The 57,250-nt window shown below is 62.3% G+C and carries 49 protein-coding genes, 4 tRNA genes and 1 riboswitch (2 of these 54 running past the window's edge); of the genes, 22 read left to right on the top strand and 31 right to left on the bottom strand.

Annotated features, from left to right (window positions below; all coding sequences use genetic code 11):
• Positions 1-810 carry the 3' portion of an L-asparaginase 2 gene (gene ansB, locus G5134_RS15610; protein ID WP_005305526.1) on the top strand. The gene continues 249 nt to the left of window position 1, outside the view, so the window shows 810 of its 1,059 coding nt (coding positions 250-1,059); the start codon falls outside the window, past its left edge; the stop codon is at positions 808-810.
• Between the two features lie 77 nt (positions 811-887).
• On the opposite strand, the gene G5134_RS15605 is transcribed toward ansB, so the two are convergent.
• On the bottom strand, positions 888-1,874 hold the full coding sequence (locus tag G5134_RS15605) for a sodium:calcium antiporter (RefSeq protein ID WP_041204774.1): 987 nt from the start codon (positions 1,872-1,874) through the stop codon (positions 888-890).
• Between the two features lie 89 nt (positions 1,875-1,963).
• Positions 1,964-2,070: riboswitch (yybP-ykoY riboswitch) on the bottom strand.
• Between the two features lie 194 nt (positions 2,071-2,264).
• Here G5134_RS15605 and G5134_RS15600 point away from each other — a divergent pair.
• A complete protein-coding gene (locus tag G5134_RS15600) occupies positions 2,265-2,852 on the top strand; it encodes a superinfection exclusion B family protein (protein ID WP_005305531.1) in 588 nt (195 codons plus the stop codon).
• A 60-nt stretch (positions 2,853-2,912) separates the two neighbouring features.
• On the opposite strand, the gene G5134_RS15595 is transcribed toward G5134_RS15600, so the two are convergent.
• The 4 genes from G5134_RS15595 to G5134_RS15580 all read right to left on the bottom strand — a co-directional run bounded on the left by G5134_RS15595 (position 2,913) and on the right by G5134_RS15580 (position 6,596).
• Complete coding sequence (locus G5134_RS15595) at positions 2,913-3,371, bottom strand: methylglyoxal synthase (RefSeq protein ID WP_005305534.1); 459 nt, start codon at positions 3,369-3,371, stop codon at positions 2,913-2,915.
• Between the two features lie 88 nt (positions 3,372-3,459).
• Entirely contained in the window at positions 3,460-5,565 is a 2,106-nt protein-coding gene (locus G5134_RS15590) for a DUF885 domain-containing protein (protein WP_065017250.1), read from the bottom strand.
• Positions 5,566-5,767: 202 nt separating this feature from the next.
• Positions 5,768-6,247 carry a bacterioferritin gene (bfr, locus tag G5134_RS15585; protein ID WP_005314068.1) on the bottom strand — a complete coding sequence of 160 codons (480 nt, stop codon included), beginning with the start codon at positions 6,245-6,247 and terminating at the stop codon, positions 5,768-5,770.
• Positions 6,248-6,389: 142 nt separating this feature from the next.
• The gene (locus G5134_RS15580; protein WP_016352142.1) at positions 6,390-6,596 is read right to left on the bottom strand and encodes a bacterioferritin-associated ferredoxin; all 207 of its coding nucleotides are present in this window, start codon (positions 6,594-6,596) and stop codon (positions 6,390-6,392) included.
• A gap of 137 nt (positions 6,597-6,733) precedes the next feature.
• On the opposite strand from G5134_RS15580, the gene G5134_RS15575 reads away from it, so the two are divergent.
• Complete coding sequence (locus G5134_RS15575; protein ID WP_065017251.1) at positions 6,734-7,045, top strand: HlyU family transcriptional regulator; 312 nt, start codon at positions 6,734-6,736, stop codon at positions 7,043-7,045.
• Positions 7,042-9,108, top strand: a complete 2,067-nt coding sequence (locus G5134_RS15570; protein WP_065017252.1) for a tRNA(Met) cytidine acetyltransferase TmcA — start codon at positions 7,042-7,044, stop codon at positions 9,106-9,108. The genes G5134_RS15575 and G5134_RS15570 overlap by 4 nt, the downstream gene beginning before the upstream one ends.
• Here G5134_RS15570 and G5134_RS15565 read toward each other — a convergent pair.
• Complete coding sequence (locus G5134_RS15565; protein WP_065017253.1) at positions 9,095-9,814, bottom strand: SDR family NAD(P)-dependent oxidoreductase; 720 nt, start codon at positions 9,812-9,814, stop codon at positions 9,095-9,097. The two genes, G5134_RS15570 and G5134_RS15565, sit on opposite strands and share 14 nt — an antisense overlap.
• A gap of 204 nt (positions 9,815-10,018) precedes the next feature.
• On the opposite strand from G5134_RS15565, the gene G5134_RS15560 reads away from it, so the two are divergent.
• Entirely contained in the window at positions 10,019-11,032 is a 1,014-nt protein-coding gene (locus G5134_RS15560; protein WP_005305558.1) for a chemotaxis protein CheV, read from the top strand.
• A gap of 60 nt (positions 11,033-11,092) precedes the next feature.
• Here G5134_RS15560 and G5134_RS15555 read toward each other — a convergent pair whose 3' ends face one another.
• Positions 11,093-12,265 (bottom strand): CD0519/CD1768 family membrane protein, encoded by a 1,173-nt coding sequence (locus G5134_RS15555; RefSeq protein WP_065017254.1) that lies wholly within the window; start codon positions 12,263-12,265, stop codon positions 11,093-11,095.
• A 378-nt stretch (positions 12,266-12,643) separates the two neighbouring features.
• Between G5134_RS15555 and G5134_RS15550 the strand changes: the two genes are divergently transcribed.
• On the top strand, positions 12,644-12,988 hold the full coding sequence (locus G5134_RS15550) for a hypothetical protein (protein ID WP_082969956.1): 345 nt from the start codon (positions 12,644-12,646) through the stop codon (positions 12,986-12,988).
• Positions 12,989-13,015: 27 nt separating this feature from the next.
• On the opposite strand, the gene G5134_RS15545 is transcribed toward G5134_RS15550, so the two are convergent.
• The 6 genes from G5134_RS15545 to plsY form a co-directional block, all read right to left on the bottom strand.
• On the bottom strand, positions 13,016-14,359 hold the full coding sequence (locus tag G5134_RS15545; RefSeq protein WP_065017255.1) for a potassium channel family protein: 1,344 nt from the start codon (positions 14,357-14,359) through the stop codon (positions 13,016-13,018).
• 255 nt (positions 14,360-14,614) lie between these two features.
• Positions 14,615-14,690 (bottom strand) — tRNA-Asn (locus G5134_RS15540).
• An 8-nt stretch (positions 14,691-14,698) separates the two neighbouring features.
• Positions 14,699-14,774: transfer RNA gene (locus tag G5134_RS15535), tRNA-Phe, on the bottom strand.
• A 3-nt stretch (positions 14,775-14,777) separates the two neighbouring features.
• Positions 14,778-14,853, bottom strand: a tRNA-Thr gene (locus tag G5134_RS15530).
• A gap of 52 nt (positions 14,854-14,905) precedes the next feature.
• A tRNA-Phe gene (locus G5134_RS15525) sits at positions 14,906-14,981 on the bottom strand.
• A gap of 47 nt (positions 14,982-15,028) precedes the next feature.
• Complete coding sequence (gene plsY / locus G5134_RS15520) at positions 15,029-15,691, bottom strand: glycerol-3-phosphate 1-O-acyltransferase PlsY (protein WP_065017256.1); 663 nt, start codon at positions 15,689-15,691, stop codon at positions 15,029-15,031.
• Positions 15,692-15,867: 176 nt separating this feature from the next.
• Between plsY and folB the strand changes: the two genes are divergently transcribed.
• From folB to G5134_RS15505, 3 genes are all read left to right on the top strand, one after another.
• Complete coding sequence (gene folB / locus G5134_RS15515) at positions 15,868-16,239, top strand: dihydroneopterin aldolase (protein ID WP_010635977.1); 372 nt, start codon at positions 15,868-15,870, stop codon at positions 16,237-16,239.
• A gap of 105 nt (positions 16,240-16,344) precedes the next feature.
• Entirely contained in the window at positions 16,345-16,854 is a 510-nt protein-coding gene (gene folK, locus G5134_RS15510) for a 2-amino-4-hydroxy-6-hydroxymethyldihydropteridine diphosphokinase (RefSeq protein ID WP_017782461.1), read from the top strand.
• A 121-nt stretch (positions 16,855-16,975) separates the two neighbouring features.
• The gene (locus G5134_RS15505; RefSeq protein WP_065017257.1) at positions 16,976-17,458 is read left to right on the top strand and encodes a YbaK/EbsC family protein; all 483 of its coding nucleotides are present in this window, start codon (positions 16,976-16,978) and stop codon (positions 17,456-17,458) included.
• Between the two features lie 9 nt (positions 17,459-17,467).
• Here G5134_RS15505 and mdtD read toward each other — a convergent pair whose 3' ends face one another.
• The 4 genes from mdtD to G5134_RS15485 form a co-directional block, all read right to left on the bottom strand.
• Positions 17,468-18,856 carry a multidrug transporter subunit MdtD gene (gene mdtD / locus G5134_RS15500; RefSeq protein ID WP_005305583.1) on the bottom strand — a complete coding sequence of 463 codons (1,389 nt, stop codon included), beginning with the start codon at positions 18,854-18,856 and terminating at the stop codon, positions 17,468-17,470.
• 61 nt (positions 18,857-18,917) lie between these two features.
• Positions 18,918-20,045: a CobW family GTP-binding protein gene (locus G5134_RS15495; RefSeq protein ID WP_042049826.1), complete on the bottom strand. Its 1,128-nt coding sequence runs from the start codon at positions 20,043-20,045 to the stop codon at positions 18,918-18,920.
• 71 nt (positions 20,046-20,116) lie between these two features.
• Positions 20,117-21,511, bottom strand: coding sequence for a D-arabinono-1,4-lactone oxidase (locus G5134_RS15490; protein ID WP_065017258.1), 1,395 nt, complete (start codon positions 21,509-21,511; stop codon positions 20,117-20,119).
• Between the two features lie 123 nt (positions 21,512-21,634).
• The gene (locus tag G5134_RS15485) at positions 21,635-22,252 is read right to left on the bottom strand and encodes a LysE family translocator (RefSeq protein WP_017409453.1); all 618 of its coding nucleotides are present in this window, start codon (positions 22,250-22,252) and stop codon (positions 21,635-21,637) included.
• Positions 22,253-22,328: 76 nt separating this feature from the next.
• Here G5134_RS15485 and G5134_RS15480 point away from each other — a divergent pair, with 76 nt between their 5' ends.
• Positions 22,329-23,237 carry a LysR family transcriptional regulator gene (locus G5134_RS15480; RefSeq protein ID WP_065017259.1) on the top strand — a complete coding sequence of 303 codons (909 nt, stop codon included), beginning with the start codon at positions 22,329-22,331 and terminating at the stop codon, positions 23,235-23,237.
• Between the two features lie 4 nt (positions 23,238-23,241).
• Here the strand turns inward: G5134_RS15480 and G5134_RS15475 are convergent, their stop codons facing one another.
• The 3 genes from G5134_RS15475 to G5134_RS15465 all read right to left on the bottom strand — a co-directional run bounded on the left by G5134_RS15475 (position 23,242) and on the right by G5134_RS15465 (position 30,059).
• Positions 23,242-24,810 (bottom strand): EAL domain-containing protein, encoded by a 1,569-nt coding sequence (locus G5134_RS15475; RefSeq protein ID WP_065017260.1) that lies wholly within the window; start codon positions 24,808-24,810, stop codon positions 23,242-23,244.
• 164 nt (positions 24,811-24,974) lie between these two features.
• Positions 24,975-27,572, bottom strand: coding sequence for a bifunctional aconitate hydratase 2/2-methylisocitrate dehydratase (gene acnB, locus G5134_RS15470; protein ID WP_005305603.1), 2,598 nt, complete (start codon positions 27,570-27,572; stop codon positions 24,975-24,977).
• A 228-nt stretch (positions 27,573-27,800) separates the two neighbouring features.
• Positions 27,801-30,059, bottom strand: coding sequence for a patatin-like phospholipase family protein (locus G5134_RS15465; protein WP_010635968.1), 2,259 nt, complete (start codon positions 30,057-30,059; stop codon positions 27,801-27,803).
• 247 nt (positions 30,060-30,306) lie between these two features.
• On the opposite strand from G5134_RS15465, the gene G5134_RS15460 reads away from it, so the two are divergent.
• The 3 genes from G5134_RS15460 to G5134_RS15450 all read left to right on the top strand — a co-directional run bounded on the left by G5134_RS15460 (position 30,307) and on the right by G5134_RS15450 (position 34,320).
• The gene (locus tag G5134_RS15460; RefSeq protein WP_065017261.1) at positions 30,307-32,214 is read left to right on the top strand and encodes a methyl-accepting chemotaxis protein; all 1,908 of its coding nucleotides are present in this window, start codon (positions 30,307-30,309) and stop codon (positions 32,212-32,214) included.
• A 132-nt stretch (positions 32,215-32,346) separates the two neighbouring features.
• Entirely contained in the window at positions 32,347-33,993 is a 1,647-nt protein-coding gene (locus G5134_RS15455) for a methyl-accepting chemotaxis protein (RefSeq protein WP_065017262.1), read from the top strand.
• Positions 33,994-34,137: 144 nt separating this feature from the next.
• Complete coding sequence (locus G5134_RS15450; RefSeq protein ID WP_065017263.1) at positions 34,138-34,320, top strand: hypothetical protein; 183 nt, start codon at positions 34,138-34,140, stop codon at positions 34,318-34,320.
• Between the two features lie 72 nt (positions 34,321-34,392).
• On the opposite strand, the gene lpdA is transcribed toward G5134_RS15450, so the two are convergent.
• The 5 genes from lpdA to ampD form a co-directional block, all read right to left on the bottom strand.
• The gene (gene lpdA / locus G5134_RS15445) at positions 34,393-35,820 is read right to left on the bottom strand and encodes a dihydrolipoyl dehydrogenase (RefSeq protein ID WP_005305622.1); all 1,428 of its coding nucleotides are present in this window, start codon (positions 35,818-35,820) and stop codon (positions 34,393-34,395) included.
• 149 nt (positions 35,821-35,969) lie between these two features.
• On the bottom strand, positions 35,970-37,868 hold the full coding sequence (gene aceF / locus G5134_RS15440) for a pyruvate dehydrogenase complex dihydrolipoyllysine-residue acetyltransferase (RefSeq protein ID WP_065017264.1): 1,899 nt from the start codon (positions 37,866-37,868) through the stop codon (positions 35,970-35,972).
• 113 nt (positions 37,869-37,981) lie between these two features.
• Positions 37,982-40,642 carry a pyruvate dehydrogenase (acetyl-transferring), homodimeric type gene (gene aceE / locus G5134_RS15435; protein WP_010635965.1) on the bottom strand — a complete coding sequence of 887 codons (2,661 nt, stop codon included), beginning with the start codon at positions 40,640-40,642 and terminating at the stop codon, positions 37,982-37,984.
• Between the two features lie 79 nt (positions 40,643-40,721).
• Positions 40,722-41,486 carry a pyruvate dehydrogenase complex transcriptional repressor PdhR gene (pdhR, locus tag G5134_RS15430; RefSeq protein ID WP_005305630.1) on the bottom strand — a complete coding sequence of 255 codons (765 nt, stop codon included), beginning with the start codon at positions 41,484-41,486 and terminating at the stop codon, positions 40,722-40,724.
• A 275-nt stretch (positions 41,487-41,761) separates the two neighbouring features.
• Entirely contained in the window at positions 41,762-42,334 is a 573-nt protein-coding gene (ampD, locus tag G5134_RS15425) for a 1,6-anhydro-N-acetylmuramyl-L-alanine amidase AmpD (protein WP_065017265.1), read from the bottom strand.
• 123 nt (positions 42,335-42,457) lie between these two features.
• Between ampD and G5134_RS15420 the strand changes: the two genes are divergently transcribed.
• The 9 genes from G5134_RS15420 to yacG all read left to right on the top strand — a co-directional run bounded on the left by G5134_RS15420 (position 42,458) and on the right by yacG (position 50,108).
• On the top strand, positions 42,458-42,928 hold the full coding sequence (locus G5134_RS15420) for a retropepsin-like aspartic protease family protein (RefSeq protein WP_065017266.1): 471 nt from the start codon (positions 42,458-42,460) through the stop codon (positions 42,926-42,928).
• A gap of 4 nt (positions 42,929-42,932) precedes the next feature.
• Positions 42,933-43,790, top strand: coding sequence for a carboxylating nicotinate-nucleotide diphosphorylase (gene nadC, locus G5134_RS15415; RefSeq protein ID WP_065017267.1), 858 nt, complete (start codon positions 42,933-42,935; stop codon positions 43,788-43,790).
• 321 nt (positions 43,791-44,111) lie between these two features.
• Positions 44,112-44,552, top strand: a complete 441-nt coding sequence (locus G5134_RS15410; protein WP_082969962.1) for a pilin — start codon at positions 44,112-44,114, stop codon at positions 44,550-44,552.
• The gene (tapB, locus tag G5134_RS15405) at positions 44,543-46,258 is read left to right on the top strand and encodes a PilB family type IVa pilus assembly ATPase TapB (RefSeq protein WP_197495599.1); all 1,716 of its coding nucleotides are present in this window, start codon (positions 44,543-44,545) and stop codon (positions 46,256-46,258) included. Before G5134_RS15410 ends, tapB begins: the two co-directional genes overlap by 10 nt.
• A gap of 115 nt (positions 46,259-46,373) precedes the next feature.
• Positions 46,374-47,615 (top strand): type II secretion system F family protein, encoded by a 1,242-nt coding sequence (locus G5134_RS15400; RefSeq protein ID WP_005305649.1) that lies wholly within the window; start codon positions 46,374-46,376, stop codon positions 47,613-47,615.
• Positions 47,616-47,637: 22 nt separating this feature from the next.
• Positions 47,638-48,510, top strand: coding sequence for a prepilin peptidase (locus G5134_RS15395; RefSeq protein WP_065017269.1), 873 nt, complete (start codon positions 47,638-47,640; stop codon positions 48,508-48,510).
• Between the two features lie 19 nt (positions 48,511-48,529).
• Positions 48,530-49,144 carry a dephospho-CoA kinase gene (coaE, locus tag G5134_RS15390; RefSeq protein WP_065017270.1) on the top strand — a complete coding sequence of 205 codons (615 nt, stop codon included), beginning with the start codon at positions 48,530-48,532 and terminating at the stop codon, positions 49,142-49,144.
• Between the two features lie 37 nt (positions 49,145-49,181).
• Positions 49,182-49,904, top strand: a complete 723-nt coding sequence (gene zapD, locus G5134_RS15385) for a cell division protein ZapD (protein WP_010635957.1) — start codon at positions 49,182-49,184, stop codon at positions 49,902-49,904.
• Between the two features lie 9 nt (positions 49,905-49,913).
• On the top strand, positions 49,914-50,108 hold the full coding sequence (gene yacG / locus G5134_RS15380) for a DNA gyrase inhibitor YacG (RefSeq protein ID WP_017782442.1): 195 nt from the start codon (positions 49,914-49,916) through the stop codon (positions 50,106-50,108).
• Positions 50,109-50,168: 60 nt separating this feature from the next.
• On the opposite strand, the gene mutT is transcribed toward yacG, so the two are convergent.
• The 6 genes from mutT to ftsZ form a co-directional block, all read right to left on the bottom strand.
• Entirely contained in the window at positions 50,169-50,582 is a 414-nt protein-coding gene (mutT, locus tag G5134_RS15375; protein ID WP_197495598.1) for an 8-oxo-dGTP diphosphatase MutT, read from the bottom strand.
• 8 nt (positions 50,583-50,590) lie between these two features.
• Complete coding sequence (locus G5134_RS15370; RefSeq protein ID WP_017766415.1) at positions 50,591-51,769, bottom strand: tetratricopeptide repeat protein; 1,179 nt, start codon at positions 51,767-51,769, stop codon at positions 50,591-50,593.
• A gap of 74 nt (positions 51,770-51,843) precedes the next feature.
• Positions 51,844-54,561 carry a preprotein translocase subunit SecA gene (gene secA / locus G5134_RS15365; RefSeq protein ID WP_065017272.1) on the bottom strand — a complete coding sequence of 906 codons (2,718 nt, stop codon included), beginning with the start codon at positions 54,559-54,561 and terminating at the stop codon, positions 51,844-51,846.
• 59 nt (positions 54,562-54,620) lie between these two features.
• Positions 54,621-55,526 (bottom strand): M23 family metallopeptidase, encoded by a 906-nt coding sequence (locus G5134_RS15360; RefSeq protein ID WP_065017273.1) that lies wholly within the window; start codon positions 55,524-55,526, stop codon positions 54,621-54,623.
• Positions 55,527-55,666: 140 nt separating this feature from the next.
• Positions 55,667-56,590: a UDP-3-O-acyl-N-acetylglucosamine deacetylase gene (gene lpxC, locus G5134_RS15355; RefSeq protein WP_011707578.1), complete on the bottom strand. Its 924-nt coding sequence runs from the start codon at positions 56,588-56,590 to the stop codon at positions 55,667-55,669.
• Positions 56,591-56,691: 101 nt separating this feature from the next.
• On the bottom strand, positions 56,692-57,250 hold the final stretch of the coding sequence (ftsZ, locus tag G5134_RS15350; RefSeq protein WP_005305686.1) for a cell division protein FtsZ. 593 nt of this gene lie beyond the right edge of the window; the window shows 559 of its 1,152 coding nt (coding positions 594-1,152); its start codon lies beyond the right edge, outside the window — the gene reads right to left on this strand; the stop codon is at positions 56,692-56,694.

Below are 57,250 nucleotides of genomic sequence, written 5' to 3'. Positions count from 1 at the left end.
GACATGAACGACGAGGTATGGCTCAAGCTCGCCAAGCGGGTCAACGAGCTGCTGGCCAGGGATGACGTGGACGGCATCGTCATCACCCACGGCACCGACACCATGGAAGAGACCGCCTATTTCCTCAATCTGACCGTCAAGAGCGACAAGCCGGTGGTGCTGGTCGGCGCCATGCGCCCCTCCACCGCCATGAGCGCCGACGGCCCGATGAACCTCTACAACGCCGTGGTGACCGCCTCCGACCCCGCCTCCAAGGGGCGTGGCGTCATGGTGGCGATGAACGACACCGTACTCGATGCCCGTGACGTCACCAAGACCAACACCACAGGGGTGCAGACCTTCGCCTCCCCCAACTTCGGCCCGCTCGGCTATATCCACAACGGCAAGATCGACTATCAGCGCAGCCCGGCCCGTCAGCACACCAGCAAGACCCCGTTTGACGTGAGCAAGCTCGACAAGCTGCCCCAGGTCGGCATCGTCTACAGCTACGCCAACGCTTCTGATCTGCCGGCCAAGGCCCTGGTGGATGCCAAGTTCGATGGCATCGTCAGCGCCGGGGTGGGCAACGGCAACCTCTACCACACCCTGTTCGACACCCTAGCCAAGGCGAGCAAGGACGGCATCCGCGTAGTGCGCTCGGCACGCGTGCCGACCGGCTCCACCACCCTGGATGCCGAGATCGATGACGCCAAGTACGGCTTCGTCGCCGCCGAGACCCTCAACCCGCAGAAGGCGCGGGTGCTGCTGATGCTTGCCCTGACCCAGAGCAAGGATCCGGCCCAGATCCAGCGCTGGTTCCAGCAGTTCTGATCTCTCTGCCGGCCTCGGCCGGCAGAGGGAATGAATAAAAAAGGGCGGGATACCATCCCGCCCTTGTTCGTGGCACATCAGCCCATGACCAGCCAGCCGCAGAAGCCAAGATAGATCAGCCCCACCCAGGCGAGCCTGCCCGCCGTCATCCGCTCCCGACTGAACCCCCACCACAACAGCACGACCGCCAGCAGCGTCACCAGCGAGGAGACCATCATGGTGCTGTCCAGCAGCCAAGGGGTGAACAGCAGGCAGAACGCCTTGGGAATGGTGCCCTGGATCATCATGGCCCCCGAGATATTGGCCAGTGCCAGCCGGTGCTTGCCCTGCCGCACCCAGATCAGCACGTTCATCAGCTCGGGCATCTCGGTCGCCACCGGGCTCAGCAACAGGGCCGCCAGCACCGGCGAGAGACCGAACAGCTCGCCCATGCTCTCCAGCTGGTGAACGAACAACTGGGCCGCCAGTGCCACCACCACCAGCGCCACCAGGGTTTGCAGCAACACCTTGCCGAGCGCCGGGATCTCGGCGCCCGGATCCAGCTTGAGGGGCTCTGGCAACTCGACCTCGTGGCTGTCGGTCTGTTTCAGCTCGCGCCGCACATAGACCAGATACACCAGCACGAACAACGGAGCCAACCAGGTTTTACCGGTGAAGGCCACCATGCCGAGGGCCACCGCCACCAGGAAGATGCCGACGAACCAGGCCTGATCACGGCCTATCTCCCGCTGCACCTCGCCATCGATGGCCCTGTGCTCCCGGCTCATGCACAGCAGCAGGGTCACGCCGACGGCGGCATAACCTATGGTGGCCAACACCAGCGGGCCGCCGAGGGCGGCACCTATGCCTATCTGCTGCTGAGCGGGGGCATCCCCCATCAGCAAGGCGGTCAGGGTGACGATGCATTCGGGCAGGGCCGTGCCGAGGGCCGCCAGCAGGGAGCCGGTGGCACTCTGGGATAACTTGAAGTGGTGGCCGGTCCATTCGATGCCATTGACGAAATATTCGCAGGCCAGATAGATGGTGACGGCAGAGAGCAGAAATAACAGCAGGGTGATCAGCATGATGAGTAACCGCCAGGCGAGCAGAACAACCAATGGACCCGATACGGCTCGCCCGGCTGGCTTGCATATCGAGGCCAAAGGTCTTGCAGAGCGATGGATGCCATCGCCGCCCATGCCATGGATCTGAGGATCCAAGAATGTTGACATGAGCCCTGCCCGGATCACGGGCGGGTTGCTACTCCCCTATGACAGTACGGGCTTTTTACCAAGTTGACCGCCACCCCACAAGGCAAACTAATGATCATTGACTCAACAAGTTGTAAGGGAATGTAACCGTCCACCCATCGGCTTTGCCATCCGGATCCACTTCAATGCCGGTGAGTTCCTCGCCTTGGCACACCGTTTGCTATGAGATGACTACTGTCCACACTGATTTGGGAAGGGTGAACGATGAAACGGTGGATCCAACATTTCTATCAACTGAACCGCCTCAACTGGCTGATGGTCTGGCTGCTGCTCTGCTGCAGCATCATTCTGCTGTTTCCGGCCGGTTTGATGCAGGGGGCCGTCAGCCAGTGGGCCGCCACACACGCCGCCTGGCTCGGGGTCGGCATGCTGATCGCCATCTCCTACTTCTGCAGTCAGGGCTTCCTGATCGCCTGGGAGTGGGCCTGTGACGAGTGGCAGTCGCGCCGTCAGCAGGATCAGCTGGCCCAGATGATCTCCTTCCTCGACTTCAACGAGAAGGCGGTGCTGCGCGAGTTCGTGCTGCAGCGCAAAAGCGTCATAAACTTGCCGATCACCGAGCCCGCCGTCAAAAACCTGATGGATGCCGGCGTGCTCACCTACGCCTACGGCAAGCCGGCCCGGGAGAAAGAGGACGAGAACCAGATCCGCGCCCTGATGATCGCCCTGCCCGCCCGCCCGCTGCTCACCTACAAGGTGCTGGGGCTGTCGCGCGGCAAGATGAGTGACGAGCAGGTGGAGCAGATCATGAACGCCAGACCCAAGTTCGCGCAGAAAAGCTTCCAGCGCTGATCGTCGTTCCCGCCAATAAAAAGAGCCGGCCCTGTGGCCGGCTCTGTCGTTTCAGCCCCGTTACTGGGTTCTGGCCTTGAGATACCCGGCGTAGTCCGGGATCTGCACGCTGAACGCCTGGCGCATGTGGGGGCTGTCCATGATGAAGTCGGCGGTCGCCTCGTTGGTGGCAACCGGGATGTTCCAGACTGCCGCGAGGCGCAGCAAGGCCTTCACGTCCGGATCGTGGGGCACTGCATTGAGGGGATCCCAGAAGAAGATCAGCACGTCGATCTTGCCCTCGGCTATCAGGGCGCCAAGCTGCTGGTCGCCCCCCATGGGGCCGGAGAAGAGACAGGTGATGGGCAGCTGTGCCTGCTTGCCGAGCATGGTGCCTGTGGTGCCGGTGGCGTAGAGGTGGTGGAGCTTGAGCTCCTCCTTGCGCCGCATCACCCAGTTCAGCAGAGGGGTCTTCATGTTGTCGTGAGCCACCAGCGCCACTCGCTTGTGGGGCGCCATCTCACGGGCGATCTGTTCCATGGACATCATCCGTAGCAGTGTTGTTTGAATAGAGCCGTATCCTAATCGAAAGCGGCGCCCGTTGCCTTGCCGGGCGCCGTAACTGTGATCACTTCGACTGTTCAATCCACTGCCTGTTCTTCTGCTCCAGCACCGAGATGGGCAGCATGCCGTATTCCAGTACATGGTGGTGGAACGCCTTGAGGTCAAAACCTCCGCCCAGCGCCTGCTCGGCCGACTCCCGCATCCGGATCAGCGCCAGCTGGCCCGCCTTGTAGGAGGTCGCCTGGCCGGTGTAGGCCATGTAGCGGGGCACCTCGGAGCTGATGTCCCCGTCCCCCAGCGCCGAGTTCTCCTTCATGTAGTTGGCGGCCTGGTCGTGGTTCCAGCCATACCAGTGGATGCCGGTATCCACCACCAGCCGCATCGCCCTCAGCATCTCCTCGTTGAGGCGACCGAAGTACTGTAGCTGGTTGTTGAAGGCAGACGATCCCTCGACCTTCACGTCCCCCACCGCCGGATCGTAGAGACCGCGCCCCTGATAGAGTCCCATGTCGTGATCCGCCAGGTATTCGGTGTAGAGCGCCCAGCCCTCCGCATAGGCGGTGTAGGAGGCGTTCGCCACGTACTGCGGGAAGTCGGGATCCTTGGCGGCCAGCTCCTGGGCGATGGTGATCTGGAAGTGGTGGCCTGGCGCCGCCTCGTGGGCCAGCAGGGTGCTGATGTTCCAGCTCTGCAGGCCATAGGGGTAGTAGGTGTTGAGGAAGAAGCGCCCCTTGCGGCCGGTCTGCGGGTTGCCGTCCTGATACCAGGCCACCCCGCCGTATGGCGCGTCCTTATAGGAGACGGGCACCACCTCGTAATCCAGCTTGGGAATGGTGCGCTCGGCATCGAAGAAGTCCGGCAGCACCAGCGCCGCCTTGCTCTTGAAGGCGTTGTACTCCTGCAGTGCCCGCTCGTGCTCGGCCAGCGCCTGCTGCTGCGGCCCGCTCAGGGTCGCACCGGTGGCGTTGCCGGGGTTGAGGCCGGCCGACCAGACCGCCAGCGGGTTCTGATAGAAGAAGGCCGGTTCGTTCAGGTAGCGGAAGAAGGCGTAGATCTGACCGCTCTGCTTGCTCTGGGCCACGTCGTCGCTGTCGCACTTGCCGACGGTATGGCACACCTTGACCATGGCGCCGAAGATCCGCGCCACCTCGCTCAGCCCCAGCTCATGCACCTGCTCCGGCGTCATGTCGGTGGTGGTGTGCTTCTTCAGCAGCCAGCGATACCAGTCACGCCCGTTGGTCATGCCGCAGAAACCGTCGTCGCACTCGCCGCTGCCAAGGCGCACCGCATAGGCACCGCCGTGCCGGTAATCCAGATAGTCCCGCAGCGCCAGATAGTGGCCGTTGATGCTGTCCAGCACCCCCTTGTACTCGCTGCGCAGCGCCTCGTCCGCCTCTCCCGGCAGCTGCTGCCAGCCGAGGTAGGAACCGGCGATCGCCTCGCCCTCCAGCTTGCTGTCGAGCTGGGCCAGCAGCCGGTCCACCAGCTCGTCTGGCAGGGTGTTGCCCTGGGCGCTGCCCAGTTCGAACTGGTGCTTCACCTCGGCAAGGTAGCCGTCATAGGCCTTGAGCCAGCTGAGGTGCTCCTGATACCAGGCCAGTGGTGCGGTTGTGGCCCTCGCCTTGCTGGCCACAACCGGTGCCGCTGCCGGGCGATCAATGTCGCGCCGCCAGGTGGCATCCCCCGGCGCAACCCGATCGGCCGAACTCTGCTCGAAGTAGTCGAAGCCGGGCTCGACGGTGCGGGCAGCTTTGCCGCTGGCCGGTGCGGCCCCCACCTCATCGGCCAGGTCCACCACCCGGTTGCTGAAGTGGTGGATCGGGATCTGGGACTGGGGCAGATCGTAACCGGTCAGGTTGATCTGCAGATCCCAGCGGATCATGTCGTAGAACAACCGGTCCCGTTCGCTCAGCACGCTCGCGTCCAGGGCATCCAGCCGCTTGAGCAGGGCGCTGTCGAGGGCCTTGCGCTTGGCGATGCTGGCGGCATCGATGGCAAAACCGTAGGGGTCGAGCGCCTGGCTCTCGCGCAGGGCCTCGTCCATGGTCTGCATCAGGGAGGCCTTGGTGGCGGCGGGATCCGCCGGCGCGTGGGAGCTGTTGTCATTGCAGGCAGCGAGCGAGAGTGCGATGGCACAAGCCAGCGCCAGTTTGTTGGGCAAGAAGTGCATGGTGTAGTCCTTTAACCGTTGTTATTGTTTGCCCCCGAAAAGGGGTTCCAATAGTGCACCTCTCTTGCTAGCTTTTTTGCGACATGATTAACAAAAATAAGCTTACTTTTCATGATGATAAGGTCAATGAAAAGCTATGCAGACGGACATTAAAAAACCCGCCTGAGCGGGTTTTTTAATCGTTTTTTCATGCCATAACTATTCAGGACGAGCCGTGATGCAGCTGGGACTGCTGATAGTTTTCCAGCCCGATGCGATCGATGAGATCGAGCTGGGTCTCCAGCCAATCCACGTGCTCCTCCTCATCCTCCAGAATATCCTGGAACAGGTCGCGGCTGATGTAGTCCTGTACCGACTCGGCGTAGGCGATGGCCACCTTCAGATCCGGGATGGCATCCATCTCCAGCGACAGGTCACAGCGCAGCATCTCCTCCACCGTCTCGCCGATGCGCAGCTTGCCCAGATCCTGCAAGTTGGGCAGCCCTTCCAGAAACAGCACCCGTTTGACCAGCTCGTCGGCGTGTTTCATCTCATCGATGGACTCGTGATACTCCTTGTGCCCGAGCGCCTTGAGGCCCCAGTCATCGTAGATGCGGGCATGCAGAAAATATTGGTTGATGGCTATCAGCTCATTGGCCAGCACCTTGTTGAGGTGGGCGATGATCTTGGGATCTCCTTTCATCGACAGTGCTCCTTGGTTCGTGCCTGAGGCTTAGATCCTTAGAGCTTAGTCCAGAAAGATGACAACAAGAGGTCCGGCGAGCTTGCTCGCCAGCGGGAAGGGATTGAAGAGACGGGCCGGTTTTGCTGGCAACGGGTTCTGCTCAGGCCACCTCGTAGTAGAGCGGCGCCTGCTCCAGCTCGGCCTTGTCGAGTTCGGCGGCGATGATCTCCATGGTCATGCGCACGCATTTGCCACACTGGGCGCCCACTTCGAGCGACTGCTTGAGCTGGCGAAACTCGGTCTTGCCTGCCTGTACCGCCTTGCGGATCTGGGAATCTGTGATGCCGCGGCACAAACAGACATACATAGTGTTTACCTCATGCTGGATTGCCATGAAATCTAAATGAGAATGGTTCGTAGTGCAAATAACGATTGGTAATAAGATCCCCCGCTTGCCAGCCATCAACCCCTTGGTGACAATGCCCTGTCACTGAGGGAAACATCATGCTCAAGAAACTGTTCACTGCCCTGTTTGGCGGCCAACCCGCTGTGGTCGCCGAAATCACCCCCACCGAATACGCCGGCTACCTCATCTATCCCGAGCCCATGGCCGAAGGGGGTCAGTATCGGCTGGCTGGCCGCATCACCAAGGAGCTGGACGGTGTGCTGCAGACCCACCGCTTCATCCGCTCCGATCTGTTTGCCAACCCCGCCGATGCGGAGCGCTTCATGGTGCAGAAGGCGCACACCTTCATCGACCAGATGGGGGATCGCATGTTTGAGCCCCGCAAACCGGCCGACAACGCAGCCTCATGATGCCGGCTGCACTCGACGAGTTGCGCCAGGCGCTGGCCCGTACCGGCGAACGGCGGCTGATCTGGCTGGAAGGTGACGAGGCCGATTGCATCTCCCGAGCCGAGGCGCTGCTAAGCGGCGTCAGCTACTGGCTGGGGGACGGCCCGAGCGAGCACCACCCGCAACCGGCGGCCAAGGCGTTGCAGCGGCTCGGTCAGGAGTGCGACACGCTGGTGTTCAATGCGTTCAGTGGTTTTCACCCCGATGCATTCGGCGCGCTGGCAGGCACCTTGCGGGCAGGCGGTCTGCTGCTGTTGCTGACTCCACCGCGGGCCCAATGGCCAGCCTGGCCGGATCCGGATCGGGTGCGGCTGGTGGCACAACCGGAAGACATGGTGCTGGCGGGTCACGGCTTTCTCGCTAGGCTGGTGCGGCTGCTGGCGGGTGACCCCGCCCTCGAGCTGACGCCCCCAGCCACGACGACCCCCTGGCAGCCGGTTGGGCCAGCGCGGCCATTGAGCTGTGATCAGGCGCGCGCCCTGCCCGCCATCCACAAGGTGTTGCACGGTCACCGCCGCCGCCCGCTGGTGTTGAGCGCGGATCGGGGTCGCGGCAAGAGCAGCCTGCTGGGGCTGGCCGCCGCCGAGCTGCTGCGCCAACAACCCGCTCTGCAGATCCTGGTGACGGCCCCCTCCCAGGCCACGGTCGCCACCCTGTTTGCCCACGCCGCCCGCGCCCTTGAAGACGCGCCACAGCTGCTGACAGGGCTCAGCTACTGCTCGCCGGATCGGCTGGTGCACGAGCCGCTGCAACCCGACCTGCTGCTGGTAGACGAAGCGGCCGCCATTCCCACCCCTCTGCTGGAAGCCATGCTGGCCCGGCACGGCCGCATTGTCTTCGCCACCACAGAGCACGGCTACGAGGGCACCGGGCGCGGTTTTCACCTGCGCTTCAAGCGAGTGCTCGATCGCGAGACGCCCGGCTGGCAGGAGATCCACCTGGCCGAGCCGATCCGCTGGAGTAGCCGGGATCCGCTGGAGCCGCTGGTGTTCCGGCTGCTAGGCCTCAATGCCGAGGTCGAGATGCCGCCAGCGCCCACCCAGCCTGGCTGGCGCCGGTTCGAGCAGGATGCGCTGGCTGCCGACGAGGGGCTGCTCCATCGGGTGTTCGGCCTGCTGGTGCTGGCCCACTACCAGACCACACCGAGCGATCTGCGCTACCTGCTGGAGAGCCCGGCCCTCGACATCCACCTGCTGGAGCAGGGTCCGCATCTGCTCGGGGTGGCGCTGGTAGTCCGGGAAGGAGAGATAGCAGACGAGCTGGCCGAGGCGATCTGGGCCGGGCGGCGGCGCCCGCGCGGCCATCTGCTGCCCCAGTCGCTACTGGCGCACGCCGGCTTCAAAACAGCAGGCGCACGCAGCTACGCCCGGGTAATGCGCATCGCCATCCACCCGACTCTCCATCGCCACGGGCTGGGGTCGCTCCTGCTAACCCGCCTCGAACAGCATTATCAGGCGGCAGGGCTCGACTATCTGGGCTCGGCTTTCTCGGCCAGCGCCGACTTGTTGCCATTCTGGCGCAAGGCCGGGCTCAAGGTGCTGCGCATCGGCCTGCAGCGGGATGCCGCCAGCGGCAGCCACGCCGCCCTGCTGCTCAAGGCGCTGCAACCGGCCCGCACCGCCGAACTGGCCGAGTGGCATCGCCGCTTCGAACGTCAGTTGCCCACCCTGCTGGCTGGCGAGCTGAAAACCCTTGAATCCGAGCTGGTGTGGCAATGCCTGCAGGATGCGGAGGCCAGCTCGAGCGGGCTCGATGAGTTTGATCAGGATGAGCTGGCCTGCTTTGCCCACCACCACAAGCCGTTCGAGCTGTGCCAACCCAGCCTGCAACGCTGGCTGGCGGGCAACCTGACGAAACTGGCACAGCTTGACCCCGCCGAGCGGCAACTGCTGATCGCCACCATCTGGCAATATGCCGACTGGGGAGCGCTGGCGGCCAGGCTGCAACTGGCAGGCAAGCCGGCGGTCATCAAGGCGCTGCGCAGCCTGCTGGCCCGGCTGCTGCCGCCCGCTACCACTCGATAGGCTCGCCTCGCCAGTCGAGGTAGCTCAGCTCGCCATCCGGCGTCAGCCGCGCCATCAGCGTGACCAGGTGCTCGGCAGCCTGTGGCGGGCTGTGCAGGCTGCCGGCGGCCAGGTTGCCGTGAAACGGCCGCGAGAGCGGGGTGTCCACCGTGCCCGGATGAAACGCCAGCAGCTTGACGCCGGGCGCCCGTCTGGCGAGCTCGATGGCGGCGCACTTGAGCAGCATGTTGAGGGCTGCCTTGGCGGCGCGATAGCCATACCAGCCCCCGGCGCGGTTGTCGCCAATGCTGCCGACCCGGGCACTGAGCACCGCCAGGGTACAGGGGCTCGACCCCAGCAGGGGCAGCAGCTGGCTGATCCAGCGCAGGGGCAGCAGGGCGTTGGTCTGGTAGAGCAGGGTCATGGCCTCGAGGTTGAGCGCCTCTAACCGTTTCTCCGGCCGGATGCCTCCCTGCTGCAGCAGGCCGTTGCAGATCACCAGCCAGCGCGGCCTCGGCGCCAGCTCACCGATGCGGGCCACCGCCTCTGCCAGCTGTTCATCACTGTAATCGCAGCGCAGCCAGTGCAGCTTGCTGCTGTTGAACCCCGCCGGTTGCGGCTGGCGACTGACGGCGATGACAGGCGCAGTGTCCGCCGCCAGCCAGTGCGCCACCAGGGCGCCTCCCAGCCCACCGCCGGCGCCGATCACCACGACGCTCTCTTCCATGACTCCCCCTTGCGGCGAGTGTGATGGCCTTCTCCATCGCCCCGCGCTTTTCCTGATAGGCTGATACGCGCCTTCCAGCCTGCGGGATCAAGCGGTTATGGAGGCGATCTTGTGTGGATCCCGTCGTCAGCGGCAGATCCATTCCTATACTGAGGGAAAACCGCAGCGGCTGCTGCCAGCGCAACCAGAAGCACGAGAGTGACCATGATGGCCAAAGACGGGGAAGAGCGTAAATCCATTCTGACCGAGAGCGGCACCAACGAGCTCGAGATCATCGAATTCCACCTCAAGAAGCAGCTGCCCGATGGCCGCGAGAAAATAGCCTACTACGGCATCAACGTCGCCAAGGTGCGCGAGGTGATCCGGGTGCCGGAGACCACCGACTACCCCAACGCCCAGCGTCACATGGTGGGGGTTTTCTCCCTGCGCGAGCGGCTGATCCCGCTGGTGGATCTGGCCGGCTGGCTTGGCATCAAAACCAACCCGGACAACAGCAACAAGGTGGTCATCGTCACCGATTTCAACAAGATGGCGAACGGCTTCCTCATCGACAGCGTCAGCAGGATCCACCGGGTCTCCTGGGAGGATGTGGAGTCCCCCAGCCAGTTCCTGGAGGCGGGCGAGAATGACTGCGTGGTGGCGGTGGTCAGGCGCGACGGCAACCTCATCATGATCCTCGACTTCGAGAAGATCATCGCCGACATCAACCCAGAGCTCAGCATGGAGAAGTACGATGTGACCCAGGATCGCAAGGTCATCATCGACGATCGCATGATGGCCATGCGCCAGGCCAAAACCATCCTGGTGGTGGACGACTCCGCCTTCATCCGCAAGATGATCGAGACCACCCTGCGCACCGCGGGCTACAACGTGGTGACCGCCAAGGACGGGGGCGATGGGCTGGAGATGCTGATGGAGTTCGATCGCCTGTCGCAGGAGGAGAAGATCCCGGTGGCCGAGTTCGTCAGCGGCATCATCACCGACGTGGAGATGCCCCGCATGGACGGCATGCACCTGCTCAAGCGGCTGCGCGACACCCCCGCCTTCAAGACCATCCCCATCGTCATGTTCTCGTCGCTGATGAGCGATGACAACCGCCAAAAGGCGCTGCAGCTGGGGGCCAACGACACCATCACCAAACCGGAGCTGGGCCGCATGGTCGGCATGATGGACAACTTCCTGCTCGGCATCCCCATTCCCAAACCGGGCAACCTGTGAGGCCGCCGGTCGGCCACGCAAACAAAAGGGCGCCTCGGCGCCCTTTTGCTGCGTGATGGATCAGCCCAGCCAGAGATAGAGTTGGTGAGCCGCCACCCCGGCGCACAGGCCACCGACGGTGTGGGCCACGATGGCGCGGGAAGTGAGATGACGATAGCCGAGCGCATCCAGCATGGCGGTGTGGGTGCTCAAGAAGCCGCTCCAGCACATACCCATGGCGGTGAACACCGCCACCTCGTTACCGGTGATCCAGCCCTTGCCGATGAAGGGAGGCACCAGCGACATGGCGGCCCCGACCGCCCCCAGCGAGGTAACCGGGAAGGCCACCAGCTCGGCGTGGGTGAAGCCGAACAGCAGCTCGAATAGCCAGCCCACCTTGGCCGCCAGCACCGGCAGCAGCGCCACCCCCTGGAAGGCCTCGCCGGTATAGCCCTGCTCGCCTGGGCCGAAAGTCAGCAGCATCACGAAGGTGCTGATGATGAGCACCCCGGGGATCACCGCCATCCCCAGTTCCACCCCGGATTTGCCACCATCCAGCAGGGCATTGAGCACCCGCAGCCAGGTGGGTGCCGCCTCCCGGCTCAGACCGGGCTTGGCCCCCACGCTCTCCACCTCGTCGGAAATCGGGGTCTCCCCCACCAGCGGGCGGATCATCCGCTGCATCAGCCGGGTCGATACCACGGAACCGATGAGGGCGCCGAGCAGGCCGATCAGCGCGGCACTGGCGGTAGACTCGCCCCCCGGCAGCTGCAGGGTGGCCATGAAGGTCACCACGATCAGCCCCATGCCGAAGGCGGTGCCGAAGTTGGTGAGCGAGACCAGCTGCCAGGGGGTGAAGCCCTTGCGAAAGCGGCTGTCCCTGGCGAGGCTGATCACCGCCGGGTTGTCGGAGAAGAAGGTCATCAGGGCCGCCAATGCGGTGCGGCCCGGCAGCCGGAATACCGGCTTCATCAGCGGCGCCAGCAGCACCTCCAGCAGGCGGATCACCCCAAACTCGCTGAGCAGCTGGCTGAGTGCCCCCGACAGCACGGTAATGCCCATGATGAAGAGCACGGTGTTGAGCAGCAACTGGTGGGCGGTGTTGAACAGGGTGTTGACCAGGGCGGAGAGGCCCATCTGGCTGCCGAGGTAGCCAAACAGGCTGCCGAGGATGGCCAGCACCAATACCGGCTCCAACCAGCGGCGAAGGGAGGCCGCCCCCTGGTGAGAATCTTTAACTGCTTGATTTTCCATACCAATCCTGAAATCTGTCGCTGTGTGGTGAGTATTGTTGTTATGGCACCCATAAAGCAGGAGCCCTTGTCTTGCGACAAGGGCTCCTTGCATTGATTCTTCTACCGGACTCGAACTGTGCCATGCGGGCTGACTGCCCACCACTGGCGACTGAACCGGGGAGGAGAAAACGGGTGGCCGGACGATCCTGTCCAGTCTGCCCGTCTCGCGCCAGCGCACCGGCACCACGGCCTGCCCGGCGACGAAACGGGGCGGCAGTATAGCAACTGGGGCCGGTCGGCGAAACAAGGGGCGACCGGAGCGGATTGCCGCTCAGCGCCTGCGCGGGTAAGCTTCCCCATCGGTAATCGACTCCGTCATTCACCATCCGGCAGCAACATGGGCAGCACCATGAACGACCTCGTGACCTATATCAGAGCCATCCATCACCAGGCAGGACCGGCGATACTCGTCCGCCAGCAGAGCGAACAACACAGCGAGCAGGACGAGAGCGGCACCCTGACCCACCACCGGCAGACCCATTACTGGTTCGCCAACGGCGTGGTCATCTGCCACCAGCTGGAGCTGGACGAAGAGCCCTCCCCACAAGTCTGTCCGGAGTGCTGGATCAGCTACCGGGTGGTCGCCAGCCCCATTCCCATCACCCCTGTGCGCAAGCTGTTCCACAACCCCTGCCAGGAGGCCTTCTGGCTCAAGATGCAGGAGATCACGCCAGCCGGCTGACCTGCTCGATCAGTGACCGGCGAGCCGTCAATACTGCTTGGTCTTGGCGGCAAACCCCGCCAGGAACAGCCCGGTCAGGAACATGCCGCAGAAGGCCTCGATGGCCGACAGCAGCTGGAGCGGGGAGGAGGTTTGGGAGATGTCGCCATAGCCCAAGGTCACGAAGGTGACGATGCTGAAATAGAGCGAGCGCCCAAGATGGTCATGGGTGACCGATCCCGGCGCCAGATAATAGGTCAGGGTCGCCAGCAGGATCACCCCCATCGACAGCAGCAGGCTGCGGATCGGCCGCTCGCCGAAGCCCCAGGTGATGAAGCTGATGAACTTGGCGGCGCATTTCAGGTAGCACAGCAGGGTGAGCCAGCCTTTCTTGAGCCAGCCGCTGCGCAGCCAGCACTCCTTGAACAGCTCCCTGGGGCTCGCCAGCGACTTCATCTCGTGCAACTTCTCCTTGTAGTAGCACTCGCCGGCATCGACGGTATCGCCCACGCTGGAGAAGAGCCGCTTGGCGTTGCGATAGAGCTTGCTGGCCTCGCTGTGATCGACCCGGCCATTCTCGTTGTAGGCCACCTGCACCTTGTCCAGGTTGGTGTGCTCCATGGTGGCGTCGAAGTTCTTGGCCCGCACGTTGAAGTTTTTCAGCACCGCCCGGGAGGAGTGAAAGCGGATCTCCTCGCACTCTATGGTGAAGTCCTGAAACACCCCGTCCTCCAGCGCCAGCTCCCGCTTCTTGGCCCAGGCCCTGTGGTCCCACAGCAGGGAGTCGAACAGATCGAGCCCGATCACCCCGCCGTTGACCCTCACCCCCTTGGCCGAGCAGTGCCACAGATAGACCTTGGAGTTGTTGACGGCGCCATCCAGCGAGAGCTCGTCCAGGCAGGTGAAGTCGAGCAGCCGGCCGGAGATGATGGGGCTTTTGAGCTCGACACCGCCGATGTTGAGCAACCGGTGCCTGCCCAGCACCTGGGCCTCCCCCTTGTTGTTCTCGGAGACCGAGAGCAGGCTCTGTACCCGCTTCACCTCGTCCTTGCCGTGTTTGCCGGCCAGCCACATGCAATAGGGTTCAAAGCGCGTCTCGGCGCGGATCAGTCCGCTCTTGCGCAGGGACTCCAGCGCGCTCGAGGCGGTCTCATAGAGTCTGATCTTGTCGTCGCTCATGTAGAGGCACAGGCTCAGCACGCAGCGGGAGCTGATGAAGCGGGCGATGCCAATCTGGAAGATCACCTGCTTGTCGATCTTCTGCTCCGTCATCCAGTCGTCGAAATGGGGCAGCGACGCCACCAGCAGATCCCAGATCAGGGGGTAGTCGTTGGCCCGGCGCCACTCGTTGAACTGTTCGGGGGAAAGCTGCCAAAGCTCTGTTGCATTCATGCATGACCTCACTCAAGAAAGCGGTCCCGTTCTCCTGCGCCCACCGATGCGACAGAGGCCGCCAGGGCGAGATGGGCAGAATAGGGACTCATCACGCCATCATACTAGGCGGGCGGGGGAAGTCACTGGCGGGAGCGGTACGGCAGGGGCACTGCGACAACTTGCCGCCGAGCTGGCGAGATCTTGCTCAATGGGGCACCGGATGCCGGAAAACGGGCAAAGAAAAAGCCCAGCATTGCTGCTGGGCTTTTGAATTGGCTCCTCCTGCTGGGCTCGAACCAGCGACCTGCGGATTAACAGTCCGTCGCTCTACCGACTGAGCTAAGGAGGAATTATAAGTGGTGCCCAGAGACGGAATCGAACCGCCGACACGGGGATTTTCAATCCCCTGCTCTACCGACTGAGCTATCTGGGCAAATGGTGCCGGCTACCGGAATCGAACTGGTGACCTACTGATTACAAGTCAGTTGCTCTACCTACTGAGCTAAGCCGGCACACTTTAAACCATTGTGCATGAACAAGTTTTTCTTTCACGACACCAAAATTTGGTGCCCAGAGACGGAATCGAACCGCCGACACGGGGATTTTCAATCCCCTGCTCTACCGACTGAGCTATCTGGGCGTGGGCGCTATTAAACGGATTTTAAGGCAGGTGGTCAACGGGAAATTTCACTTTTTGTCTCGTTCGTCTCTTTTTTGCTCAGGATCATCCATTTCCAGCACTTCTTCCTGCTCGCCACGGTTCTGGCGGCCCCAGACTCTGGGCTCCTCCCCTTTCAGCAGACGGGCGATGTTCTCGTGATGGCGGATCAGAATGAGGCAGGAGAGCAGAGAAACCGGCAGCGTGTATTCCGGCTTGAGCAGGTAGGTAAAGAGCGGGGTCAGCAGCACGGTAATGATGGAGGCCAGCGACGAATAGCCGCTCACCAGCAGCACCAGCAGCCAGGTGCCGATCACCGCGCCCCCCATGGTGAAGCCGATGGGCATCATGGTGCCGAGCGCCGTGGCCACTCCCTTGCCGCCACGAAAGTGGAAGAAGATGGGGTACATGTGGCCGAGACAGGCCGCCACCCCGATAAAGCCGAGGTAGACGGGTTTGATTTGCAGATACCAGGCGAGGTAGACGGGAGCCGTGCCCTTGAGCACATCGAGCAGCAGCACCACCACGGCCGCCAGCCGACCGCCGAGGCGCAGCACATTGGTGGCCCCCGGGTTGTGGGAGCCGTGATCACGGGGATCCGGCAGACCCGTGATGCGGGAAACCAGCACAGCACTGGACAGCGAGCCGCCCAGGTAGGCCAGAATAATCATCAAAATCGTCAGGGCCGTCATCTTGGTCGTTTTTACCACGATATGAATGGGGTATGATGCGGGCCACATTCTCTGGCGCCTGCGTGGGGTTGCCCACCGCGTGTCGCCCAAACCGGCCGCCGGCACTCATCCGCTGGCCAAGCCTGCATCCCTGCGCTGTCATCACAGCCCATCAAGAGTAAAGAAGAAGTACTGTCATGGACAAGGTGTTTATTCGCGGACTCGAGGTTTTGACCACTATCGGTGTATACGAGTGGGAGAAAGGCATTCGCCAGAAGCTCTGTTTCGACCTCGAGATGGGGTTCGACAACCGCCCCGCCGCCGCAACCGACGATATCAATCTGGCACTGGATTACGCCACCCTCTCTCGCAAGATCTGTGATCACGTCGCCAGCAAGGTGGTGGAGCTGGTCGAAACCATGGCCGAACAGGTCGCCATGCTGGTGCTGGCCGACGAACGGGTGCAGTGGGTCAAGGTCACCCTGACCAAGCCGGGTGCCGTCCCCAATGCCGCCGGTGTCGGTGTCGAGATCCTGCGTCACCGTACCCCGGCCGCGAGCGCCAACTGATGACCCGCATCTATATCAGCCTGGGCTCGAACCAGATAACAGGGAGCGCTGCATGACCTGTATCTACATCAGCCAGGGTTCCAGCCAGATGACAGGGAGCACCGCATGACTCGTGTCTATATCAGCCTGGGATCCAACATCGAGCGGGAACGCCATATCCGCGCCGGCCTCGATGCGCTGCAGGCCGAGTTTGGCGAGCTGCAGGTCTCCCGGGTGTTCGAGAGCGAGGCGGTAGGCTTCAACGGCCGGCCATTCTACAACCTAGTGGTGGGTGCCGACACCGAGCTGCCGCTGGCGACCCTGTGTCAGCGACTGCGCGCCATGGAGTTCGCCCACGGCCGCGAGCCGGATGCCAAGAAGTTCGCCCCGCGCACCCTGGATCTCGATCTGCTGCTCTACGGCGAGCTGGTCTGCGAGACGCCGCTGGTGCTGCCGCGCGGCGAGATCCTCACCAACGCCTTCGTGCTCTGGCCACTGGCAGAGCTGGCGCCCAAGTTCTGCCACCCCGTCGATGGCCGCACCATCGGCGAGCTGTGGGCGTGCTACGACAAGGCCTCCCAACGGCTCTGCCCCATTCCCTTTCACTGGGAAGCGGGCGCATTGCAGCACCACTGAACGACAAGGGCACCCACGGGTGCCCTTGTTGCTGATGGACGGAGCTGATAACGGATAAGAAACCGTGATTGGGCCTGCGCCACGGCAAGTGGCAGGATGGCCGCCATCACAGGAGGACCCCATGCCACTCGATACCATTCACGACTTCAACTGCCGGCTGCTGGCCGAACTGCCCCATCAGCGTTTCGAGCACGAGCCCATCCTCGACTACGCCACCGATGAAAAGGTGAGAGCCCGCCTCGGCTGGCAGGCCGAGTTCAGCAAGACCCTGTTTCTCAAGTTCAAGGATGGCCGCTTCGCCTTGTTGCTGACCCACAGGGACGGCCGGCTCGACAACAAGGCGGTCAAGGCGGCGCTCGGCGCCAAGCCCTCCATCTGCACCGCCGACGAGATGCAGGCCGAGATCGGCTGCCTGCCGGGCGCAGTCTGCCCCTTCCTGCCCCGCGCCGACATCCCGTTGCTGGTGGATCCCGTGCTCATGACCCACCACGCCTTTACCTGGACGCCGGGCCACCCCGAGCAGACCTTCCTGCTGGAAACCGCCCACCTGGCCGGACTGCTGGCCCAGCTGCCCTGCCAGGTAAGCTACCTGCCGGTCCCCTGAGCCCGCGACTCAGCGCTTGTCCCGCGCCAGCTGGGCGAAGATCAGCGCCGCCAGCATCGACATCAGGCCGATGCAGAGGTAGGTGAGGTGAAAGCCTCCCAGCCACTGGCCATCCGCCGCCGACGAGCCGGCAGAGAAGAGCCCCAGCAGGCTGGCGGCGATGGCCACCCCCAGGCTCATGGAGAGCTGCATCACCACCGACAGCAGGCCGTTGCCGCTGCTGGCGAACTCCGGGCTGAGATCCTGCAGGGTCAGGGTGTTCATGGCGGAGAACTGCAGCGAGTTGATGGCGCCGAACACCATCAGCCAGCCCAGCAGCACCCCGTAGGGGAGCTGGTTGTCGATGAGGGAGAAGCTGGCGATCATCACCCCGAGCGCTAGGGTGTTGCCGATCAGGATGCGGCGATAGCCGATGCGCGGAATGAGCTTGTTCACCAGCGTCTTGGTCAGCATGGCCCCCAGCACGGTGGGGATCATGGTCATCCCCGCCTTGCTCGGCGAGAAGCCAAGCCCCAGTTGCAGAAACAGCGGGGTGAGAAACGGCATGGCGCCGCTGCCGAGGCGGGCGAACAGGTTGCCCCAGATGCCGATGGCGAAGGTGCTGGTCTTGAACAGTCCCAGCCCGAACAGCGGCTCCTCGGCATTGGCGGCGTAGAGCCAGTAACTCGCCATGGCGGCCAGCCCGAACAGCAGGGCAAACAGCGCCCAGCCGGTGGAGATGCTGTGCTCCCCCAGCCCCTGCAGGCCCACCGACACCAGCACCATGCCGGCGCTGAACATCACGAATCCCTGCCAGTCGAACTTGGCCGTGCTCTGGCGCAAGTCCGGCATGAAGTACCAGCTGGCGATGAAGCCGAGCAACCCCACCGGCAGGTTGATGAGAAACACCCAGTGCCAGCTCGCCACTTCCACCAACCAGCCACCCAGTGCCGGGCCGATGAGCGGCCCCACCAGGCCGGGGATGGTGACGAACGACATCACCCGCAGCAGCTCGTGCTTGCTGTAGACCCGCAGTACCGCCAGCCTGCCGACCGGCATCAGCAGGGCGCCACCGATCCCCTGCAGCACCCGGGCGGCCACCAGCACCGGCAGGGAGTTGGCGGCGGCACAGGCCAGAGAGCCCAGGGTAAACAGCAGGATGGCGGCCAGATAGATGCGGCGGGTACCGAATCGGTCCGCCAGCCAGCCGGAAGCGGGAATGAGCAGCGCCACCGTCAGCATGTAGGCGATGATCACCGACTGCATTTGCAGCGGGCTCTCGCCCAGGGTCTCGGCCATGCTCGGCAGGGCGGTGTTGAGGATGGTGCCATCCAGCGTCTGCATGAAGAAACCGACCGCCGTGAGCGGCGGCAGCCATTTGCGCTGGGCAGGGGTCACCATGTGTGTGCTATCGGGCATCTGCAGCCACCTCCTCTTCAGACAAAAAAAGACCCGCACAAGCGCGGGTCATCTCATTACATCAGGCATCAGGCTGGCCGAGCATGGCTCTGAGCTGCTCTTCCAGGCTGGGCTCGGGTGCCTTGAGGGTATCAAGGAACAACCGCTCTATGCCCGCCTTGTCCTGACTCTTCACGATGAACACCAGCCGGGACTGGGCCTTGCCTTCCGGCCACTCCCCCAGCGCCTGCAGCGGATAGAGCTGGCCGTGGACGCCGTGGATCACCACCGGCTGGCTCTCCCCTTCCAGCTGCAAGATGCCCTTGAGCCGCAGCAGCGCATCGCCGTATTGCGCCTGCACCGCGTCGATGGCGGCCAGCAGGCGGGAGGGCTTGAGCGGCTCGCCGATGCGCAGGGAGAAACTCTCGATATTGCCGTGCTCGAAGTGGGTCGGCGCGGCCGTGCCCACCTTGGCGGCGAACGGCTTCATCTTCGGCTGCATCGGCGAGGCCAGCCCTTGTTTCGGGGATTCGGTGCGCAGCCAGGCCAGCAGCTGGCGCACGTCGCGTCCGGCCGCCTCGTTGTAGGCCCCCAGCTTCTCCAGCACGGCGGGCGAGAGCACCCCGTTGCTGACCCGCTCGATGGGGGCCGCCGGGTTGAGGGTCGCCAGCTGGGCTTCGACCCGTGCCAGCGTCTCCTCATCCACCAGGTCGCCCTTGCTCACCACCAGCAGATCCGCCAACGCCACCTGTTTCACCGCTTCATACTGAGCCGCCAGCTGCTGCTCGATATGACCGGCATCCACCACTGTGACGGTGCCGTCGAAGCGGTAGCGCTGGGCGATAAAGCCCTCCTCCCTCAGCGTGAACAGCACGGGGGCCGGATCGGCGAGGCCAGTGGTCTCGATAATGAGTCGCTTGAACGGTTTGATCTTGCGCTGAATGGCCTTCATAAACAGCCCCTGCAGCGCCTCCACCAGGGAGCCCTGCACCGAGCAGCAGATGCAGCCGGAATCGAGCAGCACCACCTGCTCGTCCACCTGCTGCACCAGGTGGTGATCCAGCCCCACCGAGCCGAACTCGTTGATCAGCACAGCGCACTCGCCAAGCTCGGGCTGCTTGACCCAGTGGTTGAGCAATGTGGTCTTGCCGCTGCCGAGAAAGCCGGTCAGCAGGGTCACGGGGATACGAGTATCTTGCATGTCCGTCATAGGGATGACTCCCCTCTCGTCAGCAGGGTCACAGGGATACGAGTATCTTGCATATCGGTCATGTCAGATCCTTACCGGTTGGCAAACAGGTCGGCGAGCCAGCGGTTTTCAAAGCGGCCATGGGGGTCGAGCTCGCCCTTGAGGGCCAGGAAGTCGTGCCAGCGCGGCAGCAGGGACGGGAAGTCGTAGAGATCCATCGCCAGGTGCTTGCCGAAGTGCGGGATGCCGCCGAGCGGCACCAGCAGTTGCTGCAGCTCGCGCATCTGCTCCATGGAGCCGTTGACGAAGGTACCGTCCGCCGCCAGATAGACCAGGAACCCGATCCAGCACACCGACTGATCATAGGCGGCGCTGAGCCAGGCCTTGGAGGGGCCGGTGCAGCGCAGGATAAAGGGGTAATGCAGCACGCCCGGGTTGGCCTGCTGCCACGCCTGCAGGGTCTCCAGCGCCTCGTTCATTCGATGCAGCGGCACCGCCACTTCGCAATTGATCTGGGGCGCCGGGATCCCCTTGCAGAGGATCTGGTAGACGTTGCCCACCAGATCGGAGGCATCCTTGAAGCGGCGCACCGTCTCGAAGTGCTCGCCGGCCAGCGCCTCATCCTTGGTGTCCTTGGCCATCTTCTGCAGAGTCGCATCTATGGTGGCATTCATGCGGGCGTCGATGTCGCCCTCCAGTAGCAGCGGCTCGCTGCCACCGGCGCGGTAGCGGGCCACCTCCTCCTCGGAGGCGGGGTCCACCAGCCAGATGTGGCTCTCACCGGTCCAGGCGAACCACCAGCTCTTCACGAAGGCGTGCTCGCGGTTGAGCCGCTCGTTGTGTTCCAGCAGAAAGGGGTAGTCGGTGGTGAACTTGGTGCAGCGCATGATGCGGTTGGGCACTGTCTGCAGGGTGACGTCGAGCAAAATGCCGAGCATCCCCATCCCCATCACGAAGGCGCCGAAGCGGGGGTCGGTGCGATCCACCCGGATGATGTCGCCACTGGCCAGCATCACGGTCATGGCCGCCACCGCATCACAGAGGGCGGACTGGTGCAGCCCCTGGCCGTGGGTGCCGGTGCTGAGCGCACCGCCCAGGGTCTGGATGCCGATGACGCCGGGGGAAGCCGGCAGCATACGCTCCATGGCGATGAGATCGGCGTAGACGGTGTCGAGCGGGGTGCCCGCCTGATAGGTGACGGTGTCGGCGGTCTGCCCTAGCTGACCGCGCAGGTGGTGCAAGTCCACCAGCAGCGCCTGGCTGCCCTCGGCATAGACGCTGTGGATGGGTTCGAAGGAGAGGCCGGAGCCGATGAGGCGCAGCTTGCGCTCGGGGTTTTCCCGCAGCAGTTGCTGCAGTTCGTCGCGATTCTTCGGACGCCACACCTGCTCCAGTGCGCCGAGGGGATTGGTCCTGGACCAGTTGAACAGCACCTCCCGCTGACCTATCGCCTTGATGCTGTGAAATGCCTGGAACCTGACCGTCATACCGCCCCTCATCTTTATTGACGTCAAAATGAGCGCCAATTCTACCGAAAAGCGGACCACAAGGCATGAAAAACAAGCCCCTACAGTCGGGGGTGGATAGGGGAGATAGCCTCTCCCCCCGCCTCAGCGCGTCTGCTGGGTCAGTGCCAGCAGCATGCCGAATCCCACCAGAAGCCCCCCAAACACCCGATCGATCCAGTGGCGCACCGCCAGCAGCCGACCCCGTACCGAGTCGGTGGAGAAGAAGATCGCCACCGCGCTGAACCAGACGGCGTGGGCCAGCACGATGAAGGCGCCGTAACCGAGCTGGACCGCCAGCGGCGTCTGCGGCTGCACCACCTGCATGAACAGGCTGACGATGAAGATGGTGGTCTTGGGGTTGAGCACATTGGTCAGGAAACCGGTGCGCAGCGCCCCCAGGCTGGAGAGGGCGGGCTGCTCGGCCAGCACCTCGGCGGTCGCCGGTTTGGCCCGCAGCATCTTGATGCCGAGGAAGATGAGGTAGGCGGCCCCCGCCAGCTTGATGAGATTGAACAGCCAGAGCGACTGCTGGATCAACAGCCCCACCCCGAGCAGGGTATAGGTGACGTGCACGCAGACCCCGGCACCTATGCCGAGCGCCGTCAGCACCCCACTGCGGCGCGAGAGCAGCAGGCTGTTGCGAGACACCATGGCGAAGTCGGGCCCGGGGCTGATGACGGCAAAGAAGGTAATGGCCACTACGGCTAACAGTTCGGTCATGAAAACAGTCCTGATCAGATGGAATATCGGCTATTTTATTTGGCCATAGCACCAATAACGAACGATAACTTCTGACATGAACGGTGAGAATAATTCACAGAAAAGCCTGTCTCTGCCCGCCCTGACCGCGCTGCGCTGTTTCGAGGTGGCGGCCCGCACCGAACACTTCAGCCGCGCCGCCGACGAGCTGCACCTCACCCACGGCGCCGTCAGCCGGGCGGTGCGCCTGCTGGAGGAGGATCTGGGGGTCATGCTGTTCGAGCGGCGCCAGCGCCGGGTCTTTCTGACCGAGGCGGGCGAACGGCTCTATCAGGCGGTCAGGGAGGGGCTGGGCGGCATCCGCCAGACGGCGCAGGCACTGCGCCAGCAGGGACGGCCGACGTCGCTGGTCATCTCCTGCGAACCGACCCTGCTGATGCGCTGGCTGATCCCGCGCTGGCCCGCCTTCCAGGCCCTGCACCCCGAGCTGGACGTTCACCTGATGGCCGGTGGCGGCGCCCTCAACTTCGGCAGCGGCATCGATCTCGCCATCCGGCGCAACGACTTCCAGTGGCCCGCCGAGCTCTACAGCCAGCCACTGTTTGAGGAGCTGACCGGGCCGGTCTGCCAGCCAGGCAAGGTGGCGCACTTCTTCGAGACGGGGGCAAACGGCCCGGCCCTGCGCCCTGGCGCCCCCCGCCTGCACACCAAGACCCGGCCGGGGGCCTGGCAGGAGTGGTTGCAGCACGCCGGCCAGTCCGCCGGCGAGGAGGCACCGGGGCAGACCTTCGAGCACTTCTACTTCAGCCTGCAGGCGGCGGTTGCCGGGCTGGGAGTCGCCATCGGCCCCTACCGGCAGGTGTGCGACGACATAGAAGCCGGCCTGCTGGTGGCGCCGCTCGGCTTCATTGCGGATGGCACCGGCTATCACCTGCTCGCCCCCGCGCCTCCCGCCCCTGGCAGTGCCCACGCCAGGCTCGCGGAGTGGCTGCACGCCCTCACCTGACGACTCAGGCCGAGAGCGCCTGCCGCGCGGGATCGACGCAGGAGTGGCGCAGCACCTCCTGAAATTCGCGCAACGGCAGCGGGCGGCCAAACAGATAGCCCTGCAGGTAGTCGACCCCCTTGCCCCTCAGGTAGTCGGCCTGCCGGCGCGTCTCCACCCCCTCGGCCACCAGCGCGAGGCCGAGCCGGGTTCCCAGATCGATCACGTTGTCGACTATGTGCTCGGAGAGAGATTCGGTGCCGATCCTGCCGATAAATGACTTATCTATCTTGAGATAGTCCACATGGAACTGCTGCAGATAGTGCAGGCTGGAGTGGCCGGTACCAAAGTCGTCGATGGCCAGCCTGACCCCCATCTCGTCGAGCCGGCGAAACAGTGCCAGCGTCTTGGGATCCGCCACCAGCAACTCCCGCTCGGTCAACTCCAGCACCAGCACCACCTGGCCAGGCGCGAAGTGATCGAGGAAGCGCCGGCACCCGGCAAGCAGTGTCATGTCGCGGCAATGGCCGGCACTGATGTTGAAGCTGATGTGAAAGCCATCGGGTACCAGCTCTCGCGCCATGCTCAGCTCGCGGGCCACCTCCTCCATCAGCAGGGTGGTCATCGGCACGATCAGGCCGCTCGCCTCCGCCTGGGGGATGAAGAGATCGGGGCGGATCAACCCGGCCGTCGGGTGCTGCCAGCGCATCAACACCTCGCCTCCCATCACCCGACCACTCCCCGCCTCCACCAGCGGTTGCAGATAGGGTACGAACTCCCGGTTGCGCAGGGCACGGGCCAGCTCGATCCCGGGGGAACGGGGTCGCCCCAGCAACCACCAGATGAGCAGGGCAAAGCCGAAGCAGATCCCCAGCAGCAGCAGAATGGCCCAGGGGCGGGTCTGCCAGAGGGAGCGCCAGAGCGAAGGGAGCTCGTGCCCGGCATAGATGGAGAGCGGGTAGCGGGCAGAGCGGATCTCATGACCGGCCAGCATGGAGGGCGCCTGCGGCTCTTCACTCAGCACGCCCCGCTCATCCAGCCACTGCTTGCCCACGTGCAGCAGCAGGGTGCAGGGGTGGCCACTCAGCACCAGCATGAAGCGCAGGTAGTCGCCGTCTATGGTGCTGAAGATGGCGCCCTCGCTGTCGCGCAGCGCCAGCAGGGGGTGATCGGCCCTCACCTGATTGCCGGCCATCAACCGCAGCCGGCCACCGCTGTAGTGCTCGAGCCGATCCGGCCACTGGATAGCACCAAACAGCGAGTTGCAGTAGATCCCCTGCTCCCCCACCAGGTTGACGGTGCGCACGAAGGGCACCAGCGCCACCTGCTGGCGCAGGGTGAACAGGGCCTGCTCGCACGGTTTGTCAACGAAGGGACGCAAGGCCTGGTTAGCCTCCTCAGCGTGGGTCAGCATGGTCTCCATCAGGGTGACCGCCTGCCGGGCCGAGCGTTGCGACTGGCGATCCAGCGCCTGCAGATGACCGTGGTAGATGGTCCACAGCCCGAGCGAAAAGGGCAGCATGAACAGCAGCAAGGTGCATCCGAACCTTAGCCAGGTGCGGGAGAAATCCAGGTTGAGCGGCGACATCGACATGGCGGAACCATACAGCAAACATGGCAGCCCACCTTAACAGCCGATGCTGAATCAGGCCCTAACATGCGCAAAGATTAACCAGCTGCTGACAGCGAGACAAACAAAAGCCCCGGCACGGGCCGGGGCTTGGAGTCAGTACGGATGCGCCCTGTCGGCGCCTCCCCTTATACCGCTTGCTGCAGGATCACCGCATCGGCCTTCTTGGTGTAGGAGGCGATCTCGTTGAAGTTGAGGTAGCGATAGGTGTCGGCGGCAGTGGCATCCAGCGACTTGGCATACTGCAGGTACTCGGCCACGGTCGGGATCTTGCCGAGGATGGCGGCAACCGCAGCCAGTTCGGCGGAGGCCAAGTAGACGTTGGCACCCTTGCCCAGACGGTTCGGGAAGTTGCGGGTGGAGGTGGAGACCACGGAGGCCCCCTCCGCTACCCGCGCCTGGTTGCCCATGCAGAGGGAACAGCCGGGTATTTCGATGCGGGCACCGACCCGGCCGAAGATGCCGTAGTAGCCCTCTTCGGTCAGCTGATCCTTGTCCATCTTGGTGGGCGGGGCGATCCACATGCGGGTCGGCAGCTCGCCCTGGTACTTCTCGAGCAGTTTGCCGGCGGCACGGAAGTGGCCGATGTTGGTCATGCAGGAACCGATGAACACCTCGTCGATCTGGTCGCCGGCCACGCTGCTCAGCAGGCGGGCATCGTCCGGATCGTTCGGCGCACACAGGATCGGCTCCTTGATGGTGGCCAGATCGATCTCGATGATCTCGGCATACTCGGCGTCCTTGTCCGCTTCCATCAGCACCGGATTCGCCAGCCACTCTTCCATCCCCTTGATGCGGCGGGTGATGGTGCGCACGTCGCCGTAACCTTCGGAGAGCATCCACTTCAGCATCACGATGTTGGACTTCAGATACTCGATGATCGGCTCTTTATCCAGCTTGATGGTGCAACCGGCGGCGGAGCGCTCGGCGCTGGCGTCCGCCAGCTCGAATGCCTGCTCCACCTTCAGGGTCGGCAGACCTTCGATCTCGAGGATGCGGCCGGAGAAGATGTTCTTCTTGCCCGCTTTCTCGACGGTCAGCAGCCCTTTCTGGATGGCGGCGTAGGGGATGGCATGGACCAGGTCACGCAGGGTGATGCCCGGCTGCAGCTCGCCCTTGAAGCGCACCAGCACGGATTCCGGCATATCCAGCGGCATCACGCCGGTGGCGGCGGCGAAGGCCACCAGGCCAGAGCCCGCCGGGAAGGAGATCCCGATGGGGAAACGGGTGTGGGAGTCACCACCGGTACCCACGGTATCCGGCAGCAGCATGCGGTTCAGCCAGGAGTGGATGACGCCGTCACCCGGACGCAGAGAGACACCGCCGCGGTTCATGATGAAGTCCGGCAGGGTGTGATGGGTCTGCACGTCGATGGGCTTGGGATAGGCCGCGGTGTGGCAGAAGGACTGCATGGTCAGGTCGGCGGAGAAGCCGAGACAGGCCAGGTCTTTCAGCTCGTCGCGGGTCATCGGGCCCGTGGTGTCCTGGGAACCGACCGTGGTCATCTTGGGTTCGCAGTAGGTGCCCGGGCGGATGCCCTTCACGCCGCACGCCTTGCCCACCATCTTCTGGGCCAGGGTGAAGCCCTTGCCGGTGTCGGCGACAGGCTGCGGACGACGGAACACGGTGGAGAACGGCAGACCCAGCGCCTCGCGGGCCTTGTCGGTCAGGCCACGGCCGATGATCAGCGGAATACGGCCACCGGCACGCACTTCGTCGATCAGCACGTCGGTCTTCAGTTCAAACTGGGCCAGCACCTGGTCGGTGCCGTGCTTGCAGATCTTGCCCTGGTACGGGTAGATGTCGATCACATCGCCCATTTCCAGCTTGGAGACGTCCACCTCGATGGGCAAGGCGCCGGCATCTTCCATGGTGTTGAAGAAGATGGGGGCAATCTTGCCACCGAGGCAAACGCCGCCGGCACGCTTGTTCGGCACGAACGGAATGTCGTCGCCCATGAACCAGAGCACCGAGTTGGTGGCGGATTTACGGGAAGAGCCGGTACCGACCACGTCACCCACGTAAGCCAGCGGGAAACCTTTCTCTTTCAGGGCATCGATGGTCTTGATGGGGCCGATGACGCCATCCTTGTCCGGGGTGATGCCGGGACGGGCGTTCTTCAGCATGGCCAGGGCGTGCAGCGGAATGTCCGGGCGGGACCAAGCGTCCGGCGCCGGTGACAGATCGTCGGTGTTGGTTTCGCCGGTCACCTTGAACACGGTGACGGTGATCTTCTCGGCCAATTCGGGGCGGGAGAGGAACCACTCGGCGTCGGCCCAGGATTGCATCACCTGCTTGGCGTGGGCATTGCCGGCCTTGGCCTTCTCTTCCACGTCGTGGAAGGAGTCGAACATCAGCAGGGTGTGGGAGAGGCCCTTGGCGGCAAGAGGAGCCAGGGTCGCGTCGTCCAACAGGTCGATCAGCGGCTGAATGTTGTAACCACCCTGCATGGTACCGAGCAGCTCGACGGCTTCGGCAGCGGTGAGGATGGGAGAGTGGGCTTCGCCCTTGGCAACGGCGGTGAGGAAACCGGCTTTGACATAGGCCGCTTCATCAACGCCTGGGGGAATACGGGAGGACAACAGCTCTTTCAGAAAGTCTTGTTCACCGGCGGGCGGGTTCTTGAGCAGTTCAACCAGGGCGGCGACCTGCTCTGCGTCCAGAGGTTTGGCAACCACGCCTTCGGCGGCACGTTCTGCGACGTGTTTACGGTATGTTTCAAGCACGACTAATTCCTCTTTGGTCTTTTTTTGGGGTTCGCCCACGCTCGCGGCGATCGTCCTTGCGGGACACCCGTAGGGTGCCCCCCACTATATAAGTTTTAACGACTAATTAAAATCCAAAGCCTGTACAGATATTCATCAAAACAACATAACCATCTAAACTTGCTGATGTTTTACAAGCGGATAAATGGCACGCCAGAAATAAATTAACAAAAAGGCATCATTTTCCCGTTATTCGAACGTGCTGCCCAATTGCAGATAGAACATGTCGTTGCCCCCCTCCGCCATGCCGTAGCCGAGGAAGATGGGGCCGAGGAAGCTCTCCACCCCGACGTAGACGGAGCCGGCAGTGAAGGAGCTCTCCACGCTGATATCCCTGCCGCTGTTCCACACCCCACCCTGCTCGATGGAGCCCCCCAGATAGAGCGGGGCCCGCAGCGCGCCGAAGTCGTTGTCAGCCACCCGGTAGATGTAACGCAGCCCGCCAAACAGGCTGTAGCGGCCGCTCAGCTGGTAGCGCTGGAAGCCGGACATGCGGAACAGTCCGCCAAGATCCTGCACGAACAGCGGGTACTCCTCCTGGGAGGTGGAGCCCCCTCCCTCCAGCAGCAGGTTGAGGCTGTGTCTGTCCCAGGACCAGGGCTTGATCATCGCCAGGTGGTAGTTGACCCCCTCATAGCGATCATTGATGTCACTGCTGTCATCCAGCCGGACGGCGGAGTAACCCCCCTTGATGTCCCAGTAGGCGCCCTGATAGGGGAAGTAGCGGCTGTCGAGGGTGTCGTGCTCGAAACGGACATAGGGGCCCCAGGAGGAGGCATCCACCTTGGCATCCGCCACGTTGCGAATGTCGATGTCCCCCATTTTTCCCTCCAGCCCGAGCGAGAGACGGCTCCAGGGCTGACGATTCCAGCCCACCGCCAGATCGACGCTGGTGAAGCTGTATTCGGAATCGACATAGCTCACCCCATCGGCCGCCCGCGTCTCCTCGGGCATGAAGATGCGGCGCTGGGTCTTGTCATAGGCCAGGCTCGCCTCGCCGAAGAAAGTCTGGGAGGGCTCCAGCGGGGTGTAGAAGTCGGTCTTGAAGTGCTTGGCGGTACCGAGCGATGCCTCGGTCAGCCACTCGCCCCCCCAGTCGTTGACGTTGGTGAGGGTGTAGGACATGCCCACGTTGTAGTTGGAGCTGCTCTCGAAGTCATCGGAGAAGCCGAACTGGAAGTTGAGGTAGCCCGGCCCCCAGTTCTTCTCGCTGGCGTCGACCACCAGCACGTTCTCGCCACCCCGCTCCACCACCTCGTAGGTAATGCGATCGAACGACTCCAGCGCATAGAGCCGGCGAATGCCCGCCTCCAGGCTCTCGTTGGTCTGGATCTTGTCGGGGCGCACTTTCAGCATGGCGCGCACCGTCTCGTCGGAAAGACGGGACTTGTTGATGATCTCCACCTTGTCGATGTAGTAGGCGGGCTGGCCGCTGCGCTCGGCACGCCGGCTCAACTTCTGGTTGCGATAGGCGGCATAGGCGGCCGGCGAGAGGGAGAGCTTGTCGAGCCGGGCCGAGGCGCGGTTGGCCACCTCCTCCCCGAGCTTGATCCCCTCCGGCATCAGGGCGAAGTCGGCAATGCCCATGTTGCCGAACTCGGGCGTCAGCAGAATGTCGTCTGGCCCCATCAACGCCTTCTGTTTCTCGGTGCCGACCTGGGTCATGTAGGTGGTGAGCTGGTCGATCATGGCGAGCCCCGATTTCAGAGACTCGCGGGTGCGCAGCCTGGCGCTGATGTCCACCGCGATCACCACGTCGGCCCCCATCGCCTTGGCCACGTCCACCGGCATGTTGTTGACGGTACCGCCATCGGCCAGGATGTGCCCCTCCCACTCCACCGGCTTGAGGGCGCCGGGAATGGACATGGAGGCCTGCATCGCCTTGGCCAGGCTGCCGTGGTCCAGCACGAAGGGGGTCACCGTCTCCATGTCGGTGGCCATGGCGCGGTAGGGAATGGGCAGATCGTTGAAGCTCTTCTGTACCGGCAGGTTGGAGGTGGCGTGGCGCAGCAGGCTGGCCATGGACTGGCCCTGGAAGAAGCCGTCGGGGAACTGGACCGAGTCGCCGTTGATGCCGATGTCGGTGCGCAGCTGGTACTGTTCGCTCTGCTGCTTCTTGCGCAGGGAGAGTTCGTCGCGCCCTACCTTGTCCTGATAGCCCTTGTTCCAGTCGATGGCCAGGGTGGTGCGCTCCACCTCTTCGGCGCTGAGCCCCATGGCGTACATGCCCGCCACGTAGGAGCCCATGCTGGTGCCCACTATGATGTCGACCGGGATGCGCTTCTGCTCCAGCACCTTGAGGATGCCGATGTGGGCCGACCCTTTGGCGCCGCCGCCGCTGAGTACCAGGGCAATTTTGGGCCGTTCGGGCTGGGCCGCCGCCATCAGCGGCAGACAGGCCAGCAAAATCAGGAACAGTGGGTTCCATCCTCGACGAAAGATGCGCATATGATTTTCCATTGAATCCAGGGCGAGCCAGCTAGGCAGTGAAGCCTACTATAAGGTGCGCAAAGCGAACCGCAACAGTTGGCAGGGGTTATCGATGCGCATTCCGACGCAGGCGGGTACGGCCCAGCCAGGCAGCGATGTGAGCGCAAACGTAATCCATCAATAAAGTGGGCCGGCCTATCAAGGGTGGCGCCGGGCTGCCGCTAATATGTGCTCAATCCCGCGTTCATCCATCCGAGTCACTCTTATGCTTGCAAGCCTGACACTCAAACAGAAAATCCTGGCCACGGTCACCCTCGCCGTGGTGCTCTCCTGCCTGCTGGTAGGCTACTTCAGCCAGCGTTCGGCCCAGCAACTGATCGAAACCCGCATGTTCGAACAGGAGCTGCCCAACCTGACCCAGCGCATCGGCAAGGAGATCGAGAAGGATCTCACCTCGGTCGCCGGCGCCGCCAGACAACTGGCCAACGATCGCTTCGTGCTGGACTGGGTCGAGCGCGGCATGCCCAAGGAGCAGGAGTCCATCCTCATCAACCAGCTCAAGGACATGACGAGCCAGTATGGTCTGGTCACCGCCTCCTTCGCCGATCGCCAGAGCGCCGCCTACTACAACCAGGATGGCTTCCTGCGCAACCTCACCCCGGAGCAAGACGCCTGGTTCTACGGCTACACCAAGAGCCAGCAAGACCTGATGCTCAGCATCTTTCGCGAGAGCAACGGCGAGGTGAAGCTGTTCGTCAACTTCCAGCAACTCAATGGCCGCGGCCTCGCCGGTCTCGCCAAGTCCCTCGACAGCATGGTCAGCATGCTCGCCAACTTCCGCATCGGTGACAGCGGCTTCGTCTTCATGACCGATGGCAGCGGCAAGGTGAAGCTGCATCCCGACGCCAGCCGCATCGACCGGGACAGCCTGACCCAGCTGGCAAGCGGCAGCACCAACCTGCTCAACAAGCAGCCCTTTGCCGCCACCCACGCCGAGGTGGATGGTCAGCCGGTGGTGCTGGCCAGCAGCTACATCCCCCTGCTCGACTGGTACCTGGTGGCCCAGGTGCCAGAAGCAGAGATCTATGCCGAACTGGACCGCGCCCGCCTGCACATCCTGCTGGTGAGCCTGGCCATCGCCGCCGGCATGGGCCTGCTCGGCATGCTGCTGGCCGGCTCGGTGAGCCGCCCGCTCAACCAGCTGGCCCGCCTGTTCCGCGAACTCGGCAGCGGTGACGGCGACCTGACCCAGCGCCTCAAGGTGGAAGGGCGGGATGAACTGGCCCAGGTGGCCACTGGCTTCAACAACTTCGTCGCCAAGATCCACGGCTCCATCGAGCAGGTGGCCGACAACTCCCGCCAGCTCGCCGCCACTGCCAACGAGGTCGCCGCCAAGGCCCAGCTCACCCAGCACAACTGCACCGCCCAGCGGGATCGCACCGTGCAGGTGGCCACCGCCATCCACGAGATGGGGGCTACCGTGAGTGAAATCGCCGGCAATGCCTCGCTGGCAGCTGACGTGGCCAAGCAGGCCAACGAGCAAGCCGATGCCGGGGCCGTGGTGGTGGCCCAGGCCCGCCATGGCATAGTCGGCCTCTCCGGCGAGATTGAAGGGGTGGCCGGGGTCATCGAGTCGCTGGCCAGCCAGACCGACTCCATCGGCAGCATCCTCGACACCATCCGCAGCATCTCGGAGCAGACCAACCTGCTGGCGCTCAACGCCGCCATCGAGGCCGCCCGCGCCGGTGAGCAGGGCCGTGGTTTCGCGGTGGTGGCCGACGAGGTGCGCAACCTCGCCAGCCGCTCCGCCGCCTCCACCGCCGAGATCCAGGGCATGATCAACCGGCTGCAGGAGCAGAGCGCCCGTGCCGTCAGCGCCATGGCCCAGGGCCGCAACCAGAGCCTGGAAGTGGTCACCCAGGCCGATGCGGCCAACGGCGCCCTCGGCCAGATCACCGCCCACATCACCCAGATCAGCGACATGAACATCCAGGTTGCCACCGCCACCGAGGAGCAGTCCAGCGTGGTGGGCGAGATCAACCGCAACGTGGAGGACATCAACCAGCTCACCATGGAGACCGCCGACATCGCCCACCAGCTGACCGAGTCGAGCCGCAGCCTGCAGCACCTCTCCGGCGAGCTGGACAAGCTGGTCGGCAACTTCCGACTTTGAGGTTTTTGATATCACAAGGGGCGCATGGCGCCCCTTTTTGTTGGTCGTTTGTTAACAAAAGCTCAAGTTGGCGCCAGATCCGTCGATTTATACTGTGATAATTCACATCGTCATGATCAGCGAGGAGAACCCATGCTAGAGGGTAAACTGACAATCAAGAGCCAGTTGATACTGGCTGTCGCCGTGCCCTGCCTGGCGCTGCTGCTGGTAGGCGCCGCCAGCCTTCGCAGCATGGGCGCTATCGAACGACAGGCCACCGAGCTCTACGAGAACACTGCCACCCCGATGCGGGCCATGGCAGAGGTAGTGTCGCGCATCCCCCGCATGCGGGTGGGGCTCGACATGATGCTGTTACAAGAAACCTCGCTCAAGGATGAAAAAGGGGTGTTGACCCGGGTCAAGGAGACACGGGAAGAGGACATCCCCGAGATGCGCCAGGCCATGCAGCTGGCGGTCAACGCCCAGGTCGATCCTGCCGCGCGGCAAAATGCCCAGCAGCTGTTCGAACAATTCGAAGCGATGGAAAAGAGTGAGTTGCAGCCCATGCTGGCCGCCATGGAACAGGGTGACATGGAGAGTGCACGGCGCATCTACAAGGAGCGCTACGCGGTGACCTACGGCACCATGCGTAAGAGTGCCAATACCCAGCTCGACGAACTGATGAAGCTGGCCCAGCAGCGTCACGCCATCAGTCAGCAGAGCTTCGCACGGGGCGAAAGCCAGATGCTTGCCATCATAGGAGGCGCACTCGTCATCTGCCTGCTGGTCTCCTTTCTGGTACTGCGTGGCCTGCGCAATCGCGTCAGCTTCCTTCAGCAGTACATTGGCTATGCCGCCGAACACCTGGCGCTGGATTCCCGTGCCCAGCTGAAGGGCAATGACGAGCTGGCGGAGATCACGGTGAGCTTCAATCACTTCGTCAGCAAGATCCACAGCGCCATCGAGCAGGTAGCCCGCAACTCCCATCAACTGGCCGCCACCGCCGACGAGGTGGCCACCAAGGCCCAGCTCACCCAGCACAACTGCACCGCCCAGCGCGATCGCACCGTGCAGGTAGCCACCGCCATCCACGAGATGGGGGCCACCGTGAGCGAAATCGCCGGCAATGCCTCCCTCGCCGCAGAAGTGGCGAGACAGGCTAACGAGCAGGCGGATGCGGGGGCCGGCGTGGTCGCCCAGGCTCGTCATGGCATCGTCGGCCTCTCCGGCGAGATTGAAGGGGTGGCCGGGGTCATCGAGTCGCTGGCCAGCCAGACCGACTCCATCGGCAGCATCCTCGACACCATTCGCAGCATCTCGGAGCAGACCAACCTGCTGGCGCTCAACGCCGCCATCGAGGCCGCCCGCGCCGGCGAGCAGGGCCGCGGCTTCGCGGTGGTGGCCGACGAGGTGCGCAACCTCGCCAGTCGCTCCGCCGCCTCCACCGCCGAGATCCAGGGCATGATCAACCGGCTGCAGGAGCAGAGCGCCCGCGCGGTCAGCGCCATGACCCAGGGCCGCAACCAGAGCCTGGAAGTGGTCACCCAGGCCGATGCGGCCAACGGCGCCCTCGGCCAGATCACCGCCCACATCACCCAGATCAGCGACATGAACATCCAGGTCGCCACCGCCACCGAGGAGCAATCGAGCGTGGTGGGCGAGATCAACCGCAACGTGGAAGACATCAACCAGCTCACCATGGAGACCGCCGACATCGCCCACCAGCTGACCGAGTCGAGCCGCAGCCTGCAGCACCTCTCCGGCGAGCTGGACCAGCTGGTCGGCAACTTCCGTCTGTAGCTTTTGGCGCTCACTTCATCACCCGACAGAGGGTGCTGCGGCGCCCTCTGTCGCCACCACGGCAAGCCGTGACGCAGGCGCTTTTGCGCCGCCTCCACCGACTTCTGAAAATGCCCCATAATCAGGAAAATGAGAGGAGGAGTTATGGGCAAGCTGGTAGTGATGATAGTGCTGGGGGGGCTGCTCAGCGCCTGCAGCAGCGGGCCGGTGCGGGTGCACAGTGCCGACGTGAGCGTGGACGATACCCGGATCCGGGTCAGCGACGGAGATCGGGGGGGCTACGGCACCTTCTGCCCGCCCGGCCAGGCGAAGAAGGGGCGCTGCTGACAACCAGCCGCCTGCCGCTGAAAAACAAAAAGCCGCTCGATTGAGCGGCTTTTTCATGGGGCGGGAAGAGAATTACTTCTTCTTCTTGGCCTTGGCGTTCGGCAGGTCGGTGATGGAGCCTTCGAACACTTCGGCAGCCAGACCCACGGACTCGTGCAGAGTCGGGTGAGCGTGGATGGTCAGAGCGATGTCTTCGGCGTCGGCACCCATCTCGATGGCCAGACCGATTTCACCCAGCAGTTCACCACCGTTGGTACCCACGATGGCACCACCGATGACGCGGCCGCTCTCCTTGTCGAAGATCAGCTTGGTCATGCCGTCGGAGCAGTCGGACGCGATGGCGCGACCGGAAGCAGCCCACGGGAAGGTGGCGACTTCGAAGTTCAGGCCCTGTTGCTTGGCTTCCTTCTCGGTCAGACCCACCCAGGCCATCTCCGGCTCGGTGTAGGCGATGGACGGGATCACTTTCGGGTCGAAGTAGTGCTTCTTGCCGGCGATGACTTCGGCAGCCACGTGGCCTTCGTGCACACCCTTGTGAGCCAGCATCGGCTGACCGACGATGTCGCCGATGGCGTGGATGTGCGCCACGTTGGTACGCAGCTGCTTGTCCACCTCGATGAAACCGCGCTCGGTCACGGCAACGCCGGCCTTCTCGGCATCCAGCATCTTGCCGTTCGGCACACGACCTACGGCAACCAGCACGTTGTCGTAACGAACCGGCTCGGCCGGGGCGTGCTTGCCTTCGTAGGAGACGTACAGGCCGTCTTCACGGGCTTCAACTGCGGTGACCTTGGTCTCCAGCATGATGTTGAATTTCTTGGCAACGCGCTTGGTGTAGATCTTGACGATGTCTTTGTCGGCAGCCGGTACCAGCTGGTCGGCAAATTCCACCACGTCGATCTCGGAGCCCAGGGAGGAGTACACGGTACCCATCTCCAGACCGATGATGCCGCCACCGATGACCAGCAGCTTGCCCGGAACGGTAGTCAGTTCCAGCGCATCGGTAGAGTCCCATACGCGCGGGTCGTCATGGGGGATGAACGGCAGCTTCACCGGACGGGAACCGGCGGCGATGATGGCGTTGTCGAAGGTGACGGTGGTCTTGCCGTCGGCGCCTTCCACTTCCAGGGTATTCGGGCCGGTGAACTTGCCGAAGCCGTTCACAACCTGGACTTTACGCATCTTGGCCATGCCGGCCAGACCGCCGGTCAGCTGGTTGATGACCTTCTCTTTCCACAGACGCACCTTGTCGATGTCGGTCTGCGGGGCACCGAAGACGATGCCGTGCTCGGCCAGCGCCTTGGCTTCTTCAATGACTTTGGCGACGTGCAGCAGCGCCTTGGACGGGATGCAGCCCACGTTCAGGCAGACGCCCCCCAGGGTGGAGTAACGCTCGACGATAATGGTATCCAGACCCAAGTCAGCCGCACGGAAGGCAGCGGAATAACCGGCAGGGCCAGCACCCAGTACTACGACCTGGGTTTTGATTTCTTTACTCATCATGACCTCTTTGTCGTTCTTATATCCCCGGACAGCGCAGTCTTAAGCCAGGACAAGGCGGCTGCAGCCGTGAAAAAAACGGGGCAAGTTTACAATCCTGTTAACGAAATGAGAAGTAAAAAGGGCAGGCTCTGGGCCCGCCCTCTCACTTACAGGACCAGTCGACGGATGTCGGACAGCACGCCGTTCATGGTGGTGATGAAGCGGGCTCCATCGGCACCATCGATGACGCGGTGGTCGTAGCTCAGGGCCAGCGGCAGCATCAGGCGTGGCGCGAACTCTTTGCCGTTCCACTTCGGCTTCATCTCGGACTTGGAGACGCCCAGGATGGCCACTTCCGGCGCGTTGACGATCGGAGTAAAGCTGGTACCGCCGATGCCACCCAGGCTGGAGATGGTGAAGCAACCGCCCTGCATGTCGGCAGCGGTCAGCTTGCCGGCACGAGCCTTCTTGGAGATCTCGGCCAGATCGCGAGACAGCTCCATGATGCCCTTCTTGTTGACGTCGCGCACCACGGGCACAACCAGACCGTTGGGGGTATCCACCGCCACACCGATGTGGATGTACTTCTTCATGATCAGCTTGCTGCCATCTTCGGACAGGGAGCTGCAGAAGCGCGGATGGGCTTCCAGCGCCTTGGCGGCGGCTTTCAGGATGAACACCAGCGGGGTGATCTTCACGTCTGCCTTCTGCTTCTCGAGCATCGCGTTCTGCTCTTTGCGGAACGCTTCCAGCTCGGTGGTATCGGCTTCGTCGAACTGGGTGACATGGGGGATCATGACCCAGTTGCGGTGCAGGTTCGGACCGGAGATCTTCTGAATGCGGGTCAGATCGACCTCTTCCACATCACCGAACTTGCTGAAATCGACCTTCGGCCACGCCAGCACACTCATGCCGTTGCCGTTACCAGTGCCTTGACCTGCAGCCGGAGCGGACTCGGCGCGCTTGACCGCATCCTTCACGTAGGCCTGCACGTCTTCTTTGACGATGCGGCCCTTGCGACCGGAGGCTTTCACCTTGGCCAGGTTGACACCAAACTCGCGCGCCAGACGGCGTACCGCCGGAGAGGCGTGTACGTAGGCATCGTTGGCAACGAAGTCGGAGGTGGCAGCAGCCTGGGCAACCGGCGCAGGAGCAGCGGCAGCCGGAGCGGCAGCAACAGGTGCAGTGGCAGGAGCCGGAGCAGCCACGGCAGCCGGAGCGGCACCAGCCACTTCGAATACCATGATCAGGGAACCGGTGGAGACCTTGTCACCCGCTTTCACCTTGATCTCCTTGACCACACCGGCGAACGGCGCAGGCACTTCCATGGAGGCCTTGTCACCTTCCACGGCGATCAGGGACTGGTCGGCTTCAACCTTGTCACCCACGGCGACCATGATCTCGGTGACTTCGACTTCGTCGCCACCGATGTCCGGTACATTGACCTCTTTGGCAGCGGCGGCAACCGGGGCAGCAGCCACGGGAGCAGCAGCCTGGGCCGGTGCAGCAGCAACGGCAGGAGCGGCGCCAGCCACTTCGAACACCATCACCAGAGAACCGGTAGAGACCTTGGCGCCAGCGGCAACCTTGATCTCGACCACGCGGCCCGCGAACGGTGCCGGCACTTCCATGGAGGCCTTGTCACCTTCCACGGCGATGATGGACTGGTCGGCTTCAACCATGTCGCCCACGGCAACCATGATCTCGGTCACGTCCACTTCGTCGTCACCGATGTCCGGCACGTGCACGTCTTTGCGAGCGGCAGCAGCAGGAGCGGCGGCCGGTGCGGCTGCAACCGGTGCAGCGGCCTGAACCGGCGCAGGTGCGGCAGCACCCTCGGCTTCGAAGATCATGATCTGGGAACCGGTGGCAACCTTGTCGCCCACCTTGATCAGGATCTCTTTGACGATACCGGCGGACGGGGCCGGGACTTCCATGGAGGCCTTGTCGCCTTCTACCGCGATGATGGACTGATCGAGTTCGACCTTGTCACCCACGGCCACCATGATCTCGGTGACTTCAACTTCATCGGCGCCGATATCCGGCACCATAATCTGTTTGGACATTGTGCTTTATCCTCTTGCGTGCATCCGCGTGACCGACTGCTGTCACACGTCTTTCGCGTTAACCTTTGCAAGGCCGTGCCGGGCAGCGAGTCCCGGCACGGCACTTGATCCTCTTACGCGTACAGCGGGTTGACCTTGTCGGCATCGATGCCGTACTTGGCGATGGCCTCGGCCACAACCTGCTTATCTACCTCGCCGCGCTTGGCCAGTTCGGTCAGGGCAGCAACCACTACGTAGAATTCGTTCACTTCGAAGTGACGACGCAGGTTGGCACGGCTGTCGGAACGGCCGTAACCGTCGGTACCCAGCACGCGGTAGTTTTCGGTCGGCACGAAGGCACGCACCTGATCGGCGAAGGACTTCATGTAGTCGGTCGCGGCGATGGTGGCTTCGCTGCCCAGTACCTGAGCGATGTAGGGAACGCGAGCCTCGGCAGTCGGGTGCAGCATGTTCCAGCGATCCGCGTCCTGACCGTCACGAGCCAGCTCGTTGAAGGAGGTGACGCTGAACACGTCGGAACCGATGCCGTACTCGCTGGCCAGGATCTGGGCGGCGGTGCGCACGTGACCCAGGATGGAGCCACAACCCAGCAGCTGTACCTTGGCCTTGGTGCCGGCCACGGTTTCCAGCTTGTAGATACCCTTGCGGATGCCTTCCTCGGCGCCTTCCGGCATGGCCGGCATGGCGTAGTTCTCGTTCAGAGTGGTGATGTAGTAGAACACGTTCTCCGGGTTCTCACCGTACATGCGGCGCAGACCGTCCTGTACGATCACCGCCACTTCATAGGCGTAGGACGGGTCGTAGGAGACGCAGTTCGGGATGGTGTTGGCCAGGATGTGGCTGTGACCATCTTCGTGCTGCAGACCTTCGCCGTTCAGGGTAGTACGACCGGAGGTCGCACCCAGCAGGAAGCCACGGGCTTGCTGGTCACCGGCTGCCCACGCCATGTCGCCGATCCGCTGGAAGCCGAACATGGAGTAGTAGATGTAGAACGGGATCATCGGGCAGTCGTTGGTGCTGTAAGAGGTCGCAGCAGCCAGCCAGGAGGACATGGCGCCCAGCTCGTTGATACCGTCTTGCAGAACCTGACCCTGCTTGTCTTCCTTGTAGTAGGAGACGATGTCGCGGTCTTGCGGGGTGTACTGCTGACCGTGCGGGCTGTAGATACCGATCTGGCGGAACAGGCCTTCCATACCGAAGGTACGGGCTTCGTCAGCCAGGATCGGCACGATGCGCTTGCCGATGGACTTGTCTTTCAGCATCACGTTCAGGGAACGCACGAACGCCATGGTGGTGGAGATTTCACGCGCCTGTTCACCCAGCAGCGGACCGAAGGCATCCAGCGCCGGGATTTCCAGCTTGGTGGTGCTCTCGCGCAGACGGGTCGGAACATAACCCTTCAGCGCGGCACGACGGGCGTGCAGGTACTTGTGCTCTTCGGTACCCTCTTCGATCTTCAGGTACGGCAGGTTTTCCAGCTGCTCGTCGGTCACCGGCAGGTTGAAACGATCGCGCAGGTGACGCACTGAGCCCAGATCCATCTTCTTGACCTGGTGAGCGATGTTCTTGCCTTCGGCCGCTTCGCCCATGCCATAGCCCTTGATGGTCTTGGCCAGGATCACGGTCGGCTTGCCCTTGGTCTGTGCGGCTTTGGAGAAAGCGGCAAACAGTTTGCGAGGATCGTGACCACCGCGGTTCAGGGCGAAGATCTCCTCGTCGGTCATGTCTTTGACCAGCGCGGCGGTTTCCGGGTAACGGTTGAAGAAGTGCTCGCGCACGTAGCCGCCATCGCGGGACTTCATGGTCTGGTAGTCACCATCCACGGTCTCGTTCATCAGCTGGATCAGCTTGCCAGAAGTGTCTTTCTTCAGCAGCTCATCCCACTTGCGACCCCAGATAACCTTGGTGACGTCCCAGCCGGCGCCGGCGAACAGGCCTTCCAGCTCGTTGATGACCTTGCCGTTGCCGACAACCGGGCCATCCAGACGCTGCAGGTTGCAGTTGACCACGAACACCAGGTTGTCGAGCTTTTCACGCACGGCAACGGTCAGGGCGCCCTTGGCTTCCGGCTCGTCCATCTCGCCGTCACCCAGGAAGGCGTAAACGGTCTGCTCGGAACAATCCTTGATGCCACGGTCGGTCAGGTACTTCAGGAAGCGGGCCTGATAGATGGCGGCGATGGGGCCCAGACCCATGGAGACGGTCGGGAACTGCCAGAAGTCCGGCATCAGTTTCGGGTGCGGGTAGGAAGGGATACCCTTGCCATCCACTTCCTGACGGAAGTTGTCCAGCTGCTCTTCGGTCAGGCGACCTTCGGCAAATGCACGGGCGTAGATGCCCGGGGAGATGTGACCCTGGAAGTAAACCAGGTCGCCACCGTCTTTCTCGTTGCGGGCACGGAAGAAGTGGTTGTAGCAGACTTCGTAGATGGTCGCGGAAGAGGCGAAGGAAGACATGTGACCGCCCAGGTCCAGGTCTTTCTTGGAGGCGCGCAGCACGATCATCATGGCGTTCCAGCGGATGATGGCGCGAATGCGACGCTCCATCTCCAGGTCGCCCGGGTAAGCCGGCTCGTCGCTGGACGGGATGGTGTTGATGTAGTCGCGATTTGCCTTGGCAGCCACGTCCACACCGCTTGCGCGGGCTTTCTCGGCCAACTGTTCAAGGATGAACTGAGCGCGTTGCGGACCCTCTTCACGCAGCAGGGATTCCAGAGAGGCAAGCCACTCCAGCGTTTCTATCGGGTCCACATCGTTCTTCAGGATATCAGACATGGCTGGTTCCTATTATGTTGTGATTGCACGGCATTGCACGGCGAAGGGCGCAAGCATTCGACAATAAAGCCTTGTGGGATTAGTTTTCCTGCTGACGGATCCGACGCATGGATCGCTGGATCCGGCTGTCTTCCCTCTGCATATCCAACAAGGTGTCCTCGATAAAGGCCAGGTGCTCATGACAAGCTGCCCTGGCCCGCTCCGGAGCCCCCGACAGGATAGCCTCGATCAGATGCGCGCGATGGCGACGGATCTTGGCGACCACTCCCGGACGGCGATTCAGAATTTCGTTATTGCGTAAAATGTTCTGCTCAAGCATGGGGCCCATGGCCCGCAGCAGATGCAGCAGCACCACGTTGTGGGACGCCTCGGCCACCGCCAGATAGAACTGGGTGACGGCAGCGGATTCGGCTACCAGCGAGCCTTGCTGGCCAGCCTCCTCGATGGCGGACTGCACCTGACGGATCCGCTCGAAATCGGCTTCCGTTCCCCGCAATGCAGCATAGTAGGCACAGATGCCTTCCAGCGCATGACGAAACTCCAGCAGGTCGTACTGGGCTTCCGGGTGGGTGCTGAGCAGCTCGAACAGGGGATCGGCGATCCCTTTGCTCAAGGCATTTTGTACGTAAGTGCCGCCGCCCTGACGACGATACAAGAGTCCTCTTGCCTCGAGGCGCTGGATGGCTTCGCGCAGCGAAGGGCGCGAAACCTGAAACTGGATGGCCAGTTCCCGCTCGGGCGGCAACTTCTGGCCCGGCTGCAAACTGCCTTCCAGAATCATCTGTTCCAGCTCGGCGACAATGGCGTCGGCCAACTTGGGTTGAGTAATCTTGAGATAGGGCATGAGGCTGCTTTGTTAAATTGGTATTACCAATTTCATGAATGGGGCGAAAATTAGCAGAGGGCATGGGAAAAGTCCACCCAAAAGATGATCTGAATCAAGAATCAACCTTGCCACTTAAGGGGTAACTAGAGGGATTTATGATTTGGCTCATAGAAATTGGTCAGACCAATATTTTTGACGTGGCTCACAGGCAACATTTGATCAACAGCGAATAAAAATGGCCTGCCATAGAGGCAAGCCATTGTTTTAAAAACACAAACTTATTTTTAGAATATTTACTTAAAGTTGAGTGCCTGGCGATATCGCTGCCATTCGAAACTCTCACCCGGATCCGTCTTGCGCCCCGGCGCTATGTCGCAATGGCCGACGATACGATCCGCCGTGATGGCGGGATAATGACTCGACAAGGTTCGGCTGAGCCCAACCAATACCTCATACTGTGCGTCCGTGTAGGGCAGTTCGTCGGTCCCTTCCAGCTCGATGCCGATGGAGAAGTCGTTGCACGCCTCCCTCCCCTGCCAGCTAGATACCCCGGCATGCCAGGCTCTGGCACCAAACGGCACATACTGCACCAGTTCACCATCGCGCCGGATCAGGCAGTGGGCCGAGACCCGCAGTTGATGAATGTCGGCAAAGTAGGGATGAGCCGCGGGATCCAGCCTGCCCATAAAGAGATCGTCGATGAAAGGGCCGCCGAACTCGCCTGGCGGCAGGCTGATGCCATGCACCACCAGCAGGGAGATGTCGCTCGTGCTGGCCCGCTCGTTGTGGTGGGGAGAGGGCACCCGGCGAGCCTCCCGGCACCAGCCGGCGGCGTCGATGGAAAACGTGAGGTCAGGATGGGTCATCGGCTACTCGATACGAGTTGAGGGGAAAAGCGCGATCCGGGCCGGCATCTTGTCACCAAGCCGCTGAATCAGTGGAAAATTGTGTGTTAGGCTGGGTCATCTTGGGCTCGATATGGATGAGGTATGCAGCAAACGGCGCGCTGGTTCTGGCTACTGGCCTGGCTCTCTTTGATGGGCCTGCTGACCCTCTACTTTCACTCCCGCGCCCAACCGAGCGTCACCGCCAGCGGCGAACTCCTGCTGAGGGCCGACCAGAGCGGCCACTATCGACTGGAGGGTGCCATCAACGGCCAGCCGGTGCAACTGCTGCTCGATACCGGCGCAACGCGCATCACAGTGCCGCAACGGGTCGCCGAGCGGCTCGGCCTGACCTCCCACGGCAGCAGCCAGGTGAATACGGCTGCCGGGTTTATCCGGGTCGGCAACGGCACCATCGAAACGCTGGCGATGGGACCATTGACCTTGTACGATTTGGCCATCTTTATCAACCCGGCGGCGGCTGGCGACGAGGTGCTGGTAGGCATGAATGCCCTCGGCCGGCTGGAGCTGGTTCAAAAGGAGCGGCAGTTGCTGCTCAGACCTTTGCAGGAATAAAGGCATGCTACAACAGGACATCCGTCGCGCCGTGCGCGCCGCATTACTCGAAGACTTGGGCGACGCCCTCACCGCGCTGGACCAACCGGATGCCAGCGCCGATATCACGGCCCAGCTGATCCCGGCGGATCGCATCTCGACGGCCCGAGTCATCACCCGCGAAGCCGGCGTCTTCTGCGGCCAACCCTGGGTAGACGAGGTATTCACCCAGCTTGGCGGCGATGTGCAAGTGGAGTGGCTGGTGCAGGATGGTGAAGTGCTCACCCCCAATCAGGAGCTCTTCCGTCTGCACGGCCCGGCTCGCACCCTTCTGACCGGCGAGCGCAATGCGCTGAACTTCGTGCAGACCCTCTCCGGCGTCGCCACCCTCACTGCCCGCTACGTGGCCGAGCTGGCTGGCACAGATTGCCGTCTGCTTGACACCCGCAAGACCCTGCCCGGCCTTCGCAGCGCCCAGAAGTATGCGGTCACCTGCGGCGGCGGCAAGAACCACCGCATCGGCCTCTATGACGCCTATCTCATCAAGGAGAACCATATTCTCGCCTGTGGTGGCATAGCGCAGGCCATTGCCGAGGCTCGCCGGCTCAATCCGGGCAAACCGGTGGAAGTCGAGGTCGAATCGCTGGCCGAGCTGGCACAGGCATTGGCCGCTCACGCCGATATCGTGATGCTGGACAACTTCGACGTGCCCATGATGCGCGAGGCCGTTGCTCTCAATCAGGGGCGGGCCAAGCTGGAGGTCTCCGGCAACGTCACGCTGGACACCCTGGCCGAATATGCGGCTACCGGTGTCGACTTCATCTCGGTCGGTGCCCTGACCAAACATGTGCGGGGCCTGGACCTCTCGATGCGTTTTATCTAGCCGAAGGGCGTTCACCATGCCCCGTCGGGCCGGTGACATATAACAAGATGAAGGACTTGCAAAAGGCGCCATGGGCGCCTTTTCTTTAAGGCAGGATCCCTCGGCAAAGGAGTGTGAGATGGACCCATCCCCGCCAGCTACAAAGAGTCGATAGGGGCTCTTTATCCATGATTTATATCAAATTTTTCGCAAATGACAGAAAGATTGTTAACAAAGACCCCGACCTCTGTTGCCAAGTCGGACAGCTCGGATAAGATACTGACGTGTGGATAGTTTTCCACCGGCACTTCCCAGGAACCAAGGACAAAAAGGATATTTGAAATGAAGAAACAATCAGGCTTTACCCTTATCGAATTGATGATCGTGGTCGCGATCGTCGCCATCCTGGCCGCCATTGCGCTGCCGGCGTATCAGAACTACACCAAAAAATCGAAGATGACCCAGCTGGTTTCAGCCATGGGAGCTTGGAAAACAAACGTGGAAGTTTGTGTTCAATCTAACAGCCTAACAACTTGTGGTGCGGGAGACCCTGGTATGCCGTCGTCTGCAACAGAAACTATTGGTAACGTCACCGTCACATATACAGAATCTGATGGCTCTTCTGCAGTGATTCTTAGTGCATCCCCAGTTGACAATACGGTCTTAGCACCATTAACCACTGACGATTCCGTTGTATTGACTGCTTCTGCTGCAGTACCTCTTATCTGGACCAAAAAGTGTGAGAATCCCGCAGGTACAGCTCAAACTGACTACTGCCCATAATGACATCTAGCCCCAATAGCGGCCTGGCGTTAAGCCTGGCCGCTTCTTCCCTGCTCAGTGAGTCCGACTCACAGCGCTATCTGAGCCAGGCCAAGGCGCAGCGCAAACCCTTTGTGACCTTTCTGATCGAGAACGAGATCCTCGACAGCAAGGCGCTGGCCGACTTCTGCGAGCTGGAATATGGGGTACCTCTGCTGGATCTTGCCGCCTTCGACCTGGCCGAGATCCCGCAGAAGTACCTCAATCAGAAGCTGATTGAGAAACACCATGTGCTGCCCATCTACACCCAGGGACACACCCTCTATATCGCCATGTCCGACCCGACCAATGTGTCGGCACTGGAGGATTTTGGTTTCAGCTTCGGGCTGCACACCGAGGCCCTGCTGGTCGAAGAGAACAAGCTGACCGCCGCCATCAGCAAGCTGATGGAGAACGATCAGGACGCCCTCGGCATGGAGGAGATCGACGAGTCCGAGATCTCCGAGCTGGAAGTGTCTGACGAGGGGTCACGACTCGACGAGAGCGTCAACACGGCGGACGATGACGCCCCCATCGTCAAATACATCAACAAGATCATGATGGATGCCATCAAGCGCGGTGCATCCGACCTCCACTTCGAGCCCTATGAGACCAAGTACCGTATTCGCTTTCGGATAGACGGGATCCTGCATGAGGTAGCGACGCCGCCGGTCAATCTGGCCAACCGCTTCTCGGCCCGACTCAAGGTGATGGCGCGCCTGGACATCGCCGAACGGCGGCTGCCCCAGGATGGCCGCATCAAATTGAAAATGTCGCGCAACAAGTCGATGGACATGCGGGTGAACACCCTGCCCACCATGTGGGGCGAGAAGATCGTTATCCGTCTGCTCGACTCTTCCGCTGCGCGCCTCAATATCGAACAGCTCGGCTTTGACGATCGGCAGAAGGCACAATATCTGCGCGCGCTCTCGAAGCCTCAGGGCATGATCCTGGTGACCGGCCCTACCGGTTCGGGTAAGACGGTGTCGCTCTACACCGGCCTGAACATTCTCAACACCACAGAAGTGAATATTTCGACCGCCGAAGACCCGGTGGAGATCAACCTGCCTGGGGTCAATCAGGTACAGGTCAACCCCAAGGCCGGCCTGACCTTCGCCAGTGCCCTGCGCTCCTTCCTGCGCCAGGATCCAGATGTGGTGATGGTCGGGGAAATACGGGATCTTGAAACCGCCGAGATCGCCATCAAGGCGGCGCAAACCGGCCACCTGGTGCTCTCTACATTGCACACCAACTCGGCGGCCGAGACGCTGACCCGGATGATGAACATGGGAGTACCCGCCTTCAACATCGCCTCCTCGGTTACCCTGATCATGGCTCAGCGACTGGCACGCAAGCTCTGTGACCACTGCAAGGCTCCCGAAGTGGTGCCGGAAGCTGAACTGCTGGAGTTGGGGTTCACCCAACAGCAGCTGGCCGCCGGCTTGCGGCTGTTCAAGCCGGTCGGCTGCAAGGAGTGTTCTGGCGGCTACAAGGGACGGGTCGGCATCTACGAAATCCTGTTGATGTCCGAAAATATTGCAAAATTGATCATGCAGGGAGCCAACTCCATGCAGATTGCGGCTATCGCCCAGAAGGAGGGCATGCGCACCTTGCGGACCTCCGGTCTTGAGAAAGCCCGACTGGGGGTGACCAGCCTGGCCGAGATAAACCGGGTAACAACCAACTGACAGAGTCTATCGCTCAGCCGATTCATCCAGGTGCCGCCGGCCCTGGCGATTTCCATCAGGCCGAGGCTGCTTCTCTTAGCGACGAGCAAGCCGGGCCCCATTGCAGGACGCAGTGATGGCAACGCTAACCCAGAAACAGAATGCCCCCAAGAAAGTCTTCGCCTTTCGCTGGAGCGGGGTGAACCGCAAGGGCCAGAAGGTCTCCGGCGAGCTGCAGGCCGACAGCATCAACACGGTCAAGGCCGAGCTGCGCAAGCAGGGCGTCAACGTCACCAAGGTGAGCAAGAAGAGCCAGGGGCTCTTCTCCAAGGGCGGCGCCAAGATCAAGCCGATGGACATTGCCGTCGTCTCCCGTCAGATCACCACCATGCTGTCAGCTGGTGTACCTCTGGTCCAGAGCCTGCAGATCATCGCCCGCAGCCACGAGAAGGCGGCCATGCGCGAGCTGATGGGCCAGATAGCCGCCGATGTGGAGACCGGTACCCCCATGTCCGAGGCGCTGCGCCGCCATCCCCGCCACTTCGATGATCTCTATTGCGACCTGGTCGAGGCGGGCGAGCAGTCCGGCGCCCTGGAGACCATCTACGACCGCATCGCGACTTATCGCGAAAAGTCCGAAGCGCTCAAATCCAAGATCAAGAAGGCCATGTTCTACCCCACCATGGTCATCCTGGTGGCCATTGTCGTCACCTCCATTCTGCTGCTGTTCGTCATTCCGCAGTTTGAGGACATCTTCAAGAGCTTCGGCGCCGAACTGCCCGCCTTTACCCAGTTCGTCATCGGCATCTCCCGCTTCATGCAGAACTGGTGGTATATGATCTTTGGCGGGGTTGCACTCGCCATCTTCCTCTACGTGCGAGCCTGGCGTGCCTCGCAGAAAGTCAGAGACAACACCGACAAGTTCATTCTGACCATCCCGGTGGTCGGCATGATATTGCACAAGGCCGCCATGGCCCGCTTCGCCCGCACCCTCTCCACCACCTTTTCTGCCGGTATCCCGCTGGTGGATGCCCTGATCTCCGCCGCTGGCGCCTCCGGCAACTATGTCTATCGCACCGCCGTCATGGCCATTCGCAACGAGGTGGTGGCTGGCATGCAGATCAACGTGGCCATGCGCACCGTCGATCTCTTCCCCGACATGGTGATTCAGATGGTGATGATTGGCGAGGAGTCAGGCGCCATCGATGATATGCTCTCCAAGGTCGCCACCATCTTCGAGCAGGAGGTGGACGATCTGGTCGACGGCCTCACCAGCCTGCTGGAGCCTCTCATCATGGTGGTGCTGGGGGTACTGGTCGGCGGCATGGTGGTCGCCATGTACCTGCCCATCTTCAAACTGGGGTCGGTCATCCACTGACCCCCAACCAATCCGGAACCCGATGTTGCTGATCACTGACGTTTTTCACAGCCTGCCCTGGCTCTATTTTTCGCTGGTATTCCTCTTCTCCCTGATGATCGGCAGTTTTCTCAACGTGGTTATCCATCGCCTGCCCATCATGCTGGAACGGGAGTGGCAGGCCGAATACCTCAGCTATTTCAACCCAGAGACACAACTGCAGCAGGCAGAACGCTACAACCTGATGGTGCCGCGTTCCGCCTGCCCCCATTGCGGCCACGCCATCACGGCCATGGAGAATATCCCCCTGCTCAGCTGGCTCTGGCTCAAGGGTCGCTGCCGTGAATGTCAGGCCCCCATCTCGGCCCGTTATCCGCTGGTGGAGCTGCTGACAGCCCTGCTCTCGCTGATCGTCGCCGCAACATTCCCACCGGGCTGGGCTTTGCTGGCCGCCCTGCTGCTCACCTGGGTGCTGGTGGCGCTCACTTTCATCGATCTGGACAAGATGCTGCTGCCGGATCAGCTGACCCTGCCATTGCTGTGGGGCGGCCTGCTGTTCAATCTGGCAGGGGGATTCGTTCCGCTGGCCGATGCGGTGATCGGTGCCATGGCGGGCTATCTGGTGCTCTGGAGCCTCTACTGGGCCTTCAAGCTGCTGACCGGCAAGGAAGGGATGGGCTACGGCGACTTCAAGCTGCTGGCGGCGCTGGGGGCCTGGCTGGGCTGGCAGGCCCTGCCCATCGTGCTGCTGCTCTCCTCGCTGGTCGGCGCCATCATAGGGATAAGTCTCATCCTGCTGCGCAACCACCATCAGGGCAAACCCATCCCCTTCGGGCCCTACCTGGCGATCGCCGGCTGGATCGCTCTGCTGTGGGGCGATACCATCACCCGCTGGTACCTCACGACATTTCTCTGATCAAAGGCAGCACTGACCCATGTATGTAGTCGCAATTACCGGCGGGATTGGCAGCGGCAAGACCACGGTTGCCAATCAGTTTGCCGAGCTGGGCATCGAGGTGGTGGATGCGGACATCATCGCCCGCGAGGTAGTGGAACCCGGCACCCCGGCCCAGGCCGCCATCGCCGCCCATTTTGGCGCAGACGTCATCGCCCCGGATGGCCGGCTCGATCGCCGCCAGCTGCGTGAGCGGGTCTTCACTGACCCGCAGGCCAAGGGCTGGCTCAACGCCCTGCTCCATCCCCTCATTCGCAGCGAGATGCAGCGCCAGTGCGCGGCCGCGCGCTCCCCCTATTGCCTGCTGGTGGTGCCCCTGCTGGTGGAAAATCGGCTCACCGCACTGGCCAACCGGGTACTGGTGATCGACGTGGACGAAGCGACCCAGATTGAGCGTACCTGTCGCCGGGACGGCGTGAGCCGGGAGCAGGCTGAGGCCATCCTGGCCGCCCAGGCGAGCCGGACCGAGCGGCTGGCGGCAGCCGACGATGTGCTGGACAACCAGAACGGCACGCCCGAGGCAATAAAGAGCCGAATTTTCGCGCTGCACGAGACATATCTGGCATTTGCCTCTCAACAAGCCCGCCAACTGTGAGTACACTAGGCCGGTTTATGGCTGGCCAGGATTAGGCATGATTTACGATTTTCCCCTCAATGAAAAAAGCCGGACCTATCTTCGTCTGGAGTCCCTGTTTTCCCAGATCCGCGACAATCTGGAGAGCGACCAGCCCTGGGCACACATCGCCTTTTTCAAGGGCCTGTTCGACCTGCAGGAGTTGCTGGAGCGCGGTGACCTGCGTGCCGACCTGATTAAAGACCTGGAGCGCCTCAGCCAGCGCCTGAGCCACTGGGCCAGCCTGCCAGACGTCGACCTGGAGCAGATCAACCTGATGCAGCAGGAGAGCACCCAGCTCTCCCGCAACTTGCTGAGTGCACCGCGTCCCGGTGCCCGCCTGAAAGAGGACCGGCTGCTTGGCTCCATCCGCCAACGCTTCTCCATTCCGGGCGGGTTGTGCGCCTTCGACGTACCGCAACTGCACCACTGGCTCGCCACCCCGGCCATCGCCCGTCATCAGCAGATGCAACTGTGGCTGAGCGACATCAACCTGTTGATGAACGCCATCTCCCTGCTGCTGCGCCTGTGGCGTGAATCCGGCAACTTCAGCGAACAGGTGGCCGTCAACGGCTTCTTCCAGGATACCGCCGAGAGTGCCGAGCTGATCCGCATTCGCCTGAGCGGCACCCAGCAGTGCTACCCGACCCTGAGCGGCCACAAGAACCGGTTCGCCCTGCGCTTTTTGCCAACCGCGGAGCAGCAGATCGGTGACGTGCCCTTCCAGCTGGCCTGCTGCTAAGGAGCATCCATGGTGACCAAGGTAAAGTGTCCAACCTGCCAGACCGAGCTGGAGTGGGGCCCGCAAAGCCCGTTTCGCCCGTTCTGCAGCAAGCGCTGCCAGCTGATCGATCTCGGCGAGTGGGCCGACGAGCAGAAGTGCATCCCGGGTGAAGTGGATCCCGAGCTGCTGCCCTACCCCGAAGAAGGGGAGCAGTGGCAATAAGCCAGCAAGCAAAAAGGGCCGATACGGCCCTTTTTATTTTGGTATGCACTGCGGCTCACATCAGCCCTGTGCGGCCAGCGATGCCTGCAGGCGCGTCACGATCGGGCCATTGGCGTCGGGGAAATGGTACTCGTGCAGCGAGGCCAGCGGCACCCAGCGACACTCCTGCCCCTCCTTGCCAAACGGCTCGCCACTGAAGCGGGTCACCTTCCAGATATCCAGCAGTACCTGCTTGTCCGGGTAGTCGTGATGCAGCTCCATGAAGGGATCGCAATCCTGCACCCGGATCCCGATCTCTTCCCACAGCTCCCTGTCCAGCGCGGTGAGCAGATCCTCTCCGGCCTCCACCTTGCCGCCAGGGAATTCCCAGCGATCCCCCTGATGACGATCGGCGGAGCGTCTGGCGATGAAGATATCGCCCCGTTCGTTCTCGATGACGCCGACCGCCACCCAGATCCGTTTCTTCTGTTCCATCATTGTCCTCAGCGTAAACATGGCAAACGGGCAATCCAGGGCGCCAGCCGGCGGGCCTGTGTTTCCCCTTGTGCCGTAAAGATATCCTGCCCCACATGCTCGCTCCCGTCCGGGGCGGGCAGCGGCCAGGGGATGGCGCCAGACGGCGTGAAGCAGCGGTCATGCACCAGACAGCTCTGCGAGAGATAACCCCAGAGCCGGTCGCGCAAAAACCACTGGTCGATATTCGGCGTCTCCATGACGTCCGGCTGATAGGCTTCGAGCAGGGGCGCCAGTGGCGGCAACACACCGGCCACTCCACCCCACATGCCCGCCAACACCAGATCGGTATGACTCCACCAATCGCGCATGATATGAAACCAGCGCGTCGATGCAAGCCACTCCTGTACCGCCAGCCGCTCGCGTACACCCGGTACCGAATCCACATCCCGCACCAGAAAGCGTCCCACCCGCGGATCGTTGGCTACCTGAAAACGCCAGCAGAGGCGCCGACGCAAAGATTGACCGGCGGGTTGCAGCAACAGCTCGGCCCCCAGTTCGCGCAGCGCAGCGAGCAGCTCGGCGGGCACGCTCTCATCCACGTAGAAACGCACCCGCCAGCCTGGATAGAGATAGGCGGCCGCCAGCACATTGTCGATGGCGCCCCGCAGGTAACGAGGGGCACTGCCCCACAGCGAGAAGGCGATGACATCCGGTTTGTCTGCCGCCAGCCAGGCCGACGGTGCGACTGCCGGCAGAGTCCAGTCTGACGGCGCCTTGTCGCTCACCCGAGCCTTTAGCTCCAGCGAGCGGGTTCCCGCCACGGCAGCCTCGGCGTGGCGCTCCAGCTTGGCCAGCGAGGCGCAGAGAGCATCCAGCGCATGGAAGTCGTCGGGGAGACGCTGCAACAGGGTCTGCAGCCGCGCCACCGCCTGTTCATATTGACCGGACCGTGACAGACAAGAGCAGAGGTTGCGCAGCACCTCGTCGTTGCCAGGTTCGGCCTTGTGAGCCATCTCCAGTACCTGGGCCGCCGACGCCGGGTCACCGCACAAAAAGAGGTAATAGGCAAACTGCAGCTGCAGAGCCACCGGCTTGACCGCGCTGGCATTGAGCCTCGCCAGCAGTTGCTGGATGGCAACCTGACGCTGGCCGGCCAGCCAGCTGGTGTGGGCCGCGGCATCCCAGCCCGTCGGCATCTTGCTCATCGCACGGCTCTCCCTCTTTGCCTGCCGGAAATGAATGCACCGCCCGGAGGCGGTGCATCATCGTCATTGCGCTATCAGGTCAACTGACCGTGGCAGTGCTTGTATTTCTTGCCGGAGCCGCAGGGGCAGGGATCGTTGCGCCCCACCTTCTGCTCGTCCCGCACGAAGGTGACCGGGCCCGCTTCGGCCTGCTCTTCATCGGCCAGCTGGTTGTCGGCCGTCGCGTGGGTGTAGGTACGGGGAGCGGCTTCGGCCTGCTGGCGCTGCTGCTCTTCCATCGCCTCCACGTCGCGCTCCTGCACCTGTACCCGGCTCAGGATGCTGACCACGTCGCGCTTCAGGGTTTCCAGCATCTGGGTGAACAGATCGAAGGATTCGCGCTTGTACTCCTGCTTGGGGTTCTTCTGGGCGTAGCCGCGCAGATGGATACCCTGACGCAGGTGATCCATGGCCGCCAGGTGCTCTTTCCACAGGCCGTCCAGGGTTTGCAGCATCACCGCCTTCTCGAAGTTGCGCAGCACCTCTTTACCAACCAGCTCTTCCTTGTGGGCATAGAGCTTGGTGGCTTCATCCAGGATGCGCTCGCGCAGCTTCTCTTCATACAGCTTGTCGTCTTCCGCCAGCCACTGCTGCAGCGGCAGATCGAGGGCGAAATCAGACTTCAGGCGGGCTTCCAGACCCGGCACGTCCCACATCTCTTCCAGAGACTGGGGCGGGATGTACTCGTCGATGATGGCGCCATAGACGTCATCACGGATGACGTGGATGGTCTCGGAGATGTCGCTGGTGTCCAGCAGCTCGTTGCGCTGCTCATAGACCACCTTGCGCTGGTCGTTGGCCACGTCGTCAAACTCCAGCAGGCTCTTGCGGATGTCGAAGTTGCGACCTTCCACCTTGCGCTGGGCGTTCTCGATGGCCTTGGTCACCCAGGGGTGCTCGATGGCTTCACCCTCTTCCATGCCCAGCTTCTTCATCATGCCGGTCACGCGATCGGAGGCGAAGATCCGCATCAGGGTATCTTCCATGGAGAGGTAGAAGCGGGAGGAGCCCGGGTCACCCTGACGACCGGAACGGCCGCGCAGCTGGTTGTCGATACGACGGGACTCGTGACGCTCGGTACCGATAATGTGCAGACCACCGGCGGCCAGCACCGCATCGTGGCGCACCTGCCAGGCGGCCTTCAATTTGGCGATCTGCTCCTCGCTCGGGTTCTCCAACTGGGCGATTTCCGCTTGCCAGTTGCCACCCAGCACTATGTCGGTACCACGACCGGCCATGTTGGTGGCGATGGTGACGGCGCCGGTCTGGCCGGCCTGGGCGACGATCTCCGCTTCCATGGCGTGGAACTTGGCGTTCAGCACCTTGTGCGGGATCTTCTCCTTGGTCAGGATGCCGGAGAGCAGCTCGGAGTTCTCGATGGAGACGGTACCGACCAGCACCGGCTGGCCACGCTCGACGCAGCCGCGGATGTCTTCGATGATGGCGGCATACTTCTCGTTGGCGGTCAGGTAGACCAGATCGCCCATGTCCTTGCGCACCATCGGCTTGTTGGTCGGGATAACCACGGTATCCAGGCCATAAATCTGCTGGAATTCAAAGGCTTCGGTATCGGCAGTACCCGTCATGCCCGCCAGCTTGTCGTACAGACGGAAGTAGTTCTGGAAGGTGATGGAGGCCAGCGTCTGGTTCTCGTTCTGGATCTTGACCCCTTCCTTCGCCTCGACCGCCTGGTGCAGACCGTCGGACCAGCGACGACCCGGCATGGTACGGCCGGTGTGCTCGTCGACGATGACGATCTCGTCCTTCTGGACTATGTAGTCGACGTTGCGTTCAAACAGGGTGTGCGCACGCAGGCCGGCGTTGACGTGGTGCAGCAGGCTGATGTTGGTGGCGGAGAACAGGGAGTCGTCCTCGGCCAGCAGCCCCTCTTTCTTGAGCAGCTCTTCCACGAAGATCTGGCCGTTTTCGGTCAGCAGCGCCTGGCGGTTCTTCTCGTCCACCGTGTAGTGGCCGTCGCCGGTGTACTCTTCGGAATCTTCCTTGTCCTGCTTGACCAGCAGCGGGATCAGCTTGTTGACGCGGATGTAGAGCTCGGAGCTGTCTTCGGCCGGGCCGGAGATGATGAGCGGGGTACGGGCTTCATCGATGAGCACCGAGTCCACCTCATCCACCAGCGCGTAGTTGAGCGGACGCTGCACGCGCTGCTCGGGCGAGAACGCCATGTTGTCGCGCAGGTAGTCGAAACCGAATTCGTTGTTGGTACCGTAGGTGATGTCGGCGGCGTAGGCGTCACGCTTCTGGGACGCATCCATGCCGGGCACGTTGCAGTCGACCGTCATGCCGAGGAAGGCGAACAGCGGACGGTTCGCTTCGGCGTCACGCTTGGCCAGATAGTCGTTCACGGTCACCACGTGCACGCCGCGGCCGCTCAGGGCATTCAGGTAGGCCGGCAGGGTGGCGGTGAGGGTCTTACCTTCACCCGTTTTCATTTCGGCGATGCGGTTGGAGTTCAGCACCATGCCGCCGATCAGCTGCACGTCGAAATGACGCATGCCGAACACCCGACGGGAGGCTTCACGCACGGTGGCAAAGGCCTCCGGCAGCAGCTGCTCCAGCGTCTCACCCTGCTCCAGACGCTGACGATATTCGGCCGTCTTGGCCTGCAGCTGTGCATCGGACAGAGCTTCGAACTGCGGCTCCATCGCGTTGATCTGTTTTACAATTTTACGCAAAGCCTTGAGCGTTCTGTCGTTCCGGCTGCCGATAATCTTGGTAAGCAGTGTGCTAATCATGGGTACCAACTATTTCTGGTTATATAAGCGTTCCGTCACTGGAACCTGGAGAAAAAAACCTAACCCCGTCTGGCATTGAGAAAACGAGAGGGGTCCACCTGACGACCATCTTTCAATACTTCGTAATGCAAATGGACCCCGGTCGCGCGACCGGTGCGTCCCATCAAGGCAATTTTCTGGCCCTCATCGACCAGGGTGCCCACTTCGACCAGCAACTTGGAGTTGTGGGCATAGCGGGTCACCAGACCATTGCCGTGGTTGATCTCCACCATGTTGCCAAATTCCGGATGACGGCCAGCCCAGCTTACAACGCCTGGGCCCGTTGCCAGGATGGGGGTGCCGGGCTTGCCACGGAAATCCACCCCTTTGTGCATCTTGGCACGACCATTGAACGGATCGACCCGGCCACCGAAGCCAGAGGAGACCCAAACTCGCTCCTGCTTGACCGGTGTCCCGGAGATGAAACCGGCATCGGTTATATGGTGATTCATGATGAAAGATTCAAGTACCGACAGCTGCTCTTCACGACTGCTGAGCTGTTGGCTGAGATGCTTCATGGAGTCCTGCAGCTCGTTGAGGCTGACTTCCAGATCCGCATCATAGGAGGGACCGCCCATGGGGGGTAGCTCCTTGAAATTGAACTCCTCGGGGTCGAGGTCGGCTTTTTCGGTCAGCCGCTCTCCGAGTGCATTGAGTCGACCCAGCTGCCCCTGCATGGTGCCCACCTGAGCAGCCAGCATGGCAAGCTGTTCGCGGGCTTCGTCAGCCCCTTGCGTGGATTTTTGCTGTTCGGCCATGGCCAGCGCCACTTCCAGCGCGTCCATCTTTTGCTGCCAGCTCTGCCAGAGCCAGCCGCCCCCCAGGGCCAATACAGTGAAGAGGATACCGCCGACCCAGGCCAGACGTTGTTTGGGCAAGTGCAACCTGCGTCGCTGCTTACCATGGAGGATCAGGGTAATGCTCATAGAAATCAGTCTGCTCGGTCAGGTGTGGCCATGGGCCGACACGGAAAATAAAACCGGGAGATAATCGGTATTACAGAATGGAGTAAACAAATGACGGAACGTCGGTGCGGAGAGAGGACCGACGTTCCGTTGCACGGCTATCAGGCCAGAACCAGACCGTTATCGTAGTAAGCGATAGGCGCTTTGTCGCCCTCACCCTCGAAGGTCACCAGTTCCCAGGCCTCCTGCTTGGCCAGCAAGGCACGCAGCAGTTTGTTGTTCAGGGCATGGCCGGTCTTGTAGGCACGGAATTCGCCAATGATGCTGCGATTGCACATGTACAGATCGCCAATCGCATCCAGCATCTTGTGTTTGACGAATTCGTCTTCGTAGCGCAGACCATCTTCGTTCAACACCCTGTAGTCATCCAGCACCACGGCGTTTTCCAGGCTGCCGCCCAGCGCCAGGTTCTGGGAACGCAGGTACTCGATGTCACGCATGAAGCCGAAGGTACGGGCACGGCTGATCTCTTTCACGAAAGAGGCACCGGAGAAGTCCAGCACGCAACGCTGATTGCGTCCTTCAAATACCGGATGCTGGAAGTCGATCTCGAGATCCATCTTGAAGCCGTTGCGATAGGGGTGGAATTCCGCCCACTTGTCGCCGTCTTCAACCCGGATGCTCTGCTTGATCCGCACAAACTGCTTGGGGGCATTCTGTTCACGGATACCGACTTCTTGCAGCAGGTAGATAAAGGGGTGCGCACTGCCGTCCATCACCGGGATTTCGGGCGCATCAACCTCGACATAGAGATTGTCGATGCCCATCCCGGCCAGTGCGGCAGAGAGGTGCTCAATGGTAGAGACACGGACACCGGCTTCGTTCACCAGAGCGGTACAAAGCACGGTATCACGCACCTGATCGGCATTGGCTGGCAGCTCTACCACAGGATTCAGATCGGTACGCAAGTAAACGATCCCTGTGTTAACAGGCGCCGGACGGAACGTCATTGTGACTTTCCGGCCCGAATGCAGGCCGACACCGGTGGCCTGGACACTCGTTTTCAAGGTTCTTTGTCTAATCATGGGCGTATCCGCTTAACAGCTCAAATTCCTGACCAGATGGTCGTGGGCAGGCCATCTTAGCACATTCCTTAAGCAACAAACAAACCAGCTTCATTAGAGGCTTAGTCAGCTTGCTTGCGCAGGAACGCAGGAATATCGAGATAATCCGGTTCGCGACGAGCTTGCGGCTCGGCGTTCACCACCTTGGCCGGCGCCTCTTCCATCACGCGAGACTGCAGGGCTTCGCTGATCAGGGGCTGACGAGCCGGGCGTTCCTGGACCATGTTGTTCTTCACCAGGGTGATGTCGGGCTTGCGCTCGGCACCGATACCGGTGGCAACCACGGTCACCCGCAGTTCGTCGTGCATTTCCGGGTCGATTACGGTACCCACCACCACGGTGGCGTTCTCGGAGGCGAAGGCCTTGACCGCGTTACCGACGGTTTCGAACTCTTCGATTGTCATGTCCATGCCGGCAGTGATGTTGACCAGGATGCCGCGGGCACCGGCCAGATCCACGTCTTCCAGCAGCGGGCTGGAGATGGCCTTCTCGGCGGCCTCTTCGGCACGGTCATCACCGGAGGCGGAACCGGTACCCATCATGGCGGTACCCATCTCGCGCATCACGGTACGCACGTCCGCGAAGTCGACGTTGATCAGACCCGGACGGGTGATCAGCTCG

The sequence above is a fragment of the Aeromonas sp. 600276 genome, from assembly GCF_049175815.1.
GTDB classification, from domain to species: Bacteria; Pseudomonadota; Gammaproteobacteria; order Enterobacterales; family Aeromonadaceae; genus Aeromonas; species Aeromonas dhakensis.
This window is presented reverse-complemented; position numbering and strand designations above follow the sequence as displayed.

Coding starts and splice junctions, on each gene's coding strand:
- G5134_RS15395 (WP_065017269.1), top strand. CDS start 47,638: ATGTTGCTGATCACTGACGTTTTTCACAGCCTGCCCTGGCTCTATTTT.
- lpdA (WP_005305622.1), bottom strand. CDS start 35,820: ATGAGTAAAGAAATCAAAACCCAGGTCGTAGTACTGGGTGCTGGCCCT.
- nadC (WP_065017267.1), top strand. CDS start 42,933: ATGCTACAACAGGACATCCGTCGCGCCGTGCGCGCCGCATTACTCGAA.
- G5134_RS15370 (WP_017766415.1), bottom strand. CDS start 51,769: ATGAGCAAGATGCCGACGGGCTGGGATGCCGCGGCCCACACCAGCTGG.
- G5134_RS15580 (WP_016352142.1), bottom strand. CDS start 6,596: ATGTATGTCTGTTTGTGCCGCGGCATCACAGATTCCCAGATCCGCAAG.
- zapD (WP_010635957.1), top strand. CDS start 49,182: ATGATTTACGATTTTCCCCTCAATGAAAAAAGCCGGACCTATCTTCGT.
- lpxC (WP_011707578.1), bottom strand. CDS start 56,590: ATGATTAGACAAAGAACCTTGAAAACGAGTGTCCAGGCCACCGGTGTC.
- ampD (WP_065017265.1), bottom strand. CDS start 42,334: ATGACCCATCCTGACCTCACGTTTTCCATCGACGCCGCCGGCTGGTGC.
- folK (WP_017782461.1), top strand. CDS start 16,345: ATGACTCGTGTCTATATCAGCCTGGGATCCAACATCGAGCGGGAACGC.
- mutT (WP_197495598.1), bottom strand. CDS start 50,582: ATGGAACAGAAGAAACGGATCTGGGTGGCGGTCGGCGTCATCGAGAAC.
- G5134_RS15595 (WP_005305534.1), bottom strand. CDS start 3,371: ATGGAACAGATCGCCCGTGAGATGGCGCCCCACAAGCGAGTGGCGCTG.
- mdtD (WP_005305583.1), bottom strand. CDS start 18,856: ATGCCCGATAGCACACACATGGTGACCCCTGCCCAGCGCAAATGGCTG.
- G5134_RS15495 (WP_042049826.1), bottom strand. CDS start 20,045: ATGACGGACATGCAAGATACTCGTATCCCCGTGACCCTGCTGACCGGC.
- G5134_RS15565 (WP_065017253.1), bottom strand. CDS start 9,814: ATGGAAGAGAGCGTCGTGGTGATCGGCGCCGGCGGTGGGCTGGGAGGC.
- G5134_RS15505 (WP_065017257.1), top strand. CDS start 16,976: ATGCCACTCGATACCATTCACGACTTCAACTGCCGGCTGCTGGCCGAA.
- G5134_RS15400 (WP_005305649.1), top strand. CDS start 46,374: ATGGCAACGCTAACCCAGAAACAGAATGCCCCCAAGAAAGTCTTCGCC.
- G5134_RS15590 (WP_065017250.1), bottom strand. CDS start 5,565: ATGCACTTCTTGCCCAACAAACTGGCGCTGGCTTGTGCCATCGCACTC.
- coaE (WP_065017270.1), top strand. CDS start 48,530: ATGTATGTAGTCGCAATTACCGGCGGGATTGGCAGCGGCAAGACCACG.
- G5134_RS15560 (WP_005305558.1), top strand. CDS start 10,019: ATGATGGCCAAAGACGGGGAAGAGCGTAAATCCATTCTGACCGAGAGC.
- plsY (WP_065017256.1), bottom strand. CDS start 15,691: ATGACGGCCCTGACGATTTTGATGATTATTCTGGCCTACCTGGGCGGC.
- G5134_RS15605 (WP_041204774.1), bottom strand. CDS start 1,874: ATGCTGATCACCCTGCTGTTATTTCTGCTCTCTGCCGTCACCATCTAT.
- bfr (WP_005314068.1), bottom strand. CDS start 6,247: ATGAAAGGAGATCCCAAGATCATCGCCCACCTCAACAAGGTGCTGGCC.
- folB (WP_010635977.1), top strand. CDS start 15,868: ATGGACAAGGTGTTTATTCGCGGACTCGAGGTTTTGACCACTATCGGT.
- G5134_RS15570 (WP_065017252.1), top strand. CDS start 7,042: ATGATGCCGGCTGCACTCGACGAGTTGCGCCAGGCGCTGGCCCGTACC.
- G5134_RS15490 (WP_065017258.1), bottom strand. CDS start 21,511: ATGACGGTCAGGTTCCAGGCATTTCACAGCATCAAGGCGATAGGTCAG.
- aceE (WP_010635965.1), bottom strand. CDS start 40,642: ATGTCTGATATCCTGAAGAACGATGTGGACCCGATAGAAACGCTGGAG.
- G5134_RS15465 (WP_010635968.1), bottom strand. CDS start 30,059: ATGCGCATCTTTCGTCGAGGATGGAACCCACTGTTCCTGATTTTGCTG.
- G5134_RS15360 (WP_065017273.1), bottom strand. CDS start 55,526: ATGAGCATTACCCTGATCCTCCATGGTAAGCAGCGACGCAGGTTGCAC.
- secA (WP_065017272.1), bottom strand. CDS start 54,561: ATGATTAGCACACTGCTTACCAAGATTATCGGCAGCCGGAACGACAGA.
- G5134_RS15575 (WP_065017251.1), top strand. CDS start 6,734: ATGCTCAAGAAACTGTTCACTGCCCTGTTTGGCGGCCAACCCGCTGTG.
- G5134_RS15550 (WP_082969956.1), top strand. CDS start 12,644: ATGGGCAGCACCATGAACGACCTCGTGACCTATATCAGAGCCATCCAT.
- aceF (WP_065017264.1), bottom strand. CDS start 37,868: ATGTCCAAACAGATTATGGTGCCGGATATCGGCGCCGATGAAGTTGAA.
- G5134_RS15455 (WP_065017262.1), top strand. CDS start 32,347: ATGCTAGAGGGTAAACTGACAATCAAGAGCCAGTTGATACTGGCTGTC.
- G5134_RS15485 (WP_017409453.1), bottom strand. CDS start 22,252: ATGACCGAACTGTTAGCCGTAGTGGCCATTACCTTCTTTGCCGTCATC.
- yacG (WP_017782442.1), top strand. CDS start 49,914: ATGGTGACCAAGGTAAAGTGTCCAACCTGCCAGACCGAGCTGGAGTGG.
- G5134_RS15460 (WP_065017261.1), top strand. CDS start 30,307: ATGCTTGCAAGCCTGACACTCAAACAGAAAATCCTGGCCACGGTCACC.
- G5134_RS15420 (WP_065017266.1), top strand. CDS start 42,458: ATGCAGCAAACGGCGCGCTGGTTCTGGCTACTGGCCTGGCTCTCTTTG.
- G5134_RS15545 (WP_065017255.1), bottom strand. CDS start 14,359: ATGAATGCAACAGAGCTTTGGCAGCTTTCCCCCGAACAGTTCAACGAG.
- G5134_RS15480 (WP_065017259.1), top strand. CDS start 22,329: ATGAACGGTGAGAATAATTCACAGAAAAGCCTGTCTCTGCCCGCCCTG.
- G5134_RS15600 (WP_005305531.1), top strand. CDS start 2,265: ATGAAACGGTGGATCCAACATTTCTATCAACTGAACCGCCTCAACTGG.
- G5134_RS15450 (WP_065017263.1), top strand. CDS start 34,138: ATGGGCAAGCTGGTAGTGATGATAGTGCTGGGGGGGCTGCTCAGCGCC.
- G5134_RS15475 (WP_065017260.1), bottom strand. CDS start 24,810: ATGTCGATGTCGCCGCTCAACCTGGATTTCTCCCGCACCTGGCTAAGG.
- G5134_RS15410 (WP_082969962.1), top strand. CDS start 44,112: ATGAAGAAACAATCAGGCTTTACCCTTATCGAATTGATGATCGTGGTC.
- pdhR (WP_005305630.1), bottom strand. CDS start 41,486: ATGCCCTATCTCAAGATTACTCAACCCAAGTTGGCCGACGCCATTGTC.
- G5134_RS15555 (WP_065017254.1), bottom strand. CDS start 12,265: ATGGAAAATCAAGCAGTTAAAGATTCTCACCAGGGGGCGGCCTCCCTT.